The 48248-nt window shown below is 61.2% G+C and carries 29 protein-coding genes and 1 pseudogene (1 of these 30 only partly in view); 17 read left to right on the plus strand and 13 right to left on the minus strand.

Annotation, left to right across the window (positions count from 1 at the left end):
* Together DWU98_RS10915 and DWU98_RS10920 are read right to left on the minus strand one after the other, a co-directional pair.
* Positions 1-153 carry the 5' end (the start) of a FecR family protein gene (locus DWU98_RS10915; protein WP_158545036.1) on the minus strand. Its footprint begins 825 nt before the window's first position, so 153 of the gene's 978 nt are visible here — the first part of the coding sequence; the start codon lies at positions 151-153; the stop codon falls past the left edge of the window.
* A gap of 32 nt (positions 154-185) precedes the next feature.
* Positions 186-767, minus strand: coding sequence for an RNA polymerase sigma factor (locus tag DWU98_RS10920; RefSeq protein ID WP_115495580.1), 582 nt, complete (start codon positions 765-767; stop codon positions 186-188).
* A 343-nt stretch (positions 768-1110) separates the two neighbouring features.
* On the opposite strand from DWU98_RS10920, the gene DWU98_RS10925 reads away from it, so the two are divergent.
* The gene (locus DWU98_RS10925) at positions 1111-1875 is read left to right on the plus strand and encodes a hypothetical protein (protein WP_115495581.1); all 765 of its coding nucleotides are present in this window, start codon (positions 1111-1113) and stop codon (positions 1873-1875) included.
* Between the two features lie 200 nt (positions 1876-2075).
* Entirely contained in the window at positions 2076-2282 is a 207-nt protein-coding gene (locus DWU98_RS10930) for a hypothetical protein (protein WP_115495582.1), read from the plus strand.
* 9 nt (positions 2283-2291) lie between these two features.
* Here the strand turns inward: DWU98_RS10930 and DWU98_RS10935 are convergent, their stop codons facing one another.
* Genes DWU98_RS10935 through DWU98_RS10945 form a run of 3 tightly spaced genes read right to left on the minus strand, consistent with a single transcriptional unit; the run spans position 2292 to position 4553 of the window.
* Complete coding sequence (locus DWU98_RS10935) at positions 2292-3284, minus strand: FecR family protein (protein WP_115495583.1); 993 nt, start codon at positions 3282-3284, stop codon at positions 2292-2294.
* A 4-nt stretch (positions 3285-3288) separates the two neighbouring features.
* On the minus strand, positions 3289-3834 hold the full coding sequence (locus DWU98_RS10940) for an RNA polymerase sigma factor (RefSeq protein ID WP_115495584.1): 546 nt from the start codon (positions 3832-3834) through the stop codon (positions 3289-3291).
* Between the two features lie 11 nt (positions 3835-3845).
* Entirely contained in the window at positions 3846-4553 is a 708-nt protein-coding gene (locus DWU98_RS10945; protein ID WP_147293297.1) for an STN domain-containing protein, read from the minus strand.
* 603 nt (positions 4554-5156) lie between these two features.
* Here DWU98_RS10945 and DWU98_RS10950 point away from each other — a divergent pair.
* The 11 genes from DWU98_RS10950 (at position 5157) to DWU98_RS11000 (ending at position 28445) form a co-directional block, all read left to right on the plus strand.
* Positions 5157-6755, plus strand: coding sequence for a ShlB/FhaC/HecB family hemolysin secretion/activation protein (locus DWU98_RS10950; protein WP_115495586.1), 1599 nt, complete (start codon positions 5157-5159; stop codon positions 6753-6755).
* 37 nt (positions 6756-6792) lie between these two features.
* The gene (locus DWU98_RS10955) at positions 6793-8607 is read left to right on the plus strand and encodes a DUF2341 domain-containing protein (RefSeq protein WP_230474802.1); all 1815 of its coding nucleotides are present in this window, start codon (positions 6793-6795) and stop codon (positions 8605-8607) included.
* 12 nt (positions 8608-8619) lie between these two features.
* Complete coding sequence (locus tag DWU98_RS10960) at positions 8620-9024, plus strand: ExbD/TolR family protein (protein WP_115495587.1); 405 nt, start codon at positions 8620-8622, stop codon at positions 9022-9024.
* A gap of 10 nt (positions 9025-9034) precedes the next feature.
* Positions 9035-9706: an energy transducer TonB family protein gene (locus DWU98_RS10965; protein WP_115495588.1), complete on the plus strand. Its 672-nt coding sequence runs from the start codon at positions 9035-9037 to the stop codon at positions 9704-9706.
* Positions 9707-9734: 28 nt separating this feature from the next.
* The gene (locus DWU98_RS10970; RefSeq protein WP_158545037.1) at positions 9735-11573 is read left to right on the plus strand and encodes a putative porin; all 1839 of its coding nucleotides are present in this window, start codon (positions 9735-9737) and stop codon (positions 11571-11573) included.
* Positions 11574-11584: 11 nt separating this feature from the next.
* Positions 11585-12205: a hypothetical protein gene (locus DWU98_RS10975; RefSeq protein ID WP_115495590.1), complete on the plus strand. Its 621-nt coding sequence runs from the start codon at positions 11585-11587 to the stop codon at positions 12203-12205.
* A 127-nt stretch (positions 12206-12332) separates the two neighbouring features.
* Positions 12333-12953 carry an OmpH/Skp family outer membrane protein gene (locus DWU98_RS10980; protein WP_115495591.1) on the plus strand — a complete coding sequence of 207 codons (621 nt, stop codon included), beginning with the start codon at positions 12333-12335 and terminating at the stop codon, positions 12951-12953.
* A gap of 24 nt (positions 12954-12977) precedes the next feature.
* Positions 12978-13331, plus strand: coding sequence for a hypothetical protein (locus tag DWU98_RS10985; protein WP_115495592.1), 354 nt, complete (start codon positions 12978-12980; stop codon positions 13329-13331).
* A 273-nt stretch (positions 13332-13604) separates the two neighbouring features.
* On the plus strand, positions 13605-25913 hold the full coding sequence (locus DWU98_RS10990) for a filamentous haemagglutinin family protein (protein ID WP_115495593.1): 12309 nt from the start codon (positions 13605-13607) through the stop codon (positions 25911-25913).
* Positions 25914-25990: 77 nt separating this feature from the next.
* Positions 25991-26515 carry a hypothetical protein gene (locus tag DWU98_RS10995; protein ID WP_115495594.1) on the plus strand — a complete coding sequence of 175 codons (525 nt, stop codon included), beginning with the start codon at positions 25991-25993 and terminating at the stop codon, positions 26513-26515.
* 514 nt (positions 26516-27029) lie between these two features.
* Complete coding sequence (locus DWU98_RS11000) at positions 27030-28445, plus strand: substrate-binding domain-containing protein (RefSeq protein WP_115495595.1); 1416 nt, start codon at positions 27030-27032, stop codon at positions 28443-28445.
* 155 nt (positions 28446-28600) lie between these two features.
* Here DWU98_RS11000 and DWU98_RS11005 read toward each other — a convergent pair whose 3' ends face one another.
* Positions 28601-30955: an isoamylase gene (locus tag DWU98_RS11005; protein WP_115495596.1), complete on the minus strand. Its 2355-nt coding sequence runs from the start codon at positions 30953-30955 to the stop codon at positions 28601-28603.
* A 343-nt stretch (positions 30956-31298) separates the two neighbouring features.
* Positions 31299-31913, minus strand: a complete 615-nt coding sequence (locus DWU98_RS11010) for a DUF4142 domain-containing protein (protein ID WP_158545038.1) — start codon at positions 31911-31913, stop codon at positions 31299-31301.
* Between the two features lie 448 nt (positions 31914-32361).
* Between DWU98_RS11010 and DWU98_RS11015 the strand changes: the two genes are divergently transcribed.
* The 3 genes from DWU98_RS11015 to DWU98_RS11025 are packed head-to-tail and all read left to right on the plus strand — an operon-like array spanning position 32362 to position 34463.
* Positions 32362-32808 (plus strand): MarR family winged helix-turn-helix transcriptional regulator, encoded by a 447-nt coding sequence (locus DWU98_RS11015; protein ID WP_115495598.1) that lies wholly within the window; start codon positions 32362-32364, stop codon positions 32806-32808.
* Positions 32809-32862: 54 nt separating this feature from the next.
* Positions 32863-33180, plus strand: a complete 318-nt coding sequence (locus DWU98_RS11020) for a hypothetical protein (RefSeq protein ID WP_115495599.1) — start codon at positions 32863-32865, stop codon at positions 33178-33180.
* Positions 33177-34463 (plus strand): MFS transporter, encoded by a 1287-nt coding sequence (locus DWU98_RS11025; protein ID WP_115495600.1) that lies wholly within the window; start codon positions 33177-33179, stop codon positions 34461-34463. Before DWU98_RS11020 ends, DWU98_RS11025 begins: the two co-directional genes overlap by 4 nt.
* A 25-nt stretch (positions 34464-34488) precedes the next feature.
* On the opposite strand, the gene DWU98_RS11030 is transcribed toward DWU98_RS11025, so the two are convergent.
* Positions 34489-37266 (minus strand): glycoside hydrolase family 31 protein, encoded by a 2778-nt coding sequence (locus DWU98_RS11030; protein ID WP_115495601.1) that lies wholly within the window; start codon positions 37264-37266, stop codon positions 34489-34491.
* 200 nt (positions 37267-37466) lie between these two features.
* Positions 37467-39194: a S53 family peptidase gene (locus tag DWU98_RS11035; RefSeq protein WP_115495602.1), complete on the minus strand. Its 1728-nt coding sequence runs from the start codon at positions 39192-39194 to the stop codon at positions 37467-37469.
* Positions 39195-39479: 285 nt separating this feature from the next.
* Here DWU98_RS11035 and DWU98_RS11040 point away from each other — a divergent pair, with 285 nt between their 5' ends.
* The gene (locus tag DWU98_RS11040; RefSeq protein ID WP_115495630.1) at positions 39480-39899 is read left to right on the plus strand and encodes a DUF1801 domain-containing protein; all 420 of its coding nucleotides are present in this window, start codon (positions 39480-39482) and stop codon (positions 39897-39899) included.
* Positions 39900-39933: 34 nt separating this feature from the next.
* On the opposite strand, the gene DWU98_RS11045 is transcribed toward DWU98_RS11040, so the two are convergent.
* The 4 genes and pseudogenes from DWU98_RS11045 to DWU98_RS21960 form a co-directional block, all read right to left on the minus strand.
* Complete coding sequence (locus DWU98_RS11045; RefSeq protein WP_158545039.1) at positions 39934-40662, minus strand: DUF3471 domain-containing protein; 729 nt, start codon at positions 40660-40662, stop codon at positions 39934-39936.
* 1449 nt (positions 40663-42111) lie between these two features.
* Positions 42112-46509 (minus strand): annotated as a pseudogene (locus DWU98_RS11050) (beta strand repeat-containing protein); the annotation flags it as partial.
* Positions 46510-46793: 284 nt separating this feature from the next.
* Entirely contained in the window at positions 46794-47597 is an 804-nt protein-coding gene (locus DWU98_RS11055; RefSeq protein WP_196239500.1) for a sulfotransferase family protein, read from the minus strand.
* 455 nt (positions 47598-48052) lie between these two features.
* On the minus strand, positions 48053-48248 hold a 196-nt coding region (locus DWU98_RS21960; RefSeq protein ID WP_230474803.1), incomplete at its 5' end, for an XAC0095 family protein.

A 48248-nucleotide genomic window follows, 5' to 3' on the forward strand; every position in this document is an offset into this window, starting at 1 on the left:
GTGCTGCCAGATCGACTCCACTTCGTGATACGCAGCGGCATGGCGCGGATCGGCATTGCGCCAACGCTCGAATGCAGCGCGGTCCTCCGCAGGGCAGTCGGCATCCAACAGGCGCGCGAGCCACTGCTCGGCCTGCTGCAAGTCGGGTGACATCCCCCTATTTTCGTTCCGCCTGTCCATGCTTGTTAAAACGTTTTCGTTGAGGAATCGCCTACCTTGCGCCGCAGCTGCGCCAGCGCAGTGGCAAGGTGCTTTTCGACCATTTTGACTGAAATACCGCAACGGCTGGCGATATCCGCATGGCTCAAACCGTGTACCCGCTTGAGCAGGTACACGCGCTGGCACTTAGGCGGCAGCTCCAGGATCGCCCGCGATAGGCGGGCCACCTGCTGGTCGTACTGCGCGCGCTGTTCGGGGGTGTGCTCGCCGGTGGCGATCTCCAGGCCCTCCAGCGCGACATGATCTTTGTTGTGATGACTCTGCGCGACGCGATACTGGTCGTGCGCCACGTTGACCGCGATCCGGTACAAAAGCTGTTTCCAGGCCGACGGCGGCTCCGACTCGCGGTAGCGCATCAGCTTGGCCATGCTTTCCTGCGCGGCGTCTTCGGCATCCTGTTCGGACGCCGTGCGCGCACGCAGAAACTGCAGCAGGCCACGGAACTGGCCGCGCAGAAAGAGATCGAAGCTGCGCGTGTCGGCGCCGACATTCATCGCCGGAACGTCCGGCAAGGCCCCGATCGGCGCACTTTCCCGCTTGTTTTTCATCCCCGGATGCGTACCCACCCCAACCCAGCTTCCAGCGAATGTGACGCAAAACGTGGCGGCATGCAAATCGGGGCACTCGGCAGGATGCGCAAACGTCCTGCTGCGCGATGGCGGCGATTATGAAGCGCATTATTGCAATTCACGGCATCGAAAATCCGCCGGCGATTATCTGGGTTAAATAAAGTGTCATTTTCAGGCGGCGCGATTGGCAACGCGCCTGAAAACAGATCGGCGTAAATAACCCTGCACGTTCACGACCTTAGTGTCGGGCCCTGGCCCTACCAGGCATCGCGCCGTGCATGGGGTGCGGCGCATTTCTCTTGCGTCAGTCAAGGAGTAGCTCATGAATATCGTTTCTCGCACGAAAAAGCTTGCGCTGTGCATGTCTTTCGGTCTGCTGTTCGTTGCCTCCGCGTCCTATGCGGCGCAGTACACCTATATTCCCAGCAATGTGAAAGTGGATTTCAGCAATACCTCAGGCCAGAAAGACAGCCTGGTGTTCCAGCAGGGCGGCAAACTGGAAACATCGGGCATCAATACCTATAACTTCAGCGGTGGCTTCAACGATTCGAACGCCTTCGGCCTCTCGGACGCCGTGATCACCGATACCGCCTCCACGACGGTGACGAGCGATACCCAGGGCGTACTGCCGGAGCAGGTCAATTCCAACGCCAATGCGTATTACCTGCTGAATGGCTTGTTGACGGTGGCCAATCCCACCGACGTTCAGAACCTGCAATCGGGTGCGGGCTATACCTTGACGGATGCCATTTCGGTCAGCATCTCAGGCAGCGGTGTTTCGATTCCTTCGGGCAACTACAAGGCCGGCACGAAATTCGCCGTAACCGGCCCAGTTAGCGTTACCACCGTTGCCGGCACCACCGAAACCGATACCTTCACCGGCAAGATCGTGCTGGGCGAAGTGCGCGGCATTCGCGATGCGTGGGGCAACCTGACGGGGACGCGCATGAACGCGATCCACATCACCGGATCACTGACGGACAGCGCGGGCGAAACGTACAAGATCGACCAAGTTGTCGGCCAGAATGACTTGAACGGCATCACCCCGGACCAGCTCACCCTCAACTACACCTTGACCCAGCAGTAAGGCGCAAGGCGCGCAGTAATCAAGGAGCTGCATCGCGCAGCTCCTTTGATTTCAAGGCGAGCGAACGATGTGCACAGAGCGCTCACACACATGAACACTTCGACCGCCGATGCGACATGGCCGGTTGACATGAGTGGCAGGATTTTGTCACACATACGGGTGCAAGCTCGATCCACGTGTAGACCAAGGCCGATACCTGTATGAATGTGTGTGTAAACCTCGAAAAGAGCGAAATAGAGGGACTGGAAAGCGTCGCGGAAGGCCGTGCATCCGCGGTATCCGCGCCGGTGACATCACGCTTGCTCGACATGGGGTTGATCCAACCGTGCGATGAAAACGGACATGGCATGAAAACGCTGCAGCTCACTCCCAAGGGGCTGTCGTTCATCCGTTCGAGCGACCAGTGAACGAACCGGTCAGCTCAGTATCACAATGCCGCCCGGCAGCGACGTGACCTTTGCCCCATAGGCATCCTGGATCAGCGCGGCCACGTCCGAAAGCTGGTTCAGCGAAAACCGCGCCTGCACCTTGCGCGCTGCCAACGCATCATTGGCAAGAATGATCCGGCCCGGACGATAGCGATTGATTTCGTGCACCACCTCCGACAGCGACTGGCCGTCGAAAATAAGCACACGCCGTCGCCATGCCATCGTGACTTCGATATCCGCAGGTGCTACCTGGCTGACACGTCCGTTGCCGTAATCGGCACGCTGCGCGGTTTCCAGTAACGCGGTCCGCCCCTGGTAGTGGAGCGTGGTCGCGCCATCCAGACCGGTCACCCGCACGCCGCCCTCGTCACAGCGCACATTGCATTTAGCCATCACGCCGACGTCGATACGACCACCGCCCGCGAAGATAGGGATCGGGCCATCGGCCGCCGCCATCGCCTTGACCTGGATTTCGCCGCTGAGCAGGTCGATGCCACGCACCTGGCCTGAGGACTTGCGCAGGTTGAGCGTCGTCTGCGTGTTCATCTGGACGACCACGCCTTGTCCCAGATCCAGCTCGCGCTGCTCGCCCGTGGCGGTGCGATAGTCCGCCGCCATGTCCGACAGCGACGGCCACATCTCAAGCGGTGGATGCAAGACGACGAGTGCCGCCGACGCGGCGACGGCGGCGCCAAGAAAAGCACGGCGGCTCATCCGCGGCGACGTTGCGTCGTGCTCGGATCGAAGCGCGGTGCGCGTGCGCTCGCGCGCCATCCACGCATGCGCGGCAGGCCCGAGGTTTTCCCACAGACGACGGGTTTGGACGAACGCTTCCACATGTGCCGGGCTCTGGCCGCACCAGTGCTCGAAGGCGCGCGCGTCATGCGTCGTGGCCGTGCCCGAGGTCAGGCGCAGCAGCCATTGTTGCGCTTCCTTGTGCAGCGCGGCACGGCGATAGGCGATGGGTTCGGAAATCGGCATAACCCTAAGACTTTTTTCCCGCGCCAGGACCGAACCGCTGCACCACTTTGCGATCCAGCCGCTTGCCACAATACTCGAGCGCCTTGCGCAGCTCCTTGCCGACCATGCGCACGGAAATGCCGAAGCGGCCGGCGATGTCTTCCATCGACACGTCTTCCACGCGCGCCGCAATCAGGATCGCGCGCTGCCGCTCGGTCAGCTCACGCAGCGCCTGTTCCAGCACTTCCACCTCCGCGCGCGCATGCACCACGCGCGCCGGATCCAGCGTATCGGCGCCGATGTTCAGCAGATCTTCCACTTCGCTGCCGGTGAGATAGCGCGCATCGGCCTGGCGCTGATCCGTTGCGGCATTGATCGCCATGCGGAACAGATAACCGGCGGGATTACGCGACACGCAAGAGCTTTCGCCCATGCGCTCAATGCGCAGGTAGGTTTCCTGCAAGGCGTCATTGGCCAGCTCGTCGGAGCCCAGTCGATTCTTCAGGCGCCGGCGCAGTTCGTGACGTCGCTCCATGAACAGGCGAAGCAGCGGCAATGAGGTGCTTTCCATCGCCGTGAGCCTCAATGCACGAAGGGCGAGGCGGCGCTGCAGGCCGACATCTCGGTGGCCCGGCCAGGCAGCAGCAGCAGCGTCAGCGGTTGCGGCAGCCCGGGCGGTGGGGGATCGAGCCTGAGTGCGTCCAGCGTGCGCTGCACGCGTGCGGCCAGCGACGGATTGTTCATGACGCCGAGCAACGCCGTCCGTTCGACCCGGCCCGATGCCGTAATCCACACCTGCAAAGCCAGCCGATACGTACCGGGGCGCGTTTCATCGGACTGGCACAAGGCCGCCTCGATGGGGTTCTGAATCTTTCCGGCATAGCGTTCAATCACGGCTTCGATGTCCCCGGTCCCCAGGACTTGCGTCCTTTCCTGTTCCGTTCCAACCACGGTTTGGCCCGGTTCCGCGAGCTTCAACGTAAAGGCCTGGTCACTGGAATAACTGGCCACCAGGCCGGTTCCTGCAAGCAACTGCTGTAACGCTTCGGTCTTGCTGTAATGCCCATGCGCGCCGGCTGAGCGACGCCCCGCCGCCAGGCCGTTGTCCACGAGTACGGCTTGCCCGGTGATCTCGCTATAGCTGCGCAACGCCGTCAGCAGCGATTGCGGCGGTATATCGAACGCGATCATGTCCTCGATGCGCGGATGGCCGGGCCCCTCGTCCGCAGGCGCGGTTGCCTGATCAGCCCTGAGCGCCGCTTCCACCGGGGATGCCCAGGGCAGCGTCAAGCACAAAACCGCATAGGCAAACCATCGAACTGCAAGACACTTAAATGCTGGTGTTGCGAAAGCGCCGCACGTTGAATGTGCCTCCTTGGACAAGCGTCAGAGCCTATGCCCGCAATGTGACAGTGAGTCGCGCACGCCACGTGTCCGGACACATGACATTGGCGTGTCGAAAATCGCTGTGTACGCCTGAACCATGAAATTTTCGTGACATGGTTCAGTCCCCAAGTGAGCAGTCGGTCTATCCGGGCAGGGATGTCGTGGACGGGCAGGGACGCCCCATACGGATTTTTCGTTGTCACGCGCAACGCTTGGCGTTCGCGTGCGGGGATGTCTTGACTCGTGCAAATGGACGGCCAAAAAGCCGTCGCAACCGGATGCGCATGGCGTGATCAATAGATCCAGACACAGTCGGCAAGGACAGCGCGCGCCACACGGACGTGGCAGGGGAAGGAGCGGTCGGCGCGCACGCTCGCGTTGTGTTGCGCGGCGGACATGCGGCTGTCGTGATTCGGTTATCGGTGAGGCGTTAGCGTCGCGGCGTCGAGAGGAAATGGATCGACTGCAGCCGGTGGCCGATCGGTCGACGCAAGCACGAGGCGGCGAATGAGCATGCGGCATGGACGGAGCATTCCAGCGCGTACGCTGGCGACGCTGCTCGGCATGGCGCTCGCGTGGCCCCTCGCAGCGCAGACGCAATCGCAGGCCTCGTCTGCGCCGGCCACTTTTCAGGTCAACGAATACCTCGTGCGCGGCAATACGCTGCTGCAGTCGGTCGACATCGAAAACGTGGTGGAACCGTACCTGGGACCCGGGCGCAGCATGAACGACGTGCATGCCGCACGCGATGCGCTGCAAAAGTTCTATCAGTCCAAGGGCTATCAATCGGTCGTCATCGAAATCCCGCCGCAGCAGGTGAAGAACGGCGTGATCGTGCTGCAGGTGATGGAGAACAGCGTCGGTCGCCTGCGTGTGGAAGGCGCGAAATACCACTCGCCACAGGAAATTCGCGATGCGGTGCCGTCGCTCGCGCAAGGCACCGTACCCAATTTCAATGAAGTGCAAAAAGAGCTCACCAATCTCAATCGCCAGCCGGGGCAGCAAGTCGTGCCGGTGCTCAGTCCAGGCAGCATGCCGCAGACGATGGACGTCACGCTCAAGGTTAACGATACCGATCCCTTGCACGCCAGCGTGGAGGTCAACAACGACCATAGCGCCTATACGCCGGATCTGCGCACCGTCGCCTCGGTCAGCGACGACAACCTCTGGCAATTGGGGCACACCCTCTCGGCCACCTACATCGTGGCGCCGCAGGATCCGCATGCCACATCGGTGTATGCGCTGTCCTACCTGGCGCCCTTGAATGCGCAATGGAGCCTGCTCGGTTCGGCGTACAAATCCAACAGCAACGCCAACACGCTGGGTGGTACCACGGTGCTGGGCAAGGGCAATGCCGCCAGCCTGCAGGCGAGCAAGCAGCTGCCCGTTCTCAATGGCGACTACACGCAATCGGTGTCGTTCGGCATCAGCCGCAAGCACTTCGACCAGAACATCACGCTGGGCGGTCAGACACTGGATGCGCCGCTCACGTATTACCCGGTGTCGGCGGCCTATAGCGGCCAGCACACCGGTGATAAATCCACCACCAACTTCACGCTCACCGGCAACTTCGGCTGGCGTGGACTGGGCAGCAGCAATCAGGCCTTCGACAACCAGCGCTACAACGCGCGCGACAACTTTGCCGATCTGCATCTGGACTTCGGTTATGTGCGCAGCTTCGCCGACGATTTCGCGCTCGCCACGCGCGCCAGTGCGCAGGCTACCGATTCGCCGCTGATTTCCAGCGAACAATTTGCCGCCGGCGGCATGAGCAGCGTGCGCGGTTACCTGTCCGCGGAAGACACGGCGGACAACGGCGCCATCGCCTCGGTCGAGCTGCGCACGCCCTCGATCCACGCATGGCTGGGATCGTTCGCCGACGACTGGCGCTTCCACGTGTTCGTCGACGGTGCGCGCCTGATGCTGGTCGATCCACTGCCCGAACAGCGCGGGCGGTTCAGCTTGCTCAGTACGGGCATCGGCACGCAGTTCGTCGTGTTCCATAACCTCAACGGCGATATCGAATACGCCTATCCGTTGCGCAATGGCGTGCAGACCAGGGCGCATGACGGACACCTGCTTTTCAGCGTGAAAGCAGGTTTGTAACCACCACTTTGCATGATCCGATAGGGGTTCAACGACAATGCGGTACTTCATTCTTCTATGCACGCTGTGCCTGCTGCTGTTGCCGCGATCGGTGATGGCCAGCGAAGCTTCGTGGTGGAACGACGACTGGTCGTACCGCAAACCCATCACACTGGATACCACCCCGAAGGGTGGCAACGTCGCTCAGTCGACCGGACGCATCCCGCTCCTGATCCGACTGCACCCTGGCAATTTCCAGTTCGATGGTGTCGCCAAAGACGGCGCCGACCTGCGCTTCGTCGGCAGCGACGGCAAAACCACGCTCAATTACCAGATCGAAAACTTCGATCCGGTGATGGGCGTGGCGCAGATCTGGCTCGATGTGTCGGACCTACCGCCGAACAGCCAGCAAACCATCTGGATGTACTACGGCAACAGCAAGGCGCCTGGGCAGAGCAGTGGTGCGGCCACTTTCGATGCGGATTACTCGCTGGTCTATCACTTCGACGAGCAAAGCGGGCAGCCACCGAAAGACGCCACCGCCTACGGTAACAACGCAGTAAGCGGCGCGTTGCGCACAGTGGACGATGGCATTGCCGGCAACGCGGGACGCTTCGACGGTTCCACCATCGTGACGTTGCCGGCCAGTTCCTCGCTCGACCTCAAGGATGGGGCCAGCTTCACCTTCAGCGCATGGATCAAGCTGGATGCCCTGCCGACCACCGCCACGCTGATCTACGGCCACCGTCAGGACAACCGTGCATTGCTGATCGGCATTGACGGCGGTGCGCCGTTCGTGGAAGTGGATGGCGGCGGCGGCCCTCAGCGCAGCACCGCCGGCGCGCCGCTGCGAGCCGGTCAATGGACCCATCTGGCCGTCACCGCCGGCAACGGGCAGATCGTGCTTTATGTGAATGGCCAGCCGTACGCCCATCTCGCTGGCGCGCTACCTGCGCTGAGCGGCAGCGCCACGCTGGGGGGTGATGTTGCCAGCACGGGCAATGCGCCCGTTCCGTTCGCTGCGTTCGTTGGCCAGATCGACGAGCTGCGCCTGTCACGCGCGGCGCGCCCCGCCGCGGCGATCGCGGCTGACGCCGCCACGCAAGGGGCGGAATCGAAGCTGATCAACTATGGCGAAGATGAAAAGAAATCGGGCTTCGGCTTCGGTTACTTCGGCATCATCGTCAAATCGGTCACCACGGATGCATGGGTGGTGATCGGGCTGTTGCTGATCATGGCCGTCATCTCATGGGTGGTGATGTGGCAGCGCGGCAGCTATGTGTCGCGCGTGACCAACGCCAACGAGCGTTTCCTGCATCGCTATCGCGAACTCGGCGGCAATCTGCTTGGTCTTTCCGGTAGCCACGTATCGCCGGCGGCGAAGAACGAACTGGCCGGCTCATCGCTCTACCGCCTGTACGAAACCGGGGCGAGGGAAGTATGGCGCCGTCGCGATGACGAAGGCCGGCTGGTGATTGCGTCGGAGTCGATCGAGGCGATCCGCGCCGTGATGGATTCCACCCTCGTGCGCGAGAACCAGGCGCTGTCGCGTTCGATGGTGATGCTGACCATCGCGATTTCCGGCGGACCCTTCCTTGGACTGCTCGGCACGGTGGTGGGCGTGATGATCACCTTCGCCGCCATCGCCGCCGCGGGCGACGTGAACATCAATGCCATCGCGCCCGGCATTTCCGCGGCATTGCTCGCCACGGTGGCCGGTTTGTTCGTCGCGATTCCGGCGCTGTTTGGCTACAACTACCTGTTGACACGCAACAAGGCGGTCACCGCGAACATGCAGGTGTTCGTCGATGAATTCGTCACGCGCCTGGCCGAGCTGCATCGTGCCGCCGATCTCTCCACGGTGGAAAGCTGAGGAGCGCGCGCCATGCAAGTGCAGGACGAAGACAAACCCTACGACGACATCAACATCACGCCGATGTTGGATCTCGCCTATGTGCTGCTGGTGATCTTCATCATCATGACCACCGCGGCCGTGCAGGGCATCAAGGTGAACCTGCCCAAAGCCAGCGCGTCGGTAAGCCTGGCCAAGCCACAGACCAAGGCGATCACCGTGTCGGATACGGGCCAGGTTTTTCTCGATGCCTTTCCCGTCAGCATGAGCGAACTGGAACAGCGCCTGCGCGAGCAGAAGGCGCTCACGCCCGACTTTCCGGTCATCGTGAAGGGCGACTCCAACGTGCAGTATCAGAAGGTCGTCGACGTGCTCGACCTGCTGCGCCGTCTCGAGCTCACGCAAGTCGGTCTCGTTACCGGCAAGCAGCCAGGCTGACGGGCGCGCCATGTTCGAGCCCGGTTATCCAGAGCGGACACGATGGCAGCGATGGCGCGGGCGCATCGCCGCCCTCGCGCTGCTGCTCGCGGCGGCATGGCTGATGTGGATGATGGCCGGCCACGAAGTAGGCGTGCGCCGCGCCGCGCCGCGCATCGCCACGATTACGCCGCTGCCGCCACCACCGCCACCGCCGAAGGAAAAGCCGCCGGAGCCCAAGAAAGTGGAGGAAGCCAAGCAGGACATTCCCAAGCCGGCCGAGCCGCTCAAACCGGTACAGGCGCCCAAGGCACCGGACCTCGCCAAGCAAATCACGATCAATGGCCCGGCCCAGGCCGGCAACGATGCGTTCAACATCGGCGCCGGTGAAGGCGGCGGCATGCTGGCGAGCGGCGGCACCGGCGTGGGCGGATCGTCTTACGAGCAATACCTGAGTTATGCGTTGCAAGAAGCCATCCAGCGCGACGATCGCACGCGTCGCCTCGTCTTCGACGTGCGCGTGAATCTGTGGCTGTCGCCCGATGGCGGCATCACGCGTGTGGAATTGATCAAGCCAAGCGGCACGCAAAGCACCGACCGCGCATTGCTCGAGGTGCTGCGCGGCGCGCGCATCGATACGCCGCCGCCGGCGAATTTGAGCATGCCGGTGCGTGTGGCCATGCGTGGCTATCGACCCGGTTGAGGTTTCAAGGACATTTATGGAGAACGTGATGAAGTCGCGAATCGCCGCAGCGCTGGGTTCCCACTCCTGCGCGCAGGAGTGGGCAGGATCAGGCGCCAGCCGACAGGTGAGGCAAGCGCTATCGCTGTCGCGTGCGCGCAGGACCATGCTGTGCATCGCTATCGGCGTGTTGCTGGGTGCACAGGGCGCTGGTGCATACGCACAAGACGCAGGCACTTCCGCCGCGTCACCGTCCACCAATGCCACCATCAACCTGATCCGCCTGATGGTCAAGAAAGGGCTGATCACGCAAGGCGAAGCCGATGGCCTGCTCAAGCAAGCCGACGATGAAGCCATGCAAGCACGCCAAGCCGCCGCGCCAGCCGCGGCCCCCGCGGACGGCGCGCAGCCGGGCGACGTGCGCGCGGTTTACGTGCCGCAGAACGTGCGCGATCAAATCCGCGATCAGGTCAAACAAGAGGTGATCGCACAAGCGAAGTCCGAGCACTGGGCCGAGCCCAATGCCTTGCCGGACTGGCTCGACCGCATCAGTTGGTTTGGCGATGTGCACGTGCGCGATGAATCCTGGTACTACAGCCACAACAACTCGCCCTACTTCATCGATTACGGCACGCTCAACCGCACCGGTCCGTACGACATCAACAGCCTGACCCAGGGCGTCACGCCGCCGATTTTCGATTCCACGCAAAATCGCTTGAATATGGTGCGCTTGCAGGCGCACATCGGCATGAACGTAAAACTGGGCGACACCGTTGCCGCGGGCGTGCGCATCGGTTCGGGCGGCGACAACAATCCCGTGTCCACGACGCAAACCCTGGGCGGCGGCCTGATCAAGAAAGACATCTGGCTGGATCAGGCATGGGTACGCTGGCAGCCGGCGTCGTCGTATTCGATTACGGCCGGCCGCATGCCGCCGCCGTTCATGGTCACCGACCTGATCTACTCCACCGAACTGAATTTCGACGGTGTCGCCACACATGGCGAACTGCCTTTCAGCGACGACCTGGGCGCGTTCGCCACGGCGGGTGGATTCCCGATTCAATACACCAGCACCGATGCGCCAGAGCAGGCATTCGGCGACGACAAAGCCAACAACGGAGACAAGTGGTTGTGGGCGGCCCAGCTGGGCTTCAAATGGCAATTCGCGAACGACGCGACATGGAAGGTGGCGCTGGCGTATTACTACTTCGACCACATGCAGGGCCAGCTTTCCGCGCCATGCGCCATCTATACGGGCATCGACTATTGCAGCACCGACAGCACCGCGCCTGACTACATGCAAAAGGGCAACACGGTGTTTCTGCTGCGCGACATCGTTCCGGATCCGTCCTCGCCCGATAACTACGCGCAGCCGCAATTCGTGGGGCTGTCCTACAACTATCACATCGCCGATCTGGTCAATAAGGTCGATTTCAAAATCGGCGAAACGCCGATGGAACTACAGGCCGAATACGAACGCAACATGGCCTATCACGAGCAAGCCGCCTTCGACCGCTATCCGGATGGCCTGGGCCAGCCAGTGAACAACTACCAGTCCGGCACCACGGCCGGCACCAACGGCCCGTACAAGAGTGGCCCGGTGGGCTGGCTGGTGCGCGGCATCCTCGGCACGCCGCAACCGATGGCCTTGAACGAATGGAACATCGCGCTCGGCTACAAGTACCTGCAGCCCGATGCGATGCTCGATGGCCTGACCGACCAGAACTTCCACCTCGGCGGCACCAATGCCAAGGGCTTCATCCTTACCGCCGATTACGGCATCGCACCGCGCACGTGGCTGTCGGCGCGTTACTACGGCGCCAAGCAGGTGTACGGACCACCGTTCACCATCGACGTGGTGCAGTTCGAAATCAGCACCAAATTTTGAGGCCGCAACCGATGAAACGCGCAGCGATAATCGCCGGGTTCCTCTGCATCGCGCTAAGCACCCATGCGCAAGCGCAGAGCTTGGAAGACCAATTGCGCTCCCAGCTTGCCGACACCCGCAGCCAGTTGCAGGATTTGCAAGGCCAGCAGGCGCAATGGCAAACGGAGAAGGCCACGCTGGAACAGGAACGCGACGCGGCCGTGAAAGAGGCCGATGCCGCCAAAGCGGCGCTCGGCAAAGACCGCTCCAGTGCATCGCAGGCCACCGCCGAGCTGGCCTCCGAACGGGCAACGCGCGAGCAGGCCCAGGCACAGATGCAGAGCCTGCAAAAGACCGTGGCCGACGCCACTGCGAAAGAACATGCGCAGCAACAGCACAGTGACGATCTGACCGCGCAACTGAATCAGGTGCAGGCACAGGTCGCCACCTGCACGGCCAGGAACCAGCAGCTCTACAGCATCGGCAACGAGATTCTGGATGCGTACAGTCACATGAGCATCGGCCGCGTCGTGGCCAGCCGCGAGCCGTTTGCGTCCACCGAGCGGGTAAAGCTGGATAATGCGGCCCAGGCGTATGGCGACCGGCTTTACCAGAGCCGTTACGACCCTCATATGCCCGCCAAAAAGCCCTGAATCCCGTGCATCGGCGTTCAATTTGGCGTAGGGTGCGGTTTGGTGCGCCGGCGTCGGCCTGCCACGCATCGATGCCGGAGGCTCGCATGCGTTCATCCCAACTTACTGAATCCAGAGATCCAAACTCATGCGAATGAATCGACCGCTGATAACGCTTGCAGCCATCACCCTGGCGGGTGCGCCGGGTCCTGCAGCGTTTGCCCAGTCCAGCAACAATGGTCCGCCGATGAGCGGCCCTGTCGTATCCGGCGTCTGCTTCCTGTCGCGCGAGGCCATCTTCGCCAATGCCAAGGTCGGCAAGGCCGCCACGGATCGCCTGAAACAGCTGGCTGCGCAGGCACAAAGTGACATCGATGCGGAGCGCAAGCCGCTCGATGCCGATGTGCAGAGCTACCGGTCGCAGGCGTCGTCGCTGACGGCCGATCAACGTCAATCGCGCGAGCAGGCGCTCTCGGAGCGCGTGCAGAAAGTGCAGGCAGACCAGACCTTGCGTGGGCGGGAACTGGAAGCCACGCGCGAAAAGGCCTTTAACCAAATCGCCCAGTACGCGCAGCCGGTGATCTCCGATGCGTATCGCAACAAGGGCTGCGGTGTCTTGCTGGATCGCAACATGGTGCTAGGCGGCAACATGACCAATGACCTGACGCCACTGGTGATTCAGGGTCTGGACGCGAAGGTCACGACCATTTCGTTCAACCTCGAGCAGCTTCCGGCCAGCAGCGGCGCACCGAACGGCACGTCCAGGTAATCCGCGCGTGAACGCATGCGCGTGATGCTACCGTCTGTCGTCGTGTTGCTGAGCATGGTGTCTCTGGCACATGCACAGGCCTCGGCGCAGGCGGTTGCATCGGTGCAAAGCGATGCAACATCCTGCGTCGACGTCAGCGTCAACGATCAGCGGTCATTGTCCTATGCCTGCCTGAATCAGCGCCTGGCGTCGGCCATTCAACCGACGCCGCCATCCCCCATACAGCTCGATGCCGTGGCGCACGCGCCCGGCAATCAGCAAGTCGGGCAATTCAATTTCTCGGCGTTCAGTCACCAAATGGGCAACAGCCTTGGCAAGTCGGTGATCCCGCAGCGCCCGCCGCCGGCAGCGGCACCGCCCTTGCTGGGTGTGCACTAATCTCTTATCGATGTGGCGGCGCTGGACCTTTAGGCCATCGGTATTTTAGACGTTGCTTCGCTGAGGCGAGCGCCCACCTGACGGATCGGCACCTATCCAACGCGCTAGCCTTTGCTTCGCGTGAAAACCCCGCGACATCCCCCATGAAATTTTGATGACACGGTTCAGTCCGTCATCCACGCAGCGGTCTACTTAGCCGAAGGCCTAGCGAAATTCGTTCAGGGGAAAAGCTTTGTGATCACACCGGTCGGTTCAGGCAAACCTTCCCGCTCCATGCGTACCGTAACGGCCAGGCATCCGCTGGCCTATGCCATTGCCTGTGTGCTTGCGATGGCGGGGATGTCGGCGCATGCCGGTACGACACAGGCGCTCAGTCAAGGATGGTTGGCGCAACAGGCGTCGAATCGGCCCGCTACGCCAGCGGTTGGCAGCTCGACCTCAGCGCTCAGCGGCATTACCGGTCAAACGCCGCAGCAACTGCTGCAAGAGCAACAGGTGCAGCAATCGCTGGCCAATCTGGCGCGCGCCGCGCAAGCGGTTGCAGCGCAAGTGGCCGCACAGCAATCGGCACAGCAGACCGCTCAACAACAGACATCGCCAGTGCCCAATGGTCTTGCGCCTGGCGGTCTGGTCGTGGCGCCGGGTGTGGCGGGCAATGCATCGTTATGGCAGAACGCGAGCGCGCCCGCGCAAACCACGTCCAACGGACAGACCACCGTCCAGATTACGCAGACGGCGCAAAAAGCCATCCTCTCCTGGAGCAGCTTCAACGTCGGTCGCACCACCACGCTGTATTTCAACCAAAGCGGTGGCAATCAGACCAATGGCAGCGCGAACAACTGGATCGTGCTCAATCGCGTGACCGACCCCAGCGGCGTGCCGAGCCAGATCTTTGGACAGATCAAAGCCGAAGGCACCGTCTATATTCTCAATCACAACGGCATCTTGTTTGGCGCAGGAAGCCAGGTGAATACGCAGTCGCTGCTGGCCAGTTCGCTGGATCTGTTCAGCAGCGATGTGAACGTAAGCAACAGCACGTTCCTCACCAGCGGCATCCAGGGCGGTGCGACGCAGGCGACACCATTCCTGGTCGATGGCGTGTTTACCGATGGCGCCAACCACAATGTCGTGGTGCAGCAGGGCGCATCCATGACGTCCGGTTCGCAAGGTTTCATATTGCTGGCGGCGCCCAATGTATCCAATGCGGGCAGCATCGTTGCCGATGACGGCGAGGCCATTCTCGCGGCGGGCGTGCAGTTTTCCGATCTTTCCGCGGGCAAGCAGAATGCACCATTGAGCGTTCTGGACGAGCAGTCCTCTGCGACGACGTCGTATCCCGGTGGCACCGTCACCAACACTGGCCTGGTGCAAGCGCGTCGCGGGCAGGTGAGCATGCTCGGCTACAACGTGGATCAGGAAGGCGTGGCGCTGGCATCGACCAGCATCAGCTATCCGGGCAGCATCGATCTGAATGCGAGCGACGAAGGCCTGGGTGCCGGCGATTTTCTACGTGATGGCACGCTGACGCTCGGCCCCAATTCGGTGACGACCGTGCTGCCGGAAAAAGATGGCACGACGACCACCTCCACCGCGGCGGCTACGGCGGCGTTCACGCCAGGCAGCGTCAGCCTTACCGGCGGTACGGTCACCTTCGACGCGGGCTCGCTGGTGGAGGCGCCCAATGCGACATTGAATGTGCTGGCCAACGTCATCGCGGCTGAGGCGGTCAATGCCGGGCCGACTTATGGGCGTATCTATGTCGACAACGGCGCGGTCATCGACGTGTCGGGCCTGGCCGACGTCGAACTGCCGATGTCGGCCCTGCTGGTGACGATTCCGCGCATCGGCCAGAACGAGCTCGCCGACTCGCCGCTGCTGCGCAACAGTTTTTTGTACACGCAGCCAAACCTGGTGGTGGACAGCACGCAAAGCGGCGTGACCGCGGATGGTTTAAGTTGGGTGGGCAGCCCCATCTTGAACGTATCCGGTTACGTGCAGGACATTCCGCGCGACATCACGCAAATGATGACGAACGGTGGCAGCATCACCTTCAACGGCAATCAGGTGATCGTGCGCAGTGGCGCGCAGATCAACCTTGATGGTGGTTACATCGCGTATCAGGCCGGCTGGATCACCACGCCCAACCTGGTTGCCGCGAACGGTCGGATCTACAACATCGCCGACGCCGATCCCAATCAGGTTTACGTCGGTTTTGCCGGCGATTACGAGGTGGCCGACAATCGCTGGGGCGTTACGTCCAACTACAGCAATCCGCTGTTGGCCGGGGCTACGCGCTGGGACACCGGTTTCGCGGTGGGCGGCAACGCCGGCACGCTGACGATTGGCGCAGGTACGTTCGCACTGGATGGCGAGGTCACGGCGAAGGCGTTTCCAGGACGCAACCAGGTTGCGAACGGCACGCAGCCAAGCGGCGGCACGCTGAGCATTCCTGCCGGTGTGCTGCAGCAATCGGTGCCGACGATCGAGCAGATCGATCCGCAATTTCAGGCGTCCACGCCATGGCAAACCGTACAGAATACGGAAGGCGGCAGCGCCGGTACGCAACTGTCGGCGGACCTGGTGCAGCAGGGTGGTTTCAGTTCGCTCAGTGTGACCAATCCAAGCGATATTCAGGAGACATCGGGCACGGTGCTGAGCGTGCTTCCGGGCGGATCGATCCAGTTGACGGCGCCGCACATCGACGTGCAGGGTCAATTGAGTGCGCCGTCGGGCTCGATCACGCTAACGTCGACAGGGCAGCCCGGTTCCAGCCAGCTTGCCAACGCGATTATCGTCGGCGATGACGCGGTGCTGAGTGCGCGCGGATTGTGGGTCAACGATACAGGTCTTCCTGCCGACAATTATGTCGGCGATCGGTATATCAACGGCGGCAGCATCAGCTTGATCACCGATCAAACGGAACCGCCGAACGGCGGAGCCGATCAGACAGGATCCATCCTGCTGCAGCCAGGCAGTTTGCTGGACGTTTCCAGCGGCGGGTACGTCAATGGCAGTGGCGTGCTGCAGTTGACCAACGGTATTCCCGACGGCAGCGGCGGCAATATCAGTCTGGTCACTTATGCTGCCTCGGGCAATTATCAATTCTACGGCGGCACGTCGGGATTGACGCCGCCACCCAAGTCGATCGAGACCGCATCGATCCAGCTGGGTGGTACGTTGCGTGCATACGGTTTCAGCGGCGGCGGCACACTCGCGCTGCAAGCCGCGGATATCCAGATCGGAGGAAATCCAGCGAATCTTGCTTTGAGCAATGGCTTGTATCTACAGCCATCCTTCTTCGCGGGGCAAGGTTTCGACACGTACGCATTGACATCCATCACGGACGCCAACATCGCGCCAGGCACCACGCTGCGCATCAGCAATGACAATCTGCTGCCGAATGAACCTGCTTTGCTTGCCGCGCCCACCGGCACGGACATCTACGGCATAAGTCAGGTAACGGACAGCAGCTACATTGGCATAGGGCAGCTCGCTCCCTATCTGCGCTACGTGTCGCAGACGTCCAGTGGCGCGGGTTTCTCTTTGAGCGCGGGTTCTTATCTGGATTGGCTGGCGACACCTGGCGTTTATTCCGACGGTCCCATCAAGTATCCCGGCGTCACCGGCTCGGTAACCCTGGGCGCGGGCGCGACCATTGCTGCCGATGCAGGCGCCACGGTCACGCTGGCGGGTACGCAATCGACGATCGTGGACGGAGCCATCGACGCACCCGGCGGTACGATCAACGTCAAGACCAATGCGTTGAACTCCAATATCACGCCCGTGGCGATTTCGCAGGTATGGCTGGGGTCGGGCGCGAATTTGAATGTGGCAGGTGTTTCGCTGATCGATCCGCTTGCCGCTGCCGCACCGGGTCCTGCGGTGGGGCTGGGTGTGTCCTCACGGTTTACGCCTTATACCGGTACGGTGCTCAATGGCGGCACCGTCAATATGTTGTCCACCGGCTACCTGCTCACGGCACAGGGCAGCCTCATCAATGCCTCCGGTAGCGCCGATGTCTATGATCTTCCCAGCACCGCCGCAGGCATGTCGGGAACGGAAGCGGCGTATGTGCCCACACCGGTCTGGAGCAATGGCGGCAGCATTGTGTTTTCCGCGGCCGCGGGTCTTTACGCAGATGGCAACCTGCTTGCGGCGGCAGGTAGCGCTAGCGCCGAAGGAGGAAACCTTCGCATCGAGGGATTTGCAAATACCTTCTCTGTAGATCCCGTCGCCACCGCCATCATCCTGCAGCAATCAGGCTCACTGATACCTGCCGGCTTGCAGCCAGGTGGCATGGTGGAGCCCGGTGGTGGTTCGGGCGTATTACATTTTGCGTTGGATCGTTTGCATGGCTCGGGTATTACCAGCTTGGCCCTCGGCTCGGACCCGACGACCACCGTTTTCGGGTATTACCCGATACCCGTGGGCTTTGCCGGCAACATCGATCTATCGCTCGGGAAAAGCCTGTCCATCTATGCGCAAAGCCTGATCGCGTTGCCGGCCGGCAGTACCGCGTTGCCGTCCAATGCCAGCAACACGTATATCCAGGGCAACGGCACGGTGCACATCACCGCCCCGTATGTGGAAATCATTGGCGCACAATCACCGCAGCCCGTAGCCGGCGACGGTACCTTGCTGGTCAACGCCGGCTTTATCGACCTTGGTGATCAAATCAACCTCGAGGGTTGGGCGAACGCCACGTTTAGCTCGAGCAGTGATCTGCGTTTCTATGCGCCACCGAATCTCGAATATTCGAGCAGCAGCACCACACCCTTCACCGGCACATTGTTCACCACCGGCAACCTCTCGCTGCAGGCCGCGCAGATCTACCCGATGAGCAATTACCCGTTTGCGGTCATTGCCAATCCGTCGGGATTGGACGACCCGCAAGGCAAGGCGTGGTCGACCACGCTGACCATCCTGGGTAACGGCGCCAGCACGGCACCGCTGTCGGCGGGAGGCACGCTGTTGCTGGATGCCGATACGATCGACCAGGACGGCACCGTGCGTGCGCCGTCCGGCACGCTGATCATCGGCGTGAGCGATACGGCATCGACCGCCAGTGCGCTGAACACGTCGAGCAGCTATCTGGTCAAGACGCAAAACGTGCAACTGGGTAGCGGCAGCATCACCTCGGTGTCGCTGGATGGCGAAGTGGTGCCGTTCGGTTCCACGGTCGATGGTGAGGAGTGGAGTTATAACGGCGATCCCTACGCCACCACGCCGCAGTTGGGCGCGCCGCCGAGCAAGAACATCACCATCGCGGGCGCGAATGTTTCGCTGGATAGCGGCGCTACGATCGATATAAGCGGTGGCGGCGACTTGCAGGCATCCGAATGGGTACCCGGCACTGGCGGCACGCGCGACGTACTGTCCCAGTACGAAACCAGTTATGCGACCAGCGCCAGCGGCACACAGGTGCCGCAGTACAGCGACGGACGCGCGATCTACGCGATCATTCCCGGCTACGCGGCGCCGGTGGCCGCACAAGATGCGGCGCTGGAAAATGGCGCGGGTACGGGGCCGGCAGCGGGGCAGTCGGTGTATCTGTCCGGCATGCCGGGCTTGCCGGCCGGTTATTACGTGCTGCTGCCGGCGAAGTACGCCACGCTGCCGGGCGCTTATCGCGTCGTGCAGGACACCGGCTCGCAAGATGCCGTGCTCGGCCAGAACGCCGTGCTGCCCGATGGCACCCTGAGCGTCACCGGCTATTTCGGCAATGCGTTGGATGGCGCGCACAATGCGCGCACGACCACCTTTCTGGTGCAGTCCAGCTCGGTATGGCAGCAGTATTCGCAATATCAATTCAGCAACGCCAATACCTATTTCGCCAACCAGGCCAGCCAGGCCGGCACAGTCGCGCCAGCGCTGCCCATGGACGCCGGGCACCTGATACTCAGCGCCACGCAGCAGTTGCAATTGAGTGCGAGCTTGCTCGGCGCTCCGGCCAGTGGCGGTCGTGGCTCGTTGGTGGATATTGCGGCTCAATACATCCAGGTGACGAGTCCGGATTCGACGCCACTGGCAGGCTATTTGCAGATCTCCGCCGATTCGTTGTCCTCGTTCGATGCGGGTAGCTTGCTGCTCGGCGGTACGCGTCAACTCGATAGCGATGGCTACCAGGTGACAAGCGTGGCCGACAGCGTGGTGCTGTCCAACGACAGCGCGCATCCACTGCAAGGGCCGGAAATACTGTTGGTGACCGATGGCAACACGGGCGCGCAAGGCATCGTGCTGCAATCGGGCAGCACGTTGTTGGCCAGCGGAAGCGGTTCATCCGACACCACGCCGTTGATCTTCGGCAGCGACGCCAGCACCAGTTCCAGCGGATCGAGCGCGCCTGCCGTGAGCGGCGATGGCGCATTGTTGCGCGTATCGCAGAACGGCATGGTGGATGTCACGCGCAACGATGTCACATCGAGCGCTGCCGCCGGCGACCTCACCATCGACGCTGGCGCGACAGTGCAAGGCGGCCATTCGCTGGTCATGGATACCACCGGTTCCACTTCGGTCAGCCCGTCGGCCGTATTCACTGCGCAGGACATTCTCGCCAACGCCAATCAGATCACCTTCGTCGGCAGCGATGGCGCCACCACCAACGCCGGTGGCCTGATCATCGGGCCGGGCACGCTCAATTTGCTGAGCGGTGCGCAGCAGGTGACGCTGAACAGCCGTGGCACGATCGATTTCCTTGGCAATGTGTCGATTGATTTGCCGCAAGCGTTGAACCTCAATGCCGATGCGTTCGCCAGCGATGGCGGCCAGGTCAGCATCACGGCCGGCACGCTTGGTTTGGGCAACAGCCTTGGCACCGGCGCGAGCACACCGGTTGCCGGCAGCGGACAACTCAGTTTGAACGCGGGCGAGCTGGACTTCACCAGCGGCCATAGCGCGCTGCAGGGTTTTGGCACCGTCAGCGCGACCGCAAGCCAAGGCATGGCCGGCGAAGGAAGCGGCAGTCTCGATTTCGGTGCAGCGAATGTCAGTTTGAACACGCCGGTATGGCTGGCACAAAGCGGCGCAAACACCACCTTGACGACCACCGGCGTCTTCGACGTGAACAGCGCAGCCGGCACGCCGTTGCAAAACAACGCAATCGGCGGTGCATTGAGCCTTACTGGCGGATCGCTCACCGTCGCTACGTCCGTGGACGCATCGGCCGGTAATCTGAGCCTGGAAGCGACTGGCGGCAATCTCACCATCGCCAGCGGCGCGAGTTTGAATACCGCCGGTGTCAACAAGACCTTCTACGACACCACCACGTATGCAGCGGGCGGCAATCTCAAACTGGTTTCCGATCAGGGATCGGTCGTCGTGCAACAAGGCGCGACAGTGGATTTTGCCGGCGCACCGTTGGGCGGCACCGCGGGTGGCCTCACCATCCAGGCAGCCGGCCAGGCCACGCTCGATGGCCGTTTCGAAGGGCAGGCAGCGAGCGGTTATCAAGGCGGCTACTTCACGCTCAGCAGCGATGGCGCGCTCGACCTGGATCAGCTTGGGCAACTTACCACCAACGCCGGAACCACCGGCGGCATCTCCATTTCCAGCGGCGCCGGCAACCTGGTGCTGTCAGCGGGACAGACACTGAACGCGCAGGATGTTTATCTGGCGGCCAACGGTGGCACAGGCACGGTCAATGGCGCCAACGGCGTGGTTGAGATCGATGGCACCGTCAATGTATCGGGTGCAGCCGCCGGCGAAATCGAGCTTTATGGCCGCAATGGTGTCACCTTGAACGGCCGTTTGTTGGCGATCAGCAGCGTCCCTGAGCAGCGCGGCGGTATCGTCGAGATAGGCACCACTGGCACCAGCGACGGCAGCCTCAACACGCAATACGGCTATGAAAATGTGCAGCCGGGCAGTGCAGGCGTGATCCAGTTTGGGCCGAACGCATCGATCAATGTGTCCGGCGGCTCACCCGGCGCCGGTGGCATCGTAAGCCTGCGCGCACCGTTGCTCGCCAATGGCGATGTGCCGATCATTTTCAGCGGTACGCCTGCCATCATCGGCGCGAGCCGCGTGACCATCGAGCCGTATGCGGTGTGGAGTACTGCAGATAATGCCAGCGATCTCACCAAACACTTCGATGGACTGATCGATCCGGACGGCTGGTATCAATACGCCGCCGATGGTTCGGTACAAATGGTCCCTGGTACCTGGACGGATGCCTCCGGCAACGCGCTACCCGCACCGACCGATGCGACAACGCTGCAACAGTATCTGAGCCAGGACTATTTCACGCCCACGACCGCCAACGCGGCGCATCAGACGTTTTACGGTTACGTCAACGGCGATCCTTCACAAGGCGCCGGTACGTTGATGAGTTATGTGGAGCAGCCCGGTTACACCTTCGGCAGTCGCTTCGCCGGCATCTCCAATGCGCAGATACAACCGGGCATTGAGCTGATCAATCCGGAAGCGAACGTCAACGGCGGCGATATTTCGGTACTCACCAACTGGAATCTTGGTGCGGGCACCACCGATGCCAGCGGTGCCATTCATTTGGCTTATCGTTACGGCGCAACCGCGGCGTCTGCATCGGGTGAGGCGCCGATCCTTACCATCGCGGCTTTGCATAGCGTCATTATCGACGCCAGCATTACGGACGGCTTCTACCAGCAAAATGACGGCGCAACGATTTCCGCGCCTGCCGCGGTCGTGTCAGGAGGCGCGGGCCAGCTTTATGCCAACGCGCTGGCTGCCTACAACAACGTCTTCAACTACCTGGAAAACGGAGCGTTCTATAGCGGCGATCAACTATGGGATCTCGGCAGTCCCGATTCCATCGGTTACTTCACCGTCAATGGTTACGTTTATCTCGACCAGATCCAGGACCCGTATTACCAGGCCATCCAGGCGCCTTTGGCTAACCAGTCGGCAGCCTACTATCAGAATTACATGGGCTACATCAATGAAATCGGAGTAGGCACCAACTGGTCGCTCGCGTTCAATTACGGAGACCTCGCCAGCTACCTACCTTACGCGCCCACCCAACGGGTTGCTCCCAATCCAGGGAGCTATGTGCAATACAGCAGCTACGTCACGGCCTACTACAATTGGTTGACTGCCAACTTCAGCAACACCAATGCGTATACCGAAACACCCTCCCCGCTTTTGCAGCCATTGGCTTCGGAAGCGGCGAGCAATTACACCAACTATTCTTCGGATTATCAGACCTACCTCAGCGGCTTCACCAACTACTACACCTACGTATCTACGGAAGTGGGCAGTGTTTATAGCGGTGGCTCGCAACTGTTCTATGCACCATACATGCCGTACGCAACGCCGTTGCAGGCGGCAGGAGGCACGGCAGACAACTCTCCCTCCAATATGCCGAGCCTTGGCAACCCGGTTTCACTCGCCTCAGCCACGCTATTGGGCGGCTCGAGCACGACGTATCGATTCGTCGCCGGCGCGAATTTCACGGCCGTAGATCCGCTCTCGGTGACCAACACCGATACCGGCAATGTCACGCTGGATGGCAATTTCAGTGTGCAGTACACCGCTATGGGCGGCAACGGCAAGACGCTGGAGCTACCTACAACGATACGCACCGGCACTGGTTCGATCGATATCGCTGCTTCTGGCGATATCGACTGGCTGGACCAGACTGCGCCAGCGACGGTCTATACCGCGGGCGCCCCGGCCGCGGGTACCGCGGCGGGAACGCAGGTGGCCGTATCCAACGCCGCTGTCGGTTCGAACGCGGCTGGCGCAACCGGCCAAGAGGCAGATGCCTTAGTAACGGGGCTGGTCAACCCGAACAACGCCGGCGATATCGTGCTCAGCGCCAAGGGCAATATCACTGGTATCGAGCAGATGTACGACACCAGCGGCAGTGTCACCGGTGTGGCCGGCACGTATGACGGTCAGCTCTGGTCGCAGTGGATGCAAACGGGCAACGCGGTCAACGGCTCGAGTTCGTCGATCAATTTCGCCAATTTCGATCAGGGGGTGATGAGCGTCGGCGGCAACGTCACCGTGACTGCCGGGGGAAATATCAGCGATCTATCCGTATCATTGCCGACCACCTGGTATGTGAATCCAGGCGGCACGTCGATCACCACCGTAGGTGGCGGCAATCTCGCAGTGATGGCCGGTGGAAATATTCTCAGCGGCAGCTATTTCGTGGCCAAGGGCGAGGGCAGCCTGGTGGCGGGCGGACAGATTGGCTCGGATTTCACCTTCAACAGTGCGCTGTCCCCAACCGACCCGGTCACGACACCCGTTGCGACGATCCTGGGCGCGCAAGACACCCAATGGCAGGTGTCTGCCAGCGGCGGCGTCAATCTCGGTGGCGTCTACGACCCCTCGTATGGATACGGATACACGTTGTCCCCGTCGGGCCATATGGATGGTCAGAGTTACAGCACGTCCTCCGCATTGAACGTTACCGCCGGCAGCGGCGACGTCAGCCTGGGAAGTTTGAGCGCGCCGGCGCAGCTGTTCGGCTACGTTCCGGGTGCCATCCTGCCGGCCAGCGTCAATCTTGCCGCGCTCAATGGCAACGTCAACATATTGAGCGCGGGTGGTTTGTATCCCTCGGCCACCGGCGAACTTTCCGTGCTTGCCGCAGACTCGGTGACCTTTGCGCAGCTCAACGACTCGCTGGAAAATCAGGGCGGCCAGTTTGGGAAAAGTTTTGGCTTGATCGATGCATCCCAAGCGCTGTTGCCTTCACCGCTTTCACCTTACGGGGGTCTGGACAGCAGTGAATACGCGCAGTTGTTTATCACCAGCTACATGGACAACGGCATAAGTCCGGCGAACAGCTTCGTACCGTCAGTAGTGCACCAACCCTCGTCGCTGCATGCGAACGACAACGATCCTGTGCGTATCTACGCCCTCTCCGGAAACATCGTCGATGGCGTGAATGCACCCAATGGCATTTCGATCCAGCAGTTGATTCTGGAACCGGACAAACCCGCGCTGATTTACGCGGGAGGCGATATCGTCAACCTGTCACTGATCGGTCAGCAGGTGCATGATTCGGATATCACGCGTATCGCGGCCGGTGGCGACATCTACGATACGCAATACGCGCCGCTTACCGTGGCCAACTTTACGCCGGCCGGTTACGACTACCAGTTGACGCCATCGATCCTGTTGGGCGGCGTGGGCAACCTGCTGATTTCAGCCGGCCGCAATATCGGTCCGCTGACCAACGAGCAGGACTTGGCGAACTATGGCGGCACGTCCAGCGGCGCGCAGCAAACGGGTATCGAGACCGTTGGTAACCTGATCAACCCTTATCTGCCGCACGATGGCGCCAATATCGATGTGCTGTACGGTGTCGCCCCAGGCATCACCACCAGCACCTTCCTTTCGCAATATGCGCTGAGCAATCCCAACGGTGTCGATGGCTTCGGCAGCCTGATGCCGGACCTGGTCACCTTCATGCAGCAGTGGCAGGAAGGTCAGGCGATCGACACCGGATTCCAGCAAAATCAGACAACCGTGGTGCTGACGCCCCAGCAAGCACAAAGCGCGTTCCAGCAACTGCCGTCCTATGCGCAGGAACTGTTCGCGCAGCAGGAATTCTTCAAGCTGCTTGCGCAAGTGGACAGCGACTACAACGACCCATCCAGCCCGTACTACCACCAGTACGCCCGCGGTTACGCCGCGATCGAAAGCCTGTTCCCGTCATCGCTGGGCTATACGAACAATGGCAGCGGTGCGGGTGGCGTGAATGGCGAGGCGAACACGGTCGACACGGGCGATCTGGACATCCGCAGTTCCACCATCCAGACCCAGCAGGGCGGCAACATCAGCATCCTCGGGCCCGGCGGACAGGCGCTGGTCGGCAGTGTCGACGCACCGCAGGTCATCACCAACGGCCAGGGCAATGTCATTGCCGGGCCGAACAGCATGGGCATTCTGACGCTGGAGCAAGGCAGCATCGACATCTTCACCGATCGCAGCGTGCTGCTCGCGCAAAGCCGCATTTTCACCGAGCAGGGCGGCGACATGGTGATCTGGAGTTCCAACGGCGACATCAACGCCGGGCAGGGCGCGAAAACCACTGACGTACTGCCGGCGCCGACGTATATCTGCACACCGGATGCCTATTGCATCGTCGACGCGCGCGGCGAAGTGAGCGGCGCGGGCATTGCCACGCTGCAAACGATTCCCGGCGCGGCGCGCGGCAGCGTCTACCTGGTCGCACCGCGCGGCACCGTCGATGCGGGCGATGCCGGCATTCGCGTGTCCGGCAACCTGGTGGTGGCCGCCGCACAAGTGGCCAATGCCGACAATATCCAGGTACAAGGCCAGAAGATCGGCGTGCCGGTGGCACAGTCGGTGAACGTCGGTGCGCTCACGACCGCCGCTGCCGCAGCGGGTGCGGTGAGCAAGGTGGCGCAAGACATGGCCAACCAGCAGCAGAACGATGCACTTGGCAAACAGCCGTCGATCATCTCCGTGCAAGTACTCGGCTTCGGCGACAGCAGCACGAGCATCCAAGGCAACGGCAGCGGTTACGACCCGAACAGCCCCGTGCAAATACTCGGCGCCGGACCGCTCAGCGAAGCGCGCAAGCGCGCGCTGACGGATGCCGAACGCAGACAACTGAGCGAATAACGACTCAATCGATATCCAGCGCAGAACTGGAAAACAGCAAAGGCCGGTAGGGCAGGCGCCGGCCTGAGATCTACAACATGAATCGAACATCCTCCTTGCGGAATGCATCCCAGGGACAGGCCGGTTTTTTTTCCGATGAAGGCCAGAACAAGGGATTGAGGCGAATCACGGTGAATCAGGGTGCGCTTGTCGAGACATTGATCCAGCTTTCCAACTTCCGTCATTACGCCATGGCCGAGTCGCTGCTGACGGGCTGCACGCGCGAGCAACTGCAGGCGTTGTTCGATGTCGCCGAACGCGCATTCAGCAGGCGGCTTATTTACTCGCTCGAAAAGCAGTTCAAGAAAACCGGCGATTCAGCCAATAAAATCAAAGGCGTATTGCTCGCCGAGCTGATGAAAATCTTGAACGCATGGTGCAAGGAAGGGCATCGCAGCGCCGTTCGGTCAGTGCTGATGGAGTTGCATGCGGGCGAAGTCGTTGCGCTCGGGCGCATGCCGGACCTGGACCGCGAAGTGCAATCCATGTTGCACGAATATGGTTTGCCCTATGCCGTTTCACCGTGCAGGGCGGACGACTCGTTCTGCGAAGAACTGTCATGAGCGAGCGATCAGGCGAAATCCACCAGGGCTGTAACTAAGCGACGCAAAAGCACGAAGCTGCATCTTCTCCTCGGCGTCATTCCGGCGCAGGCCAGAATCCATCGCGCACGAAGACGTAGATTCCGGCTTGTGCCGGAATGGCTTGCGCGCGGGGTGAAGCTCTCCGGGCAATTATTCCGGCAGGTAAGACTTTTTGATAGAAATGCGTCGAAGAAATAAAAAGTGTCTTAAAAATTGAATTCAATGAGGATAAAAACTTTCTTTATATGAATTCAAATGCAGAGATAGCGTGAAAATACTCCGCAAAAATGCATGGGATATCTCGCGATGTGCTTTGCTTCACACATCGTTACAGCGCATCAAAATATGACGTTAAATATTATTTCAATGCGTCGTTTCTGTAATTGCTCTGGCATATTCAAGGACTCCAATACTTAATTGCATCGTCATTGCGCAGGCGTAAAAAAACTCGCGCCTCCAATCCCGGAGGTAAAACGCGCAATGGGGATACATCATGAATCACGGACTTCTCAAGGCTAAGCTCGCGGTCGGTGCGCTGGCGCTGGCCGTGGCAACCCTGTCGCACGCCAGTGCCACCACACTGGTGGTCGGCGGTGCGACGCTTCCGGCGATCGGCTATGTCGGTACAGGTGCACAAACGAGCACGCAGGTCTTCCCGGCGGGAACGGGCTCCCTGATTGCTGTTTACAGCGCGATCCGCGGTAACCCGACGGTTTCCTACTGCCAGACCGGCAGCGGCGCAGGCAAGGACATCCTCGCCGGCGTAACCATTGCCAAGAGCCCTGGCCCCGGCAATAACGTCTACAACGTGCAGTACACCTGCCCGTCGGTAGCCAACGGCAATGATACGGACAATGGCTTTGGCGCCGACGCCACCGGCGTGGGCCGTTCCGATCTGACCACGCCCAGCGCGGCCTATGCCGATTCGCCGATGGCGTCCTCGGACGTCACCAACTATCAGAGTATCCATGGCAGCAGCGCATTCCCGGTGGAGTTTCCGGCCGTTGCCGGTGCCATCGTGGTCGGCATGAACATGAAGACCACCGACGGTGTGGTGCTCGACCACACCAATACCAGCTTCACCGATGCACAGTTGTGCAGCATCTTTTCCGGTGCGGTGACCAACTGGGACGATCCTACGCTGGCCAGCGCGTTCTCGCTGAAGTCGGGTGACTCCATTCCCTCCACGACGATCGCCGTGCAATACCGCTCCGATGGCAGCGGCACCTCCTTCAGCTTCACCAACCACCTGACCGCTGTGTGCCCTGCCAACGCTGCAGGCGACCATTTCCTGACCAACCAGACCTTTACCACCGCAGTGTCTCAGTTCTTCACCACGCTGCCGGCCAGCTGGACCGGTTCCAGCGGCAATCCGGCCGTGACCAAGGCGATTGCCGCGACGGCCGGCAGCATCGGCTACGCGGAAATGGCCAACTCGCTGCAGGCGGGCATTGGTTTTGCCAAGGTCAACGGCATCGATCCAAACACGTTCCCCGGCACCACGGCCAGCCCCACCGCCAACACGTTTGCGCTGCCCACCAGCTCCGTGGTGGATAACGAAGTCATCCAGTCCAATGTGTATGGCACGCAAGGCCAGCCGACGCTCACCACCATTTCGGGTGCGCCGAGCAATGAGTGCATCGAGCTGGTCGATCCGAACAGCTACGCCAATCTCGGCGGCGGCATCTACCCGATCTTTGCCGTTTCCTACGAGGTCGGCAATGCGGCAGGCAATCCCTCAGGCGATCTGTCGAACATCAAGAGCTTGTTGGGCGCGCCTTTCAACTCGACGATCACCGGCAGCGCGAGCTTGACCCAGTACGGTCAGGGCAAAGGCCTGGCACTGCTGAGCACCGCCAACACCGGCGTTCCGACCACCACCATCATCAGCGGTTGCGAGACTGACTGATCGGTTCTTAGCGCAGCACACGAAGGAGGGAGCCCATGCCCCCTCCTTTTTTTGGTGAACCGGTCGGGTTGTTTCCGGGGCGTTGTGTGACGCATTTTTCTGCAGCATGCAGAGAAAGGGAGGGGATGCAGCCCCTCCCATTTTTTTGCGGGTGACTACTTGGAAATCAACAGCAGTAACGATTGCCCGCACTGGCTGTAGGTGGCGCCGCCACCGCCGATCAAGGTTTCGTTGCCTGGCGTGACGAACGTATTGGGACCATCGTTCCAATCGCAGGTATCGGTGACGCGGTACCAGTTGGTGCCGGTGGGTGGCGGCGGCAGGGTGAAGGTGACACTGCCGGACCATCCGTTGTAGGCGATGTACATCGAATTGCTGTCGCCGAACGACGAGCCGTTCACCGTGTAGGCGATGGAGTAGTTGCTGGTGTTGTTCCAGTAGCTGCTGGTGGCCACTGCGCCACTGGGTTCGTACCACACCACCTGGCTGGACGTGTACCACGTCGCCGGACGCAATGCGGGGTGCGCCTCGCGGAACGCGATCAAACGCTGCGCGAAGTTGTAGAAGTTGGACTGGTCGGTGGTCCAGGTGTAGTTCAACCAGTTCGCGGTGGAGTCGAGGTTGTAGGCGTTGTTGTTGCATTGGAGTGTGCGCAGGTATTCGTCGCCGCCCTGCATGATGGGCGTGCCGGCCGACAACATCACGAAGGCCAGACCCGTGCGTGCCGCGCGGCGTTGATCGACGGCCGTACCGGTGCCGGCGGACATGCCCTGGTCCCAGCTGTAGTTGGTGCTGGTGCCGCCATCGGAGGGGCCATAAGGCCATGCCTGGTCATTGTTGGAGCCGTTGCAGGAATAGACGTCCTTGAGCGTCATGCCGTCGTGGATGTCGATGAGATTGGTGGAGTTCCACGGTGAGCGTCCGCTGGCCTGGAACAGATTGGACGAACCGGAGAAATCATTCGCATCCTGCGTGATGTAGATCGTCATGTTGCCCAGTTCGTTCTGCGCCTGGCGCATGCTGTCGCGGAATTCGCCATTCCATTCGGACCAACCCTTCGGAAAACCGCCCAGCTGATAGGAGTTGCCGCCGATCGCCCACGGTTCGGCATAAAGATCCAATCCGCTGCCGCCTGCGGCCGGACGCACCGTGAATTCACGCAGGATGCGATTGATGGCGACGTTGGAATCGGACGCATCGAAGTTGTAACCGCCGTTGGGGCAATTGGGTGCGGCCGATTCGTATGCACCGTTCAAGCAGCTGTTGCCAAGCACGGACGCCAGGTCGAAGCGGAAACCATCCACACCCATCGTGTTGGTCCAATAGGCCAGCGAATCGACGATCAGGTTCTGCGCGACGGTGTTGTAGGTGTTGTAGTTCGCGCCGATGCCGGTATTGTCATAGAAATACTGATTGGTGGAATCGAGCTCGTAGTAGGTGGAATTATCCAGTCCGCGCCACGAATATTCGGTAGCGGTGGTGGGATCGGTGCTGCTCCAAGTGCCGCCTTCGGCGGTGTGGTTGTACACCACGTCCATGTACACCTTGATGCCTGCGTTGTGGAACGCCTGCACCATCGCCTGGAATTCAGCGGTCGGGCCGCCGGGTGCCTTGTTGTAGGCGTAACGGCGATCGGGTGCGAAGTAATCTTCGGTCATGTAGCCCCAGTAGTTCTGGTCGGCATCCGAATCGGGGATCACATCGTTTTCGTCGTTCTGCGTTTCTTGCACCGGCAGAAATTCCACCGCCGTCACACCCAGGCTCGCCAGGTAACTGGCTTTCAAGCCCGCACCGTAATATGTGCCCTGGTATTGCGTGGGAATGCTCGGGTCCTGCTTGGTGAGGCCGCGCACGTTCACTTCGTAGATCACATCGTCTTTCTGTGCGCGCGTGGGTTTGGTGCCAGTGCTTTGTCCACTGGCCGCCAGCACGATGCCCTTGGGTGCGTAGGGGCCGCTGTCAATCAGGCGATAAGCCACGCCGAAGGAGGCATCGACCGCTCCGCCGGTGGCGAAGATATCGGCATTCTGGTTGTTTGCGTTGAGCGGGTCCTGGCTGATTTCGAGCGCGTAGGGATCGAGCAGAAGCTTGTTCGGATCGAAGCGGTCACCCGCACTGTCGACATCGGAGATGAATCCGGCTGACGAACCCTTAGTCCAGCTCGCGTTGTATGGCCAGTTCGGGCCCCACGCGCGATAGCCGTAATACACAGAGCCGGTGATGCCTGCCGTTTTAAGGGACGACACCGGCACGACCGCCTGCCAGATGCCGCTGCCTTCGTTGGTCATCACGGCGGTGGTCGATTCCTGCGCGCCATAGCCGCTGGCGTAGAGGTACAGCACCATGCGCGTGGCGTGCGCAGAATAGACACGAAACGTGATCTGGGTTTGCGACGCGTTGTAACTCGCGCCTAGGCTCATGCTGTCGATCGCTGCATGCGCGGGCATTGCCGGAATCGCCGCGAGACCGGCGCATGCCAGCAACATGGCAAGAATGGTCGAACACTTCATACGGGGCATGCCTCCTGCTTTGTGGATAGAGGTTCTTGCGCGTTCCCTTAAAGTGCATGCAGGTGCAAAGCCTGCGTTGCCGCAGTCTGCCGAAGGCCGAATCGATCTCCCCATCGATTGCGCGATGCTGCTGACGCGTTATTTGGCTGGGCGGTAGCTGGTGCGGCGGATGGTAGGAAGCATCGCGGTGCAGCAACCAGGGCATGCATACGTATTCAACGGTTGCATGCATACGTATTCATGGCGCGTCTTCACATGACGCACACGCATTTGTGCTTGGCCAAAACAAAACCGCCGCGATGTGGATCGCGGCGGTTAGTCAATGCAATGCGTCAGTCGTGCATCACCAGGGTGCGGCGACCAGCGAAATCGGTTCCCAGAACACGGCGGCTTTGGCGGCATGCGTATCGGCGGCGGCGATCGCTTCGGGATGATGTGCCGGCGCGGTCCAGCCGGAGGAGCGCAGCACAGCGATCGCTACCATGAGGTCGCCACGCAATTGGGGAATGGCCTCGTGCGTCAGATCCTTCAACGAGAGGTTGGAGGCGTTGAGCCTTACGGCTTCATACGCGGAGATGGCGCGGCAATGACTGCGCACCAGCGCGCTGGTGAATGTCTTGTCGAATGCATCGCCATTCAATGCTTGCAGGCGATCCATCGTCGGATCGTCGCCGGCCATCGGTGTGCCGGCCGCGCGCTGGTTCGGCATGAGTTGCGCCATGCGTGCGTTCAGTGCCGTGCGCTCCTGAACGATCGTAGTGGCGAGCTGGAGCACACGCGGGTTGATGGACTTGGCGATCGCCAGTTTCGCCAGCGCGATTTGACTGGCGTTGTCGGACATGGCGCGTTCAAGGAATGCTTGTTCGTCACTGTTTAGTGGCGAGTTGCCGTTGTCGGCGGCTTGCGCAAGCCCCGCCCCCAGCACCAGCCACATAAGCACGAGCGAGAGAGGGACCAACCGGGAGAACCTTGCACCGTACATACGACCGCCTACCGATGGCAGAGCCAGAGCGCTCCGACAACGCCAATGTGACTGGAAGAAGGTTCAAAGTTCGTTTAGAAATTGTCAGGCGAGTATGCGGAAGCGTCAGAGCAGGTTGCTTGGCTTCAGCAAGCTCAGGCTTGCGTTATCGCCTGCGTACCGGATCGCGATCAAGCGTTAACGAAAACCGGGGCGAGGCGAGTTCGGCGGCAACCGCCGCAGGCGTTGCCCAAGGTAAGTCATACCTTCATCTTTTTTCGTCCTGAATGCCGCGGGAAGGCCGGCCATTGGCGCTTGCGCCCGTTAACGCACGAACTTGCAGGCCGCCTGGCGCAACCGCGCCCTGACACGCGCCTTCCATGGCGCTCAAAAAATAGGAAGTTTACCTTTGTAGGTAAACTTCCTAACTGCTAAACTTCCGTCCATGGCTAAAGAGAAACCCGACCCTGCACTCATCATGGCCGCCGCCGCCGAGTTGCGTGTACTGATCGGCCGGCTGAAGCGCCGGTTGCGCGAAGAAATCGGCTCGCACGGCCTCAGCCTGTCGCAGGTCGCGGTGCTGGGCCACCTGGAGCGTGAAGGCGCCGCCACAGTGACCGAGCTTGCCCGGGTCGAAGGCGTGCGTTCGCAATCGATGGGGGCAACCGTGGCATCGCTGGAGGCGGAAGGGCTGGTGAAGGGTGCGCCGCATCCTACCGACGGCCGTCGCACCGTGTTGTCACTCACACCCAAGGCGCGCGAGTGGATCAAGGCCAGCCGCGCGGCGCGGGAGGATTGGTTGTTCCACACGCTTCAGGCACGGCTTTCCTCTGCGGAGCAAAAAAAGCTCGCCGCGGCGATTCCCCTACTCAAACGGCTGGTCGAACCCTGAACGCCCTGATGGAGCGCCAGCATCAGGCCAGCGACACACTACGGAGATCCGTTTATGCAATGGCTTCACTATGTGGCTCTTTTCTTCGGCGGCGCGTTCCTGATCAACGCCGTCCCGCACGTGGTCAGCGGCGTGATGGGGCGCCCTTTCCAATCGCCGTTCGCCAAGCCGCCGGGACAGGGGTTGTCTTCCTCCACCGTCAACGTGCTCTGGGGTTTCTTCAACGCGGTGGTCGGTTACCTGCTGATCCGCCGCGCGGGCAGTTTTGATGGGCATGACGCGGCCGACATGGTCGCAGCTGCGCTGGGGGCGCTGCTGTTGGCGCTGTTCCTCGCCCACCAGTTCGGACGCTTCAACGGCGGCAAGTTGTGAAAGGTACATTCCGCTCGCTGCGCGGTTACAACTATCGCGTCTGGGCTGGCGGTGCGTTGGTCTCCAACGTCGGCACCTGGATGCAGCGCATCGGGCAGGATTGGCTGGTACTCACCCAACTCACCCGTCACAACGCCTCCGCGGTGGGTACGGTGATGGCGTTGCAATTCGGTCCGCAGGTTTTGTTGCTGCCGTTGACCGGTTATGCCGCCGATCACTTCAACCGCAGAAAGCTCTTGTTGGTCACGCAGGCGTTGATGGGTCTGCTGGCATTGGGACTTGGCGTGCTCACCGTGACTGGCGTGGTTCGGTTGTGGGAGGTTTACAGCTTCGCGGGGGCGCTCGGCTGCGTCACGGCATTCGATTCACCCGCACGCCAGACGTTTGTGTCCGAGCTGGTCAGCGAGGACGATCTTTCCAACGCGGTGGGATTGAATTCCACCTCGTTCAACGCCGGGCGCATGATCGGGCCGGCGGTAGCGGGCCTGCTGATCGCCGCCGTGGGTACGGGATGGGTGTTCGTGCTCAACGCGGCGTCGTTTGGCGCGGTGCTGTGTGCGCTGAGCCTGCTGCGGCGCGAAGAACTGCACGTGAAGGCATGGGCGCACCGCTCGCGCGGCAGTCTTACCGAAGGGTTCCGCTATGTGTGGCACCGGCCGGACCTGCGCTCGGTGTTGCTGATGCTGTTTCTGTTCGGCACGTTCGGGCTCAACTTTCCGATCTACATCTCCACCATGTCGGTGACGGTGTTTCACGCGGGCGCGGGGCGCTATGGCTTTCTCACGTCCACGCTGGCGATCGGCACGGTGATGGGCGCGTTGCTCGCCGCGCGCCGCGCACGGCCGAGCATTCCACTCTTGATTACCGCCGCCGCCGTGTTCGGTCTCGGGCTGACGACGGCGGCGCTCTCGCCCGACTATGGGGTCTTTGCGATGGCGCTGGTGGCGATCGGCGTTTGCGCGCAAACCTTCACCACCTCGACCAATAGCCTGGTGCAACTGTCCACGGAACCGGCCATGCGTGGGCGCGTGGTGGCGATTCTGCTGGCCATTGCGGTCGGCGGCACGCCATTAGGGGCGCCGGTGGTGGGGTGGGTGGCCGACACGTTCGGGCCACGCTGGTCCATGAGCGTCGGCGCGGCGGGGGGGCTTGCCGCCGCGCTGGTAGGTGTCCGTTATCTGGTGAAATACCACGCCTTACGGGTGCGCATTGATGCGGGGCGTGTGCGTTTCAGCATGCGGCACGCGGTTCCCACCGCCCTCAGCGGCGAGGAAATCACCTGACACGTTGCGCGATCCGGTTTCTCGATCACCGCCACGTCAGCTGGACACCATCGCGAATACCCTGCGATGGCAAGGTAACGGTCGTGGTGCCATCCCGTTCGTTCCAACGCCACTGCGCGACCGGCTTGCCATGGGCACTGACCGAATGCGGCTCACTCAACCCGTGAATGATCACGACATACGAACGTGACGAGGGCTGTCCCTTGTAGGTGCCCTTGGCGGCAGCGATGGTCAGCGTGTGCGCACCATCGCTTCGACTGGCATAACGCATCGACGTCATCGCGTAGCTGCCTTGGACATAATCGAGCGATAGGCCATCGTCTTCATACAGATCGAAGTGCCCTTGGCCTGCGCCGTAGACGTTGAGGATCAAGGCATCCAACGGCTTGGCATCGGAATAATCGCTGCGTCGCTGCTCGGGAATGATCGAGCCTTCGCGCACAAACACCGGTGTTGCATCGACATCGTAGTGCGCGGTGAACGAGCGGGCGCCCTGGTAGTGCTTGCCGGTAAAGAAATCCACCCACGAGCCCGGCGGCAGATACACCGTGCGCCGATCGTCCGCGCTGAGCACGGGCGCCACCAGCATTTCATCGCCGAAGAAGTATTCGTGGGAATGCCGGTATGCCTCCTCCAAATCCGGATACTGCAAGTAAAGCGGGCGCAGCAGCGGCATCGATTGCGTATGCGCCAGCCACGTATAGGTATAAATGTAGGGAATGAGCTGCGTGCGCAAGGTAAAGTATTTGCGCATCAGTGCGATGCCTTTGTCGCCGTACACCCATGGCATGCGCACATTGCCTTCCTGCGGATTGGCATGCGCGCTGTGCATGCGCAAGATCGGGCTGAACGCACCGAACTCGATCCAGCGTGCGTAGAGATCGAAGTCGATCTTCGCGCCATGAAAGCCGCCGATGTCGTGGCTGATATACGGCACCAGCACGTTGCCGCCGCGTGCGGTGAAAGCCACTTCGTAGGCAAGCACCGGCCATTGCGAATACGTATCACCGGTAAAGAAACCCGGATAGCGTTCGCTGCCCCAGTCACCATAACGGCCCAGGATGAAAGCGCGCTGGCCGGTGAGCTGTTGCGTGAAATCGTAGAACACCTTGTTCGTCCAGAGCTGCGGGTTGAGCCCCGGCATGTTGGCCGCACCGCCGCCGCCGTCCACCCACCACGCGGCGACGCCCGATTGCATCAGCGGTGCGTGCAGATCGCGCATGAACACATCGGCCTGTTGCTGGTCGGAAAGGTCGAAGGCGATCCGGTTCGGTGGCGGCACATTTCGAATGGCCACCGGCCCGCGGAAGATACCGCCGCCCTGTTCGCCCGATACGACACGCAAGGCAATGTCATTGGGTTGCCCGCCATGCACGTACGGCCTGATATCCGTATAGGTGAGCCGTCGCGGCCATTGCACGTGCGTGTGCTCGGCCTCCTTGCCGTTCACGAAAATACGATAGCTCTGACCCACTTCGCCAAGATAGAGATACATCGCATCGGGCAGTGTGGCCGGCAAATCGACCGACGTGCGATACCAGCCGACGCCTTGGTAATGCGGAAATCCCTGTTTTTCCCACGACTGATCGGTACGGATCGGCTTCCATGCGTGGTCGTCGTAATCGCCAGCGAACCATCGCCCGGACATGCCCTGGTCGTGCGGATCGGGCGCGAAGCGCCACTGGCCGGACATATCCATGTCGAAGGTGGCCGCCGGCGGTAGCGTCCGGCCAAGGTCTTTCAACACTTCCGGTGCGCGGCTGTCGCTGAAGGAAAGGATGCTTTCTTCCGTGCCGGCATAACCGGGATGATCATTGAGGCTCAGCTTGATGCCGCGATCATGCAGCCACGTCAGAAACTGCGCGGGATGCGGAATCAGCGGGCTCCAGTCGTAACCACCTTGCCAGCCATAGTTGTGCCATGCGAAATCCAGCACCAATGTGTCGAACGGAATGTGGTGGTCGCGCAGGCGCGACAATTCGTTTTCCAGGTACTGCTGGTTGTAACGCTGGAACGCCGCGGTATGCGCATCGGCGGTATCGGGGAAGTATTCAAAATTGAAATCGGTAATCCAATTGCCCAGCACATAGCGCGGAATCATCGGTATGCCTCCGCACAGTTGCGCGTACGCTTGAAGTACTTGCCGATAATCGTGGTGGTAGGTAAACAGGTACCAGTCTTGCCCATACGGCTTGGCGCGTGGCGTTATCCAGTGGGTTTTTTCGTCCCACAAGGGTGTCTGGCTGTCGTCGATGAACGCATAGCCGCTACGGCTGAGCAGTCCCGGTTTGGCCGGTTCCAGCGGAATGTCGATGCCAGGAATGATGTCCTTGACCGGGCTCTCCAGGTCGTGTTCGCCCTTGGGCAGATTGGCGTCGCTGACGTGATCGAGCGAATAAGTGAGGCCGCCCAGATTCTGCGTATCGATCTGGCCTGGATGCCACGTATGCGGTGCCTCGCCAGGCCGGGTCCAGATCACTTGCACGTTATCCGCCGTGAATGGTCCGGAATTCAGGCGGTAGCGCAGCGTCATGCGTTGCGTACGCAGCACGAGCCAACCGTTCTCTTGGGAGGATTGGATCATCACCGCCGGCCAATGGCGCTTCAACACCACCGCGCTAGGCGCATCCACAAACGCGCCTCTTGGCGCATATTCCATGCGCACCAGCGACGGTGTCAGAAATTGGAATCGTGCATCACCGGCGACGACGGTCGTGGTGCTCTGAGTTTGCGTATACGCAACGAGCGGCGTGGATACGAATGCGGCGAACGCGACGAGGATCAAGCAACGAAACCGTTTCATGCGAGAGTCTCTGTTGGATCACGTACAAGAGGACTCCGCACTTATACTCGCCGCCAAGCGCCAGGGACACCCTTGGCGTTCGAGCGGAAAGTCGCCAGTGCCGGCTATCGCCGGGGCGACGAACAACGCCGGGCGCTGGCGATCCAACACAAAAAGTGGAGGCCATAAAGGCCTCCACTTCGTGTCTTCATCGTGATCGCTTACGGCGAATTGACCAACGTCGTAACCAGACCCGACTGCGGACTACCCCAGCCTGTCACCAGGTCGTAGCCCTTCACGGCCGAATAGCTGCCGGACTTGCCACTGGTGATGTCGTGGAAATCCGTCGAGTAGGTGCTGGTAAGCGCGCCACCGGATTCATTCTCCGGATAGACCGTCGCATTGAAGTTGCCGATGCGCGTCTTGCCGTCGGCAATGCGTTGCTGGTTGATCAACGCCACAAAGCCCGCCCACATCGGCGCTGCGAAACTGGTGCCACCGTAATCGTTGGCGGTGCAGGTGGTCTGATCGGCGCATACATAGAACGTGAAGTTCGCATTGGCCGATACGTCTGGGCCGTTGCGATAGGTGGTCGATCCCTTGTTGCTGGAGTTGATCACGCCGCTGATCTGCTGCCAGGAAGGAATGGCGATCTTGTCCGGCGAGATACCGCCTCCACTGTCCACCCATGCCGTTTCAGACTTCCATGGGCCACCCGCGCTGCTGGTGGTGAGATCCGTGCCGCCCACGGAAATGACGTTGGCGTCGTCGGCCGGCCATGCTTCATTGCGCCTGGACCAGGTCGAGCTGTCACCCGATGCCGCGAAGAACGTCTGGCCTTGCGCGGCCATCTTCTCGAAGTACGGATCGAGGGTAGAAGGATCATCCGGCGTCCAGCCCCACGAGCAACCGATGGTGGTCGGCAGCGGGCTATGCGTGGTCATCGAACCGATGATGGCGGTATCGGTAGAGCCGACATAGACCGTCAAACTCGCCAGCCCGGGCGCCATGCCGATCGCTTGCGTCATGTCCAGCGTCTGCTCGGTATCGTCGCAGCCGCTCGACGCCGTGCAGGAGGTGCTGGTGCCGTCGGTCGACAACAGCGTGACCGGCACGTTGTTGGTCTGGTGCACATTGCTGAAATACGTGCTCAAGTCGGCAAGGTCGGTGCCGTAGTACTCGAACAGGCCCAGGTTTTCTCCCGCGCCCGTCAATGCGGTGCCGCCGTAGTAAGCAGCGCGCATGTCGCTTCCCAGGAACGATGCCGATGGGCCCGAACCGGTGGTCGCGTGCGACACCACGGCTTCGGGGCTGATGCCGTGGGCGGCGGCGTAGTCGCTCTTCTTCACGTATAGCGGTTTGGGAATGGAGTAGTTATCCAGGCCCGATACATGCCACAACGAAATCGCCAGCGAGGTGGTCGGTTCGCGATCCGGGCTGTAGAACGTGCGATTCTCGGTGGGATGCTGATAGGTGTGCATCTTCACATTGAACGCGGCTTCCACGGCAGAAACCGGGCCAACGATCTGGACGTCCATGGCGTCGCGGCTGCCGCCGGTTACCGTAAAGCCGTAATGCTCAAGGTATTGCACGACGGTGTCGTAGTCGTTCTGCGTGGGGCCAAAGCGCGCAGTGAACTCCTGCGGCGTGAGGAAATGACGGTAGTTGGCGCTGGCGGGATTGTCGACGTCCGCCACGAATGCATCCAGGCCGGCCTGATCGCGCAAGGGCAGCACGACATTCAGGCTCATCAACTTGTTGGCGGGCAGATCGCCCACTTGCTGTGCGGTGTGGCTGCTCACCGCATCACGCACGTGATGCGTGTAAAACTGTGCGGCATTCGCCGCGGCGCTGGCACCGAATGCCAAGGCGATGGCAATCGACAAACCGCATGCCTTGCGTGCCAGTGCCTTTGAACGACGTGTTCCATTCGAATCTGTGCTTGTCATCGAAATCTACTCCTGTGAGTTAAGTAGTCTGTGACGTTCGAAGAATCGAGGAAACAACAGTGCTCCCCTCCCCAGGGGTGCCGAGTGGCCGCGGGAGCGTAGGTCCCACTTCGTCGTTTTCAGGTGAAACTAATGCGCTTTTTCACATCTCAAATTTTTGCGGTATCGTGCGCAATTACTTGCTACGTACGGCGCGAAACGCGTCACAGATAACGGCATGATTTCGCGCTGGGGCAACACAAGCATGACTGCGCAAACCCATTCGTGACCAGCAAAGGCATGAGCATGAATCCCTCCGAACGCATCGACCAGCTCATCGAACAACTCGACGACTGGCGCGGCACCACCTTCGCCAGCCTGCGCAAAGCCATCCTCGAAGCCGACCGCGAGATCGTCGAGGAATGGAAGTGGAAGGGAAGCCCCGTCTGGTATCGCGACGGCATGATCGCGGTGGCTAACGCACACAAGAGCAAGGTAAAGATCACCTTTCTGCATGGGGCGAAGCTTGCCGACCCGGACAAGCTTTTCAATGCAGGCCTTGAAGGCGGCGCTTGGCGCGCGATCGATTTCCTCGAGGGCGATAAAGTCCCCAAAACCGCCTTGAAAAATCTAGTGCGTGCGGCGATTGCGCACAACCAGAGCCGAATGCAGAAGAAAGCGGCGCAATCGACGCGAACGAAAGCGACCAAGAGCAAGCAGGCATAACACTGCTATCAACAGGAAGCGCGCAAGATGATCGTCAAGGACGACGTAATGCGCCAACGATGGTGCCATCGGAGTCGAGCACAAACAGCACTTCCTCCGTACCGTTTTCGTGGCGGACCAGATATTTGTCCCATCCCTGGGGCGTGACTCCAATGAACGCCTGCGATGTCACCGGACCGAGCTTGGCGGCAAACGCGTCGATCGCCGCCTTCTGGTTGCGGCGCGCCTGAGCCAATGGCGGACTCAGCCTCGGTGAGTCGGAGCTGGGCGAGAGCACGATCTTCAAGACCTGCTCGCTGTCGGGATAGGGCTGCTGCGCGCGGACGCGGGCTTGCAGCGCGTTCACAATACCCTGTGCTGCCGCCGCGTCGATACGCGGCGCGTTGATGTGTTTGCCGTTCTGGGAAAACGCCATCGCGGTGGGTTGGCCTTGCGCATCCAGGACAAAGTTTAGATGCACATTGGCGACTTTTGCGAAGAAGCCGTTAGTGCTGCTGGGATAAATGGGGAAAAATCCCTGTCCCGTGAGCTGCATCGAAAGCTGCGATCCATCCAATTTCACCGTCATGACCGAATACGGGCCGAATCGGTAAAAGCCAACGTAGCCGGCAAGCACAGCCGGGCTCACGCTCACCTCGTGATCTGCCGAAGTCGTGGCGACATCCGGCGGTGTCACCTGCGCGGCGAATGCCGTCACGCCCAACGACACACACACCATCGCCAACGCCGAAAGGCGCGCCCATTTCCCTGGTTTCAGCAACATGATCTTGATCCTTTGTTCGAGAAACGATCCGGACTCCGACATGGCCGTCACCGTGGTCACGGCGCCGCATCATCAGAAGTGTTTGGTGAAGCCGAAGCTCAGCGCGTTGTCGTGCACGCGGCTGCCGAAAAAACCCTGGTAGTCCGCATACACGCTCCACGATGCACCGGCCTGCGCCGTGATGCGTGCGCTCGCGGTGCCCAGGCCGCGTCCTTGCGCGCTGCCCGGCAGGTCGAAGGTCGTGCCGTCCTGCGCGGTGACTTGCACGATCGGCGTCGCCGCGTCGTGCGTGTCGTAGCGGTAGCCCAGGCTCACTTCAGGCACGTAAGTGATGCCGTGCGCCACAAAGCTATGTTCGATCGCCATGACGGCGTACGGTTGCAATGCCGTATAGCGGCTGCGCGTGCCGTCGACCGGGAAATTCGACGCGGTGAAGGTGGTGCTGTTGAGTGTTTCGCTGAAACCGTCCAGCGTCTGCCGCTGGTATAGCGCGCCGACCTTCGGCGTGAGCTGCCACTGCGTGAGCTGCAAGGGCCACGCGGCCTGAAATGCTGCCGATTGCATGTTGCCGCCCGGCGTGGACGTCGCTGTGCCGACGCCGGTGGTGCGGTTAAAGTGGTAATCGCTGTGCATCGCATCGAGCACCGCCGACAGCACTATCGGTCCGGCATTGGCGTAGGCATAAATGCCTCCGTGCACATCGTCCACGCGACCGTTGCCGCCGAGTTTGTCGTTGCCGTTGACCTGCCCCACGCCCGCTTGCAGGCCCACATGTACCGCATCGCCAACGGCATAATCGGCGCCGCCAAGCAGGCCGAAGCTGGTGCTGTTCGAACCGTCGGAACCGCCGAGCGAGATATTGGAACCGGTGTACTGCGCCCACGCGCCGCCACCGCAGGCGCTGGCGACGTTCTGCATCGAGGGCGCGCGGCCGGCACCGCATGACGTATCGCGGGACATCAACGCAACGTCGAGCACTGAGCCCAGATCCTGCTGGCTGGCCAGGTCCACGCTGCGCATCAGGTTTCCGAACAAACTGCTGTCGAGCGGCATCACCGATTCATTGGCCAGCGTCAGATCGACGGCGGTCGCGCTATAACTGAGTTGCGATTGGATCGTTCCCGGCACGGTGCCGTTGACCGTACTGAACGTGCCGCTTACCGACCCTGCTTGCAGCAGGGTGTACTTGCCGGTGTTGTACGTGCCCGGTGCGAAGATCAGATCGAGCGTGCCGGCGAGGCTCGCATTGCCGGTCACCTTCAGCATCGACGATTGCGTGGGCGTTACATCGATCTGCAGCGCGCCATCGGCATTTTGTGTGTAATTGCCTGCAATGGTAAGCGTGCCCATCGATCCGCCCGGCCACACGATGCCATCGTTGGTGACGTTGCCATCGACTGTGCCGTGACCACGCAGCGTGCCTGCACTTTGCACATCCACGGTGCCATCGATGGACGCGTTGGAGGAATGGCTGTCGCCAATTTCGAGCGTGCCGGCGCTGACGGCGGTGCCGCCGGTATAAGTGTTGACGCCATCGAGTATCAACGTGCCCGCACCCGTCTTGGTCAGGCTGCCGCTGCCGCTGATCACGTTGCTGAAAGTGGCGTCGCTGGCCTGATTGAAAATCACCGCTGCGTTATTGGCGATGGTGCCCTGCAGGCTGCTCGCATCACCCTGCAACGTGCCGCTGTTGACCGTTGTGCCACCGGTATAGGTATTGGTGCCGATCAATGTCAGCGTACCGCTGCCGCTCTTGATGAGTTGGCCGCCGCCGGAAATCGCACCGCTGAAACTGCCGTTGCTGGTTTGCGCAAATTCCAGCGTAGCGTTGTTGACGATCGTGCCTTGAAGGCTCGTCGAACTGCCTTGTAGCATGCCGGCGCTGATCGTGGTGACGCCGCTGTAGACATTTGCGCCGGTGAACAACAACGTGCCGGAGCCGGTTTTTGTCACGTTGCCGGAGCCGCTGATAACGCCGCTATACGTGCCGTTGGTGACCTGGTTGAACACGAGTGCTGCATTGTTGGCGATGTTGCCTTGCAGGCTGTTCGTATCGCCCTGCAACGTACCTGCGCTGATGGTGGTGCCGCCGGTATAGTTGTTTGCGCCGCTCAACGTCAGCGTGCCGCCGCCGTTCTTGATCACCTGTCCGCTACCGGAAATGGCGCCGCTGAAGCTGCCGGCGCTCGTTTGCGCAAACAGCAAGGTGGCATTGTCGGTGATATTGCCTTGCAGGCTGCTCGTATCGCCCTGCAAGGTGCCAGCGTCGATGACGGTGCCGCCGCTGTACGTGTTGGCGCCGGAAAGTACGAGCGTCCCCGCACCGCTCTTCAACAAGCCGCCGCTGCCGGTAAGCGTCTGGCTCACGGTGAACGCGTTGTTCGCATCATCAATGTCGAAACCGCCGCCGGGGCTGCCCCAGACGATGGTGCGCGCGGTCTGGTTGAAAGCAGTGCCGGTGATTTCCAGCGTGCCGCCTTCGAAATCCAGTGGATTGCTGCTCGCGCCAAGATTGGTATCCGACGACACCGACAAATAGCCGCCGCTCAACGTAGTCGTGCCGGTATAAGTGTTGGTGCCCGTCAGCACCAGCGTGCCGCCATCGGTCTTGTTGAAGCCGTCGGTGCCTTGCAGCACGTTGTCGATGATCGCCGTATCGCCGCTGCTCACGCGAAGCACCGGAGCGACACCGCTCTGCTCGACCAGGTCGATGGCATCGCCCGTGAGGTGATAGCCGTTGCTGACAAACTGCATGCCGAGCGCACTGACATTGCCATTGCTGTCATCCACCGCGACGGTGCCCGCTGCGCCGCCAAAGATGGCGAAGCCGGGTTGCGGCGACATCGGCCCCACGTATTGGCCGTTGGTGTTGGACCAGGTGTTCGACGAGATACTCCACGTACCGCTGCCACCACCCATCTGGCTGGGACTGGCGAGACCGTTCGCATCCCATTCGTCCAGCGTCACACCCAGGGTGTCGATCAGGTTGATTTGCCTGTCGACGGTGAGAATCTGTAGGCTCATGCCGCTGGGCGGCGCAAAGCCGCCGCCGGTGATGTCCAGCGCCGTGCCCCACTGAAACAGGTTGTACAAACCCGGCCCCATGCTGCCGAGATTGTTGACGTTGAGCGTGGTACTGCCGATCGACAGGTTGCCTTGCACCACCACGTGATCGCTCTGGCCCGGTGTGCTGAAGTTCGTGCCGGGCGCGCCGAAGTCGAAATTGAGCTGCGTGCCATCGCCAATGGTGAGATCGCCACCGATGGTCAAACTGCCGATGGCGCCTGCTTCACCCGGTGTAAGCGCGGCGTTGTTGGAAAGCGTGACGCTGCCCTGCACGGTGCCGAAGCCGCTGAGCGTACCGCCATTCACGCTCACGTCGCCGCCCACGGTTGCCGTCGTATGCGAGCTGTCGCCGACGATCAAGGTGGAACCTACCGTTACGTTGGTGAGGCCGGTGATTGTGTTGGCACCATCGAGCGTCAACGCGCCTGTGCCGTTTGCCGTCAGCGTGCCCGCGCCGGAGATCACACCGTTGTAAGTGCCATTGGCGGTTTGATCGAACACCAGCGCCGCATTGTCGATCATGTTGCCTTGCAGGCTGGTGGTATTGCCTTGCAACGTGCCTGCGCTGATCGTCGTACCGCCGGTGTAGGTATTGGCGCCCGTGAGTGTCACCGTGCCGGTGCCTTCCTTCGTCAGCATGCCGGTGCCGGCGATCACACCGCTGTAAGTGCCGTTGGTGGCCTGGTTAAACGCCAACGCGGCGTTGTCGGTGATAGTGCCTTGCAGGCTCGCCGTATTCCCCTCCAAGGTGCCGCCGCTGATCGTCGTACCGCCAGCGTAGGTATTGGTGCCGGCCAGCGTCACGATACCGGTGCCAGCTACGCTCAGGCTGCCGGCGCCGGAGATATTCCCGGTGTAGGTGCCGTTCGCGGTCTGGTTGAACGCCAGCGCAGCTTCATCATCGATGTTGCCTTGCAGGCTGCTGGTGGTGCCCTGCAGCGTGCCTGCAAAGATGCTCGTGCCCCCGGTGTAACTATTGGCGCCCGAAAGTGTGAGCGTGCCCAGGCCGAACTTGTTTAAGGTGCCGCTGCCGCTGATGTTGCCGGATATCGTCAGGTCGGCATCCGTCTCCAGCTGGCTGCTACCGGTGTTGATAATGAAATTGCGCGCCGTGGTGAACGCAGCGCTGGTTTGCAGCGTGCCGCCATTGATGATGACCGCGCCACCACTGCCGCCCAGGTTGGCATCGGCTGAAATGCCTAGCACGCCCGCATCAAGAACGGTGCCGCCGGTATAGGTGTTGGCGCCGGAAAGCGCCAGCGTACCGTTGCCATCCTTGATCACTTCGCCCGCGCCGCTGATCACATGGGAGTAAATACCGAGGAGATCGGTCTCATCAAAATCCACCGATGGCGCTGTGCCAAGATTATTGTTGGCAAAGGTCAGGTTGCCTCCGAACGCAAGGGCGTCACCCGTCAACTGACCTTGCTCGATAGTCCAGTTGATGCCCGTGGTGTCGGCACCGTTGAGCGTCCAGGTGCTGTTGCCAGTCTTCTGGTAGGTGGCGAAGCCGGAGAACAAACCTGGATTGATGGTGCCGTTGCTGTCGCCGGCCAGCGCCAGCGTGTCGCCGCCGTTGGTGGTGCCGCTGGTGCTGAGGACGCTGCCGATAAAGCTGGCGCCTGCTTCGATCGTCAACGTATTGCCGCCGCCGGAAAACAGCACCGCATAGCCATTACCACCGGCACCGTTGCTGCCGCCCGCAATGCTGCCGCTGGTCGTCACGGAGTCGCCGCCCCACGCCTGCACGCCGATGCCAGGCGTGCCATTCTGGTTGCCGCCTAGCGGGCTGGGATTGGCGTTACCGCCGCTGATCGAATTCGTGTTGATAAGGGTTTCGCCCGCACCGACCAGGTTGACGCCCGTGCCGCCGCCGCCAAAACCGCCGACCTCCCCCTGGCCATCCGTAGCGGTGCCGGGGTTGCCGCCAGCGCCGCCGGTAATCGTTCCGGCATTGGTAACTTTGGTGCCGGCGCCGAGCACCAGCAGGCCATCGCCACCGCCGCCGCCGCTACCGGCATAACCACCATTGCCGCCCGCCCCGCCGGCACCGCCGGTCAGCGTGCCATTGTTGGTAAGTGTCACGCTGCCGGCGCCCGCGCCGATGATCACCCCGGCGCCGCCGCCGCCGCCCGCGCCCGGATCGGCATTGGTGGCAGTGGTGGCATCGCCGCCCACACCACCGGCGCCGCCGTTGATCGTCGTGCTATTGGCTACGATGGGTGACGAGCTGTCGTTGACGAAAACCCCCGCACCGCCACCGCCGCCACCGCCGCCAAAAAAGCTGTTGGAAGGAGACGCCGTGCCGGGGTTGCCGGGGTTACCGTTGACCGATGAATCAAGGCCAGTCGATCCGATCGCGCCGGCCAAGCCCCCAGTGCCTCCGGGGGCCGTAGCACCCGAGGCCTGATAGACGCCGTCCGCGCCATTGCCGCCGTCACCGCTGGCATCGGCAGTGCTGCCTGCGGTTTCGGACGTGCCGCTGGAGCCTAAAAACGTGGCATCGCCGCCCGTACCGTTGCCCGAACCGCCATCGTTGTTACGGCCGGGATGTTGGCCACTGCCGCCCGGCGCGCCGCAGCCGGAGGGATCGGTCGGCGTGCAGGTCTGACTTAATGCAGGCGCGCTCGCGCACGCCAATGCCAAGCTGGCGATCGCCAAGGCAAGCGGACGGCGGCGCGGTGTGCGCCTGGCAGACGTACCGGAAGACGAGCCATGCGTAGAGGTGAGTTCGCACGCCACTTGCACGACAGCCAGCGACCTATTCCACACGAGGCGATAGATGCGGTTCATTCGATTGTCCCCTGCTATGCGCCGTGTCGCAGGGCGGAAGTGCGACCGCGGCTGAAAATCCGTCAGATCGTTGTTGTCGATGAAGCTCCTGGCGAGTGCTCCACACTCATAAACGTTCGCAGGCGTATGCGAACGGCTCAACACATGCGTCGACACACCGACGCCGACATCGTGACCGATGTCTCATAAGGCATCAATAACCTTCTGAGAAAAATGCCATGCATACCGACGCTTTCAGCGCATTTACGGCGCGAGCCGCACGACAATGCGGGTCACACCACGCGCACGCCATGAACATTCGCCTGCGCATTCAGCCAGAACGCATCGTTTTCGAAACGGCGAAAGACATCCGGCGGTAACACAGTTGTGCGTTCTCGCGCGAGAACCTTCTTGCCGATCGCGTGCAAACCCGGCGTACCGGCACGCTGATCGAACGTCTCGGCGTCGAACTGCACGTTATCGAAATCATGCTGGAACAGCGGCTCGCCAATGAATTCGTAAACCGCCGCCATGGCTTTAGCTGGATCGCGCACCAGCGTTTCGTATTGCAGCAACATCAAATGCTGCGCGTGCTCGCCGTAGAACGCTTCCTTCAACGCGTTATAAGCGAAACCCACCATGCCTTCCCCATTGGCCACACCTTCGGCGCGGGTATAGACCGTGCCGCCCGGTTGAAAATTGAAAATCGAAGAGGGCTGCAGCGCATTGTTTCGGATCAACCGCTCGATGCTGTCGACGACCCACGACACATGCCGCACACACGCAATCATTTTTACGCGCGGAAAAAGCTCGCACAGCATCGGCAGCTTCGAACACCAGGTGCGACTGGTATCGAAGATAACTTCGGCCTTGAATTCCGCGCCGTAATAATTCTCAAACAACCCACTCAACACACGCCGGCGTTGCTCGTTAGTGATGTACATCGAAAATTCGTTGCGATCGCTCATCTCGCCCAGCATGGCATTGACCATGCCAGCCAGCGGGCCGCTCATGTTCGCGTGAAAGCGAGGGTTCTGGCGCAGCAGCGCCGCAAGCAAGGTGGAGCCCGATCGTGGCAGGCCGGATAGGAAGTGCATGGAGCGCACGCGTAGTTCCCTGTTCGAGGATGGGGCGTCAACCTTATATCCAGATTCGCCCACGTACCAATCTTTTGAAAGCGCCGATGGATTAACAGTGTTTTACAATCCTGCCATTCAAGCTGATGTTGACACACTACAGAAAGCTCAACGGGTGGTTGGTCCTAACCCATTTTCGAATCGATCATTCGGCGCTATTGGGCTAATCCTGTCACATCGATAGCAGCCCGAAAACGAGATGTGCCAAGTGTGCACTGCTGTTGAAGGTGTGTGCGCATGTTGAGTTGGTCATCGCGGATCGCAGTTTTGACCGGCGCACGATAAGCAATCTGCCTTTCGAGAAGATCGGCATCAAGAGGCAAAAATTCCTCGTGCGAACGTATCACGGGGTCGGTGGCGCTCCAGATGTTGGTATGAAAGCTCGTCCGTCGATAGACCTCAGGTGGGTGTTCTCATCACTGCCATGTGCGATGCTGATTACCAAACCAGTTCTCATCCCTCAATTCGTCCAGCGCCTCGCCAATCTGTTGGCTGATCTGAAGAAAGACGCGATATAGCTCCACGCGGTTCATCGTTACGGTGGTGCTGTTGTTCGCGTTGTCGGCGTCACCGCGGGCGATCTGGGCCATCACGTTCAGCATGGTCTGAATC

This window comes from Dyella monticola (genome assembly GCF_003363155.1).
In the GTDB taxonomy this organism is placed as follows: domain Bacteria; phylum Pseudomonadota; class Gammaproteobacteria; order Xanthomonadales; family Rhodanobacteraceae; genus Dyella_B; species Dyella_B monticola.

Excerpts from the sequence above, each read along its gene's own strand:
- DWU98_RS10990 (WP_115495593.1), top strand. The coding sequence starts at position 13,605 with ATGCGTACCGTAACGGCCAGGCATCCGCTGGCCTATGCCATTGCCTGT.
- DWU98_RS10965 (WP_115495588.1), top strand. The coding sequence starts at position 9,035 with ATGTTCGAGCCCGGTTATCCAGAGCGGACACGATGGCAGCGATGGCGC.
- DWU98_RS10930 (WP_115495582.1), top strand. The coding sequence starts at position 2,076 with ATGAATGTGTGTGTAAACCTCGAAAAGAGCGAAATAGAGGGACTGGAA.
- DWU98_RS11030 (WP_115495601.1), bottom strand. The coding sequence starts at position 37,266 with ATGAAACGGTTTCGTTGCTTGATCCTCGTCGCGTTCGCCGCATTCGTA.
- DWU98_RS11020 (WP_115495599.1), top strand. The coding sequence starts at position 32,863 with ATGCAATGGCTTCACTATGTGGCTCTTTTCTTCGGCGGCGCGTTCCTG.
- DWU98_RS10985 (WP_115495592.1), top strand. The coding sequence starts at position 12,978 with ATGCTACCGTCTGTCGTCGTGTTGCTGAGCATGGTGTCTCTGGCACAT.
- DWU98_RS10925 (WP_115495581.1), top strand. The coding sequence starts at position 1,111 with ATGAATATCGTTTCTCGCACGAAAAAGCTTGCGCTGTGCATGTCTTTC.
- DWU98_RS10980 (WP_115495591.1), top strand. The coding sequence starts at position 12,333 with ATGCGAATGAATCGACCGCTGATAACGCTTGCAGCCATCACCCTGGCG.
- DWU98_RS10935 (WP_115495583.1), bottom strand. The coding sequence starts at position 3,284 with ATGCCGATTTCCGAACCCATCGCCTATCGCCGTGCCGCGCTGCACAAG.
- DWU98_RS10920 (WP_115495580.1), bottom strand. The coding sequence starts at position 767 with ATGAAAAACAAGCGGGAAAGTGCGCCGATCGGGGCCTTGCCGGACGTT.
- DWU98_RS10955 (WP_230474802.1), top strand. The coding sequence starts at position 6,793 with ATGCGGTACTTCATTCTTCTATGCACGCTGTGCCTGCTGCTGTTGCCG.
- DWU98_RS10950 (WP_115495586.1), top strand. The coding sequence starts at position 5,157 with ATGAGCATGCGGCATGGACGGAGCATTCCAGCGCGTACGCTGGCGACG.
- DWU98_RS10995 (WP_115495594.1), top strand. The coding sequence starts at position 25,991 with ATGAATCGAACATCCTCCTTGCGGAATGCATCCCAGGGACAGGCCGGT.
- DWU98_RS10975 (WP_115495590.1), top strand. The coding sequence starts at position 11,585 with ATGAAACGCGCAGCGATAATCGCCGGGTTCCTCTGCATCGCGCTAAGC.
- DWU98_RS11040 (WP_115495630.1), top strand. The coding sequence starts at position 39,480 with ATGAATCCCTCCGAACGCATCGACCAGCTCATCGAACAACTCGACGAC.
- DWU98_RS10970 (WP_158545037.1), top strand. The coding sequence starts at position 9,735 with ATGAAGTCGCGAATCGCCGCAGCGCTGGGTTCCCACTCCTGCGCGCAG.
- DWU98_RS11005 (WP_115495596.1), bottom strand. The coding sequence starts at position 30,955 with ATGAAGTGTTCGACCATTCTTGCCATGTTGCTGGCATGCGCCGGTCTC.
- DWU98_RS11055 (WP_196239500.1), bottom strand. The coding sequence starts at position 47,597 with ATGCACTTCCTATCCGGCCTGCCACGATCGGGCTCCACCTTGCTTGCG.
- DWU98_RS11035 (WP_115495602.1), bottom strand. The coding sequence starts at position 39,194 with ATGACAAGCACAGATTCGAATGGAACACGTCGTTCAAAGGCACTGGCA.
- DWU98_RS11015 (WP_115495598.1), top strand. The coding sequence starts at position 32,362 with ATGGCTAAAGAGAAACCCGACCCTGCACTCATCATGGCCGCCGCCGCC.
- DWU98_RS11000 (WP_115495595.1), top strand. The coding sequence starts at position 27,030 with ATGAATCACGGACTTCTCAAGGCTAAGCTCGCGGTCGGTGCGCTGGCG.
- DWU98_RS11045 (WP_158545039.1), bottom strand. The coding sequence starts at position 40,662 with ATGTTGCTGAAACCAGGGAAATGGGCGCGCCTTTCGGCGTTGGCGATG.
- DWU98_RS10940 (WP_115495584.1), bottom strand. The coding sequence starts at position 3,834 with ATGGAAAGCACCTCATTGCCGCTGCTTCGCCTGTTCATGGAGCGACGT.
- DWU98_RS10960 (WP_115495587.1), top strand. The coding sequence starts at position 8,620 with ATGCAAGTGCAGGACGAAGACAAACCCTACGACGACATCAACATCACG.